The 53,181-nt window shown below is 74.8% G+C and carries 26 protein-coding genes and 1 pseudogene; 17 read left to right on the top strand and 10 right to left on the bottom strand.

Annotated features, from left to right (window positions below; all coding sequences use genetic code 11):
- From I6A60_RS23550 to I6A60_RS23525, 7 genes and pseudogenes are all read right to left on the bottom strand, one after another.
- Nucleotides 1-17,421 (bottom strand): non-ribosomal peptide synthetase (locus I6A60_RS23550; protein ID WP_307873825.1); only part of this gene is annotated, 17,421 nt, incomplete at its 3' end.
- A 117-nt stretch (nt 17,422-17,538) separates the two neighbouring features.
- Nucleotides 17,539-19,206 carry an AMP-binding protein gene (locus I6A60_RS23545; RefSeq protein ID WP_307873824.1) on the bottom strand — a complete coding sequence of 556 codons (1,668 nt, stop codon included), beginning with the start codon at nt 19,204-19,206 and terminating at the stop codon, nt 17,539-17,541.
- A complete protein-coding gene (locus I6A60_RS23540; RefSeq protein WP_203042742.1) occupies nt 19,203-24,281 on the bottom strand; it encodes a salicylate synthase in 5,079 nt (1,692 codons plus the stop codon). The genes I6A60_RS23545 and I6A60_RS23540 overlap by 4 nt, the downstream gene beginning before the upstream one ends.
- The gene (locus I6A60_RS23535) at nt 24,278-24,535 is read right to left on the bottom strand and encodes an MbtH family protein (protein ID WP_203022582.1); all 258 of its coding nucleotides are present in this window, start codon (nt 24,533-24,535) and stop codon (nt 24,278-24,280) included. The genes I6A60_RS23540 and I6A60_RS23535 overlap by 4 nt, the downstream gene beginning before the upstream one ends.
- 139 nt (nt 24,536-24,674) lie before the next feature.
- On the bottom strand, nt 24,675-25,463 hold the full coding sequence (locus tag I6A60_RS44150) for an ATP-binding cassette domain-containing protein (protein WP_374487262.1): 789 nt from the start codon (nt 25,461-25,463) through the stop codon (nt 24,675-24,677).
- 18 nt (nt 25,464-25,481) lie between these two features.
- Nucleotides 25,482-26,363 (bottom strand): annotated as a pseudogene (locus I6A60_RS44145) (ABC transporter transmembrane domain-containing protein); the annotation flags it as partial.
- Nucleotides 26,356-28,116 (bottom strand): ABC transporter ATP-binding protein, encoded by a 1,761-nt coding sequence (locus tag I6A60_RS23525; protein WP_203022580.1) that lies wholly within the window; start codon nt 28,114-28,116, stop codon nt 26,356-26,358. The gene I6A60_RS23525 and the pseudogene I6A60_RS44145, both read right to left, overlap by 8 nt.
- A gap of 431 nt (nt 28,117-28,547) precedes the next feature.
- Here I6A60_RS23525 and I6A60_RS23520 point away from each other — a divergent pair, with 431 nt between their 5' ends.
- The 13 genes from I6A60_RS23520 to I6A60_RS23460 all read left to right on the top strand — a co-directional run bounded on the left by I6A60_RS23520 (nt 28,548) and on the right by I6A60_RS23460 (nt 47,803).
- Nucleotides 28,548-29,849, top strand: coding sequence for a lysine N(6)-hydroxylase/L-ornithine N(5)-oxygenase family protein (locus tag I6A60_RS23520; RefSeq protein ID WP_203022579.1), 1,302 nt, complete (start codon nt 28,548-28,550; stop codon nt 29,847-29,849).
- 4 nt (nt 29,850-29,853) lie between these two features.
- Nucleotides 29,854-30,909: an iron ABC transporter permease gene (locus I6A60_RS23515; protein ID WP_203022578.1), complete on the top strand. Its 1,056-nt coding sequence runs from the start codon at nt 29,854-29,856 to the stop codon at nt 30,907-30,909.
- On the top strand, nt 30,906-31,991 hold the full coding sequence (locus I6A60_RS23510) for an iron chelate uptake ABC transporter family permease subunit (protein WP_203022577.1): 1,086 nt from the start codon (nt 30,906-30,908) through the stop codon (nt 31,989-31,991). The genes I6A60_RS23515 and I6A60_RS23510 overlap by 4 nt, the downstream gene beginning before the upstream one ends.
- 40 nt (nt 31,992-32,031) lie before the next feature.
- A complete protein-coding gene (locus I6A60_RS23505; protein WP_203022576.1) occupies nt 32,032-32,886 on the top strand; it encodes an ABC transporter ATP-binding protein in 855 nt (284 codons plus the stop codon).
- On the top strand, nt 32,883-34,616 hold the full coding sequence (locus I6A60_RS23500; protein WP_203055694.1) for an ABC transporter ATP-binding protein: 1,734 nt from the start codon (nt 32,883-32,885) through the stop codon (nt 34,614-34,616). Before I6A60_RS23505 ends, I6A60_RS23500 begins: the two co-directional genes overlap by 4 nt.
- Entirely contained in the window at nt 34,613-36,388 is a 1,776-nt protein-coding gene (locus I6A60_RS23495; protein ID WP_203022574.1) for an ABC transporter ATP-binding protein, read from the top strand. Before I6A60_RS23500 ends, I6A60_RS23495 begins: the two co-directional genes overlap by 4 nt.
- A 121-nt stretch (nt 36,389-36,509) precedes the next feature.
- Nucleotides 36,510-38,945 carry a protein kinase gene (locus tag I6A60_RS23490; RefSeq protein ID WP_203055693.1) on the top strand — a complete coding sequence of 812 codons (2,436 nt, stop codon included), beginning with the start codon at nt 36,510-36,512 and terminating at the stop codon, nt 38,943-38,945.
- A 133-nt stretch (nt 38,946-39,078) separates the two neighbouring features.
- On the top strand, nt 39,079-41,367 hold the full coding sequence (locus I6A60_RS23485; RefSeq protein WP_203022572.1) for a protein kinase: 2,289 nt from the start codon (nt 39,079-39,081) through the stop codon (nt 41,365-41,367).
- 18 nt (nt 41,368-41,385) lie between these two features.
- Nucleotides 41,386-43,764, top strand: a complete 2,379-nt coding sequence (locus tag I6A60_RS23480; RefSeq protein ID WP_203022571.1) for a serine/threonine-protein kinase — start codon at nt 41,386-41,388, stop codon at nt 43,762-43,764.
- Nucleotides 43,765-43,887: 123 nt separating this feature from the next.
- Entirely contained in the window at nt 43,888-44,328 is a 441-nt protein-coding gene (locus I6A60_RS23475) for a helix-turn-helix domain-containing protein (RefSeq protein WP_203022570.1), read from the top strand.
- 112 nt (nt 44,329-44,440) lie between these two features.
- Nucleotides 44,441-45,640: a thiolase family protein gene (locus I6A60_RS23470; protein WP_203022569.1), complete on the top strand. Its 1,200-nt coding sequence runs from the start codon at nt 44,441-44,443 to the stop codon at nt 45,638-45,640.
- A 200-nt stretch (nt 45,641-45,840) separates the two neighbouring features.
- Nucleotides 45,841-46,824 carry an oxidoreductase gene (locus I6A60_RS23465; protein ID WP_203055692.1) on the top strand — a complete coding sequence of 328 codons (984 nt, stop codon included), beginning with the start codon at nt 45,841-45,843 and terminating at the stop codon, nt 46,822-46,824.
- Nucleotides 46,825-47,020: 196 nt separating this feature from the next.
- Nucleotides 47,021-47,803, top strand: coding sequence for an SDR family NAD(P)-dependent oxidoreductase (locus I6A60_RS23460; RefSeq protein ID WP_203025323.1), 783 nt, complete (start codon nt 47,021-47,023; stop codon nt 47,801-47,803).
- A 35-nt stretch (nt 47,804-47,838) separates the two neighbouring features.
- Here the strand turns inward: I6A60_RS23460 and I6A60_RS23455 are convergent, their stop codons facing one another.
- On the bottom strand, nt 47,839-48,612 hold the full coding sequence (locus tag I6A60_RS23455) for an SDR family NAD(P)-dependent oxidoreductase (protein ID WP_203025324.1): 774 nt from the start codon (nt 48,610-48,612) through the stop codon (nt 47,839-47,841).
- A gap of 154 nt (nt 48,613-48,766) precedes the next feature.
- Nucleotides 48,767-49,717 carry a LysR family transcriptional regulator gene (locus I6A60_RS23450; RefSeq protein ID WP_203025325.1) on the bottom strand — a complete coding sequence of 317 codons (951 nt, stop codon included), beginning with the start codon at nt 49,715-49,717 and terminating at the stop codon, nt 48,767-48,769.
- A 157-nt stretch (nt 49,718-49,874) separates the two neighbouring features.
- Here I6A60_RS23450 and I6A60_RS23445 point away from each other — a divergent pair, with 157 nt between their 5' ends.
- From I6A60_RS23445 to I6A60_RS23435, 3 genes are all read left to right on the top strand, one after another.
- A complete protein-coding gene (locus I6A60_RS23445; RefSeq protein ID WP_203025326.1) occupies nt 49,875-50,747 on the top strand; it encodes an SDR family NAD(P)-dependent oxidoreductase in 873 nt (290 codons plus the stop codon).
- Between the two features lie 88 nt (nt 50,748-50,835).
- Complete coding sequence (locus I6A60_RS23440) at nt 50,836-51,252, top strand: DoxX family protein (RefSeq protein WP_203025327.1); 417 nt, start codon at nt 50,836-50,838, stop codon at nt 51,250-51,252.
- 8 nt (nt 51,253-51,260) lie between these two features.
- Nucleotides 51,261-52,367 carry a serine hydrolase gene (locus I6A60_RS23435; protein WP_203025328.1) on the top strand — a complete coding sequence of 369 codons (1,107 nt, stop codon included), beginning with the start codon at nt 51,261-51,263 and terminating at the stop codon, nt 52,365-52,367.
- On the opposite strand, the gene I6A60_RS23430 is transcribed toward I6A60_RS23435, so the two are convergent.
- Nucleotides 52,364-52,708 (bottom strand): hypothetical protein, encoded by a 345-nt coding sequence (locus tag I6A60_RS23430; RefSeq protein WP_203025329.1) that lies wholly within the window; start codon nt 52,706-52,708, stop codon nt 52,364-52,366. The two genes, I6A60_RS23435 and I6A60_RS23430, sit on opposite strands and share 4 nt — an antisense overlap.
- A gap of 53 nt (nt 52,709-52,761) precedes the next feature.
- On the opposite strand from I6A60_RS23430, the gene I6A60_RS23425 reads away from it, so the two are divergent.
- On the top strand, nt 52,762-53,181 hold a 420-nt coding region (locus I6A60_RS23425), incomplete at its 3' end, for a response regulator transcription factor (RefSeq protein WP_238436063.1).

The raw sequence follows: 53,181 nt of genomic DNA, 5'->3' as shown, positions 1-53,181 counted from the left end.
GACGGGCCGCAGCACGCGCTGGATCGATCTCATCTCGCCTCGCTTCCTGCTCAGCAGCTCGACCTGGCCCGGGGGTGGGGGGCGCCCCCGCCCCCCCCCCCCCCCCCCCGCGGCCGGCTCGGCTGCCGGTGGCGCCGACTCCCGAGGGCCGGGCGTCTCCCGTCGGGTTGGGAGATCCAGGCCGACGTCCGGAGTCTTCAGGGTGCTCAGCGGTGCCGACGGGTCCGCCGCGACCGCGACGAGCACGTGGCGGACCAGCTGGGCGAGGCCCTCGGCCGTGGACCGGTCGAACAGGTCGTCGCTGTAGGCGACGCCGAGCGTCATCCCGCCGTCGGTCCCGGGATGTTCGACGAAGTCGAAGGACAGGTCGAACTTGGCGCTCGCCCTGCGCACCGGCTCCGGCCGGGCGCTGACGGCCTCCAGCGCCAGCTCGTCGACGGTGTCCGAGGCGGCCAGGTAGACGATCATGACCTGGAACAGCGGGTGGCGGCCCAGCAGGCGGGGCGGGTTCACCGCGTCCACCACCCGGTCGAAGGGCAGGTCCTGGTGGTCGAACGCGGCCAGGTCGCCGGTGCGGACCCGTCCCACCAGCTCGCCGAACGACGGGTCCCCCGACAGGTCGGTCCGCAGGACCAGGGTGTTCAGGAAGAAGCCGACGAGGTCGTCGAGGGCTTCGTCGACCCGGCCCGCGACCGGGCTGCCGATCGGGAGGTCCTCGCCCGCGCCGAGCCGGTGCAGCAGGGTCGCGACCGCCGCCCGCAGCACCATGAACAGGCTGGCGTTGCCGGTCCGCGCCACGGCGCGCAGCGCGGCGACGACGTCGGCGTCGAGCCCCGCCTCGACGACCCCGCCGGAGTGGCTCGGCTCGGCCGGTCGCGGCCGGTCGGTGGGCAGCGCCAGCTCCGCCGGCAGGCCGGCCAGCGCCTCGGCCCAGAACGCCCGGGACCGGGCGGCGGGGCTCGTCGCCACGGCCTCGTCGCCGAGCAGCTCCTGCTGCCACAGCGTGTAGTCGACGTACTGGACCGGCAGCGGCGCCCAGTCCGGCACGAGGCCGGCGACCCGGGCCTGGTAGGCGACGGAGAGGTCGCGGGCCAGCGGCCGGTCGGAGCCCTCGTCTGCGGCGATGTGGTGGATCAGGAACTGGACGAGGTGCAGCTTCGGCGAGCACCGCACGACGGTCACCCGGATCGGCGCCTCGCGTTCCAGGTCGAACGCGTAGGCCGCCGCGCCGGCGAGGACGTCCGCCAGCGCCGGGTCGCCAGGGGCCGGTTCGCGCCCCGCCGGCCAGTCGACGACGTCGAACGGGATCTCCGTGTCCGTCGGGTCGAGGATCCACTGGACCGGCTCGCCGCCCGGGGCGGGGAAGACGGTCCGCAGCGCCTCGTGCCTGGCCACCACGTCGTGCACGGCGGCGCGCAGCGCGGTCAGGTCCAGCGGGCCGGTCAGCCGCCAGGTGATCGGGATGTTGTACGTCGGGCTGGGGCCCTCCACCTGCCCGACCACCCAGAGGCGGCGCTGGGCGAAGGACAGCGGCGGGTTCACCGGCCGGGGCCGGCGGCCGACGGCCGGACGCGCCCCGGCGGCCTGGTCCAGCCGCCGGGCGAGCCGGGCGACCGTCGGGTCCTCGAAGACCGCGCGGGGCGTGATCTCCAGCCCGAAGGTCGACCGGACCGCCGCGCACAGCCGCATGACGAGCAGCGAGTGGCCACCGAGGGCGAAGAAGTCGTCGTCGGCGCCGACCCGCTCGACGCCGAGCACGGCGGCGAACCGCTCCGCGAGCAGCTCCTCGCGGGTGTCGCGCAGGCGCCGGCCGGCGGCCGGGACCGGCGCGGACGGCTCGGGCAGCGCCCGGCGGTCCAGCTTGCCGTTGACCGTGCGGGGCAGCCGGTCCACCGTGACGAACGCCTGCGGAACCATGTGCGCGGGGAGCACCCGGGCCACCTGCGCCCGGGCGGCCTCGACCGGGTCCGGCCCGGCCCCGCCCAGCCGGGCGGTGGGCACGAGGTAGGCCACGAGCTGGAGCGCGGGTGGGGAGTCCGGGCGGAACGAGACGGCCGCCGACGCGACGCCGGGCACGGTCTCCAGGACGCGTTCGATCTCCCCGAGCTCGACCCGGAACCCGCGCACCTTGACCTGGTCGTCCGCGCGCCCGAGGAAGGCGAGCGAGCCGTCGGGCCGGCGGCGGGCCAGGTCGCCGGTGCGGTACATCCGCTCGCCGGGTCCGCCGAACGGGTTGGCGACGAACCGGGCCGCCGTCAGGCCGGCGCGCCGCTGGTAGCCCCGGGCGAGGCCCGGACCGGACAGGTAGAGCTCACCGGCCACCCCGTCCGGGACTGGCGCGAGCGCGCCGTCGAGCAGGTAGGCCCGGGTGTTGGCCAGCAGCGCTGCCCAGCCCGCGCTGTGCCAGCCGTAGGCGTCGACGGAGTACTCGGTCGGCCCGTACAGGTCGTGGACGACCATCCCGGGCAGCGCGCGCAGCCGTTCCCACAGCGGCGCCGGGGTCGCCTCGCCGCCGACCAGGAGCACGCCCGGCCGATGGCCCTCGGGCCGCAGGAACCCGTGGTTCAGCAGTTCCTGCAGGTAGGTCGGGGTCAGGTCGAGCACGTCGACCCGGGTCCGCTCGACGTAGTCGACGAGGGCGGCCGCGTCCCGCGCGACGGACTCGTCGACGACGTGCGTCTCGTGCCCGGCCAGCAGCCACAGCAGCGGCTCCCACGAGCCGTCGAAGCTGAACGAGGCGGCGTGCAGGACGCGCCGGGCACCCCCGTCGGGGCCGGCGGCGTGCTCGGCCGGCTCGATGAGGTCGACCAGGTGCGAGGCGAACAGGTTCACCAGGCCCCGGTGGGTGCCGACGACCGCCTTGGGAACGCCGGTCGAGCCCGACGTGTAGATCACGCTGGCCGCCGCGTCCGGGTCGAGCCCGGCCCGGCCGGCCGGCGCCGGTCCGGGCCGGCCCGGGTCGCCGGGCGCCGGGTCTTCCAGGGCGTGCACGGGTGTCGGTACGGCCGGCAGCCGGTCGGCGAGGGCCCGGGTGGTGAGGACTGCCGCCGGCGCCGCGTCGCCGAGCAGGAACGCCAGCCGGTCGGCCGGCTGCTCGACGTCGATCGGCAGGTAGCTCGCGCCGGCCGCCAGCACACCGAAGATCGCCGGGACCATGTGGGCCCGCGGCAGCGCGAGCGCGACGACGGCCTCCGGGCCGGCGGCGAGCCGGCGCACCAGCCCGGCGATCCGCTCGACCTCGTCCGCGAGCCGCGCGAACGTCGTCCGGCCCTGGCCGGTGACCAGCGCGACCCGGTCCGGGTACGCGGCTACCGCGCGGGCGAGCAGATCCGGCACCGTCGCCCCGCCGAGAGCGGGCAGCGCCCGGGTCGGGCCGGCCGCGGCACGCAGGGCCGCCGCGCGTTCGGATTCGTCGACGATCTCCAGCCGGCCGACCGGGACGTCCGGGTCACGGACGATCTCGGCCAGCAGCCGCAGCAGCCGGTCGGCCAGCCGGGTGCCGCCGACCGGCTCGATGACGTCGGTGGCGAACTCGACCAGCACGGTGATCTCGTTGCGCGCGGCCCGGTCGACGAACGTCACGTCCAGGTCGAACTTGGCGGTCCCGACCTCGGGGTTCAGGAAGGTCACCGGACCGCCGAGCAGGTCGCGGTCGTCGTCGGCCAGGTGGTGGTAGCCGGCCATCACCTGGAACAGCGGGTTGACCCCGGGGTCACGGCGCGGGTTCACCGCGGCGACGACGTCCTCGAACGGCAGGTCCTGGTGGTCGAACGCGGCCAGGTCGGTCTGGCGGGTCCGGCCGAGCAGGTCCCGGAACGTCGGGTCGCCGGCCAGGTCGGACCGGATCACCAGGGTGTTCACGAAGAAGCCGACGAGGCGTTCGAGCGCGGCGTCGGCCCGCCCGGCGATCGGAACGCCGATCGGGATGTCGTCGCCGGACCCCAGCCGGTGCAGCAGGGTGGCCAGCGCCGCGTGGGCGAGCATCGACATGCTCGTGCCGGTCTCGGCGCACAGCGCCCGCAGCCCGGTCGCGACCGGGCCGGGCAGCACCCGGACGACCCGGCCGGACGCCCCGTCGCGGACCGCCGGGCGCGGCCGGTCCAGCGGCAGCGGGATCTGCGCCGGCAGGCCGCGCAGCGCCTCCAGCCAGAACGCGCGCTGGCGGGCGGCGAGGCTGTCGGCGGCGGCAACGTCGTCGGCGTCCTGGTCGGCGAGCAGCGCCTGCTGCCAGAGGGCGTAGTCGGCGTACTGGACCGGGAGCGGCGCCCAGTCCGGTGCGTGGCCGGCGAGACGGGCCGCGTAGGCGGTGTCCAGGTCGAGCAGGAACGGCCGGTCCGACCACTCGTCGGTCACGATGTGGTGCAGGACGACCAGGAGGGCGTCGTCGTCCGGGCCGCGTAGCACCTGCAGCCGCAGCGGCACCTCGGCGGCCAGGTCGAAGGGCTCCGCCGCCGCCCGGGTGATCTGCGCGGTCACCTCGCCGGGGGCGCAGTCGAGGACGTCGAGGCGGGGCCGCGCGGCGGCCGGATCGAGGATCCGCTGGTAGGGCTCTCCGTCGGCGACGGCGATGAGCGTCCGCAGCGACTCGTGCCGCCCGACCAGGTCGGTGACGGCGGCCCGCAGCGCGGCGACGTCGAGCCGGCCGCTGAGCCGGAACGCGAGCGGGTAGTTGTACGCGTCGGTGCCGCCGGCCAGCCGGTCGACCAGCCAGAGCCGGCGCTGCGCCGGCGAGAGCGGGATCCGCTCCGGCCGCTCCCTCGCGACCAGCGGCGGGCGCTGGGGCGCGGTCTGGGTACGGCTGGCCAGCTTCGCCGCCAGCGCCTCGACCGTGGGGGCGTCGAACAGGTCGCGGATGGCGAGGTCGACCTCCAACGCGGCCCTGGCCCGGCTGACCACTCGGGTGGCGAGCAGCGAATGGCCGCCGAGGGCGAAGAAGTCGTCGTCCGCGCCGACGGCGGGCAGGCCGAGGACGTCGGCGAACACCTCGGCCAGCTGACGTTCCAGCGCGGTGGCCGGCGGGCGGCCGGAGCTCGCCGCCACCGGCTCGGCCGGCGGGAGCGCCGCGACGTCGAGCTTGCCGTTGGCGTTGCGCGGGATCTCCGGCAGCGGCACGAAGGCCGACGGGACGAGGTAGTCCGGCAGGACGGCGCCCAGGTCGGAGCGCAGCCGGCCGACGAGCGCGGCTGCGGCGCGGGCCGCCGTCGGGTCGTTCGTGCGGGCCGTACCGGCGGCGGGCCGAGCGGCCGGGTCGCTGGCCGGCCGGGTCACCGGGAGGGCGGCCGGGCCCGAGCCGCGCACGAGCAGGGCGTCGAGCCGCCCCGGCTCATCGGCGCGCGAGGTGAGGGCCGCCTGGTAGCCGAGGGCGTCGGCCAGCGCGTACACGTCGTCGGGCTCGACGGCGACCAGCCCGGCGGGCGCGTGGTCGGCCGCGGCCAGCTCGTCGGCGATCCGGGCGTCGGGAATCCCGGCGAGCCGGACCGTGGCCGGCCGCCGAGTGCCGACGAGCCGTCCGACCGCGGCGAGATCGGTGGCGTCGGCGCCCCAGGTCAGGCTGAGCAGGTCATCGTCTGCCGTCGAGTCCCCTGCCGCCGGGGCGTTCGCCGCCGGGTCGGGCCGGCGCAGTACGACGTCGTAGCGGTGCCGGGTGAGCTCGTTGCGCAGCCGGCCCCGCTTGACCCGCACGGACACTTCCAGGTCGGCGTCGCCGGCCAGTTCGGCGAAGAACGCCGGCGCGACGACCAGCTCCTTCTCCAGCAGGACCCGCCGGTCGACGGCGGCGCTCAGTCGGGCATCGTCGGGCCGGCTTTCGTCGGGCCGGGCCTCGTCGGGGCCGGCCGCGCGGGCCAGCTCGACCGCGCGGTGGAAGGTGCGCAGTCGGCCGAGGTCCCGGACGTCGCCGACGAACAGCGACCCGCCCGGGGCGAGCAGGTCGAGCGCGCCCCGCAGGACCGAGGCCAGGTAGCCGGCGCTCGGAAAGTACTGGATCACCGAGTTGAGGATGATCGTGTCGAAGAACGAGGTGGGCAGGCCGTCGGTCACGTGGGCCGGCTGGTGGCGCAGCTCGACACGGCCGAACCGGTCCGGGTCGCCGGCCAGCTCGGCGCGCAGCTTCGCGAGGACGGGAGCGGCGAAGTCCGTGCCCCAGTAGGCCTCGCAGTCGGGCGCGAGCGGGCCGAGCAGCAGGCCGGTGCCGACGCCGATCTCCAGCACCCGCCGGGGCGTGAGCGCGCGGACGCGGTCGAGGGTCGCCGCCCGCCACTCCCGCATGTGCTCGACGGGGATCGGCTGGCCGTCGTAGCTGGAGTCCCAGCCGGCGAAGTCCTCGACGAGCACGGCCGTCGGGATCTGCTCGTACTCGTCGCTGTAGATCTGGCGCCACTCGCCGACCTGGTCGTCCTCGGTCGCGGCCCGGTCGGAGGCGGATCGTTCGGCCGGGACGACGTAGGCGACGAGCCGGCTGGAACCTGGGGTCGCCGGGTCGGGCGCCGCGATCACCGCGGACTGGCTGACCGCCTCGTGGGCGTCGAGCGCGGCGGTGACCTCGCCCAGCTCGATCCGGTGGCCCCGGATCTTGACCTGGTCGTCGGTGCGGCCGAGGAAGTCCAGGTTGCCGTCGGCGGCCCGGCGGACCACCAGGTCGCCGGTGCGGTACATCCGCTCGCCGGGCCGGATCGGGTCGGCCACGAACCGGGTCGCGGTCAGGCCGAACCGGTCGAGGTAGCCGCGGGCGAGGCCGTCGCCGGCGATGTACAGCTCACCGGCGGCGCCGTCGGGGACCGGGCGCAGCCAGCGGTCGAGCACGTAGACCCGGGTGTTGCGGATCGGCCGCCCCACGGTCGGGGTCCGGCTGTCGGACGTCGCGGCGCCGAGGGTGTTGATCGTGTACTCGGTCGGGCCGTACAGGTTGTAGCCGGACGTCCCGTCGGTGTCGCGCAGCCGGTTCCAGACAGAGTCGGGAACGGCCTCGCCGCCGAGCATGACCAGGGCCGGCCGGTGCTGGTGGCCGTCGGCCAGAACCGCGTCCGGGGCCGGGTCACCGGTGGGCTCGGTCCGGTCGAGCAGGCCGGCCTCGAACAGGTGGGCCGCGTAGGTCGGGGTGACGTTGACGACGTCGATGCGGTGCCGGTCGCAGTAGGCGACCAGCCCCTCGGCGTCGCGGCGCAGGTCCTCGTCGCAGATGTGCACCTCGTGGCCCTCGACGAGCCAGAGCAGCTCCTCCCACGACATGTCGAAGGCGAACGACACGGTGTGCGCGATCCGCAGCCTGCGCCGGGCCGCGGCCACGGTCGGCTCGAAGATCTCGTCCCGGTGGTTGAGCCACATGTTCGTCAGCCCGCGGTAGGGCGTGACGACGCCCTTGGGCCGGCCGGTCGAGCCCGACGTGTAGATCACGTAGGCCGGGTGGTCGAGCCGGTCCGCGCGGTCGCGGGCGAAGGCGCCGAGCTCTGCGTCCGACAGGGCACCGGCCGGGGCCGCGGCGAGCTCGGCGGCGACCGCGTCGTCGTCGAGCACCAGCCACGGCTGGTCGGCGAGGTCGTCCGGCCCCCCGGCGAGGTAGCGGCCAGGCGCCCGGCTGGTCACCAGCAGCGCCGCCCGCGCGTCGGCGACCATCTCCAGCAGCCGCGCCGGCGGATGGTCCAGCTCCAGCGGCAGGTACGCGGCGCCGGTCCGCAGCACGGCGAACAGGGCGACGACCATGTCGACCGTGCGGCCGAGCCCGAGCGCGACCACGGTCTCCGGGCCGGCGCCGCGGGCGATCAGCAGCCGGGCCAGCTGGTTCACCCGGGCGTCGAGCTCGCCGTAGGTCAGCCGCTCGGCGCCGAGGACCAGCCCGACCACGTCGCGCAGCTCGCCGCCGGCCCGGTCGGCCAGCAGGTCGGCGACGGTCGCCGTGCCGATCGGGCGCGCCGGGGCCGCGGCGTCGCGCTCCAGCCGGGCCCGCTCGGCCGGCAGCAGCGCGTCCAGCGAGCCCACCCGGGCGTCGAGGCCGCCGCTGAGGGTGTCGACCATCGCGAGCAGCCGGGCGAACAGCCCCTCGGCCAGCTCGGGGGTGACGACGTCCGCCCGGTACTCCAGCCGCACGGTGATCCGCGCCCCGGGGAACAGGACGAACGTCAGCGGGTAGTGGGTGTGGTCGAGGCTGTCCCCGCCGACGATGCCGTGGCGGGCGGTGGTCTGCTCGTTGGCGACCTCGTCGATGAAGTTCTGCAGGACGTAGAGCGTGTCGAACAGCGCCGGGTGGCCGCTGGCCCGCTGGATCTCGCCGAGGCCGAGGTACTCGTGGTCGAGCAGGTCGAGGCGCTGGCCGGCGACACGGTCCAGCAGCTCGCCGACCGTCTCGCGGGGATCGAGCCGGACCCGGACCGGGACGGTGTTCAGGAACAGGCCGACGACCTCGTCGATGCCGTCGAGCTCCGTCGGCCGCCCGGCGACGGTCGTCCCGAACACGACGTCATCCGTCCCGGTCGCCCCGGCCAGGACCAGCGCGAGCGCCGTGTTGAAGATCGTGTTCAGGGTGACGCCCTGGGCGCGGGAGGCGGCGCGGGCCGCGCTGGCCGTCGCCTCGGGCAGTTCGGCGGTGATCCGGACCGGCGCGACCGGCGACAGGCCACGCGCCGCCGGCACCACCAGGGTCGGGCCTTCGAGGTCGGCGAGCGCCGAGCGCCAGGCCTGCCCGGCGGCGGCGGTGTCGCGCTCCCGCAGCCAGACCAGGTAGTCCCGGTAGGACCCGCCCGGCCCGGCCGGGCGCTCGCCGCCGGCCGCCGGGTCGCCCTCGGCGGCGTACCGGTCGAGCAGGCCCTCGACGACGAGGGCGCCGGACCAGCCGTCCCACAGCAGCACCTGACGGTTGACGACCAGCCGGTCGTGTCCCGGTGCCAGGTGGATCAGGGTCAGCCGGAACAGCGGCGGGCGGGTGACGTCGAACGGGCGGGTCCGGTCGGCGGCGGCGATCCGGTCGGCCTCGGCGAGACGATCGGCCTCGGCCAGGCCCGACAGGTCGATCTCCTCGACCGGCGCCGGCAGCTCGCGGGCGATCACCTGCACGGGCTGGGGCAGGCCGTCACCGAGGAAGCCGGCGCGCAGCGTCGGGGTGGCGGCCATGAAGGCGAGGCAGGCGCGGCGCAGCCGGTCGGCGTCGAGCCGGTGGTCGAAGTCGAACCAGAACTGCGCGGTGTAGGCGTCGCTGGTCTGGTCGAGCGCGGAGTGGAAGTACAGGCCCTCCTGCAGCGGCGAGAGCGGCCAGACGTCCTCGACCGGGGCCGGGAACGCGCGGGCGATCCGGTCGGTCTCGGCCGGGCTGAGCGCGACCAGCTCGGCCGGCCCGGCCGCGGCGGCTGGGGCGAGCGCGGCGAGCTCCAGCAGGGCGCCGACGAAACCGGCGGCGAGCTGGGCCGCCCGCGGCTCGTCCAGGACGGTCGTCAGGTAGGTGAAGGTGGCGCGCAGCACCGGCCCGTCGGCGGTCTCGACACTGACGGCGTCGACGGTCAGCGGGTAGCCGACGCCCAGGCCGGGGTCGGCGGTCGCGGCGAGCGCGTCGAACTCCTCGGCCGGCCCCCAGTCGGCCCGGCGGTCGGCGCCGAAGCGGCCCAGGTAGTTGAACAGCACCTGGGGCTGCCCGGCTCGCGCCAGGGCGGGGCCGGCGAGCGGGTTCGCGTAGCGCAACGGGCCGAAGCCGAGGCCCGCGTCGGGGACGGCCCGCAGCCGGGCCGTCACGTCGGCCAGGGCCGCGCGTGCGTCGCTCCGGGCCGCCGGGAGCCGGACCGGCGCGATGCTGGTGAACCAGCCGACCGTCCGGGCCAGGTCCAGCCCCGGGGTCGTCTCGTCCCGGCCGTGCCGTTCGAGGTCGACCAGCAGCTCGCCGGGCTCGCCGTCGGCCAGCGCCAGCCGCAGGCCGGTCAGCAGCACGTCGGTGACCTCGGCGCTCGTCGCCGTCGGAACGGCGGTGAGCAGCGCGGCGGTGGCCGCCGCCGGCAGCTCGACGACCAGCCGTCCGGTGTCGGCCAGCGCGCCGAGGGCGGCCGGTCCCAGCTGGGAGCCGTCCGGCGCGGTGACCGGATCGGGCGGCTCGGGGAACGGGCGGGCGCCCGGGGCGAGCGTCGCCAGCCAGTGGGTCAGCTCGGCCAGGCGGGCGGGCGCGTTGGCGTGCTTGGCAGTGGCCTGACCGAAGGCGCGCAGCGACGTGCCGACCGGCTCCAGCTCCGGGGCCCGACCGGCCTGGGCGGCCGTGTACGCGGTCTCCAGGTCGGCCAGCAGGATCCGCCAGGACACGCCGTCCACGACGAGGTGGTGGATCACGATGGCCAGTCGGCCGGGCTCGGTCGGGCCGGCGTCGAGCCAGACCGCGCGGACCATCGACCCGGCGTCCGGGTCGAGGCCGCCGGCGGCGCCGTCGGAGGCGCTCGCGATCACCGCGCGCAGCGCGGCCGGATCGAGACCGGCGGCGTCGATCCGGGTGAGCAGCTCGGGGCTGGCCGTCGCCGGGTCGTCGGCCGCGGGATCGATCTGGAGCAGCCACACGCCGGGCGCCGGGCGCAGCAGCCGGGCCCGCAGCGCGTCGTGGTGCGCGACCAGCGCCCGCAGCGCGGCGCGCAGGGCCGCCTCGTCGACGCCGGCCGGCGTCCGGACGAGGAACGCCTGGTTGAACCGCCGGATCTCGCCGCCCCACTCCGCGAGCCGGGCCACGATCGGCGGCGGCGTGAGCAGGCCGGTCGCCGCCGAGGCGACGTCGACACCGGCCGGCGCGACGGCCAGGGCCGGCCGGGCCTCCAGGGCGGCCGGACTCGTGGAGGCGGGCGGCGCGGCAGTCTCGGGGGTGGTCTCGCGGCTGGCGACTAGCGCGGCGAGCGCGGCCGGCGTCCGTTGGACGAAGACCTCGCGCGGGGTGAGCCGGACGCCCTCGCGGCGGGCCTTGTTGACCAGCTGGATGGCGATGATGCTGTCGCCGCCGAGCGCGACGAAGTCGTCGTCGGCGCCGACCCGGTCCAGCCCGAGGACGGCGGCGAACACCGCGCCCAGCGTGCGCTCCAGGTCGGTGCCGCCGAGGCGGCCCGAGGTCGCGGCGGCGGCCAGGTCCGGGGCCGGCAGCGCGGCCCGGTCGAGCTTCCCGTTGTCGGTCAGCGGCAGCGTGTCCAGGACGACGACCGCGGCCGGGACCATGAAGTCGGGCAGGGCCGCCGCGGCCCGGGCCCGCAGCGCCGGGCCGTCGACATGCTGGCCCGCCCGCCGTACGACGTAGGCGATCAGCCGACGCCGGCCCGCGTCGTCCTCGCGGGCCAGGACGACGGCCCGCTCCACCGCCGGGTCGGCCGCGAGGACGGCCTCGATCTCCCCTGGCTCGATTCGGAAGCCACGGATCTTCACCTGGTCGTCGGCCCGGCCGAGGTACTCCAGTTGCCCGTCCGGGCCCAGCCGGGCCAGGTCACCGGTGCGGTACATCCGGTCGCCCGGGGCGCCGTACGGGTCGGCGACGAACCGGGCGGCGGTCAGGCCGGGCCGGCCGAGGTAGCCGCGGGCGAGCTGCCCGCCGCTGACGTAGACCTCCCCCGGCACGCCCGGCGGGACCGGGGTGAGGTGCCGGTCGAGAATCCGGGCCCGCAGCCCGGGCAGCGGCTCGCCGATCACGCCGCGCCGCCCGGCGGCCGCGCTGGCCCGGTCCAGCCGCAGGTAGGTGACATGCACGGTGGTCTCGGTGATCCCGTACATGTTGACCAGGGCCGGGGCGTCGTCGGGATGCCGCTCGTACCACGGGGAGAGCCGGCTGACGTCGAGCGCCTCGCCGCCGAAGATCACCAGCCGGAGCGCGAGGGCCGGGCGGTCGGGGTCGCTCCGTTCGGCGTCCCGGTCGGCCTCCTGCAGCGCGCCGAAGGCGGACGGGGTCTGGTTGAGGACGGTGACGGACTCCCGGCGCAGCAGGTCGAGGAACTGTTCGGGCGCGCGGGTGATCTCGTGGTCGACGACGACGAGCCGGCCGCCGTGCAGCAGCGGCCCCCACAGCTCCCAGACCGAGAAATCGAACGACACCGAGTGGAACAGGGTCCAGACGTCGGCGGCGCCGAAGTGGAAGTGCTCCTGGCTGTCGGCGAACAGCCGCACCACGTTGCGGTGCGCGACCAGCGCGCCCTTCGGCCGGCCCGTCGAGCCGGATGTGTAGATCACGTAGGCGAGGTTGTCGGACCGGGCGCGGCCGGCCGGGTCGAGCGGGGCCGGCGGCTGCTCGGCGAGCGCCGCCTCGAACAGCGGGTCGTCGAGCGCGATCAGCGGCACGCTCGTGCGGGCCGGCAGCGCGGTTCGGGTCGCGACCGTGGTCAGCGCGCAGACCGGCGCCGCGTCGCGCAGCATGAACGCGATCCGGTCGGCCGGGTAGGCCGGGTCGACTGGCAGGTAGGCGCCGCCGGCCTTCTGGACGGCGAGCAGGCTCACGACCAGGTCGGACGAGCGGGGCAGCGCGACGGCGACGATCGACTCCGGCCCGACGCCCCGCTGGCGCAGCAGCCGGGCCAGCCGATTGGCCCGGGCGTCCAGCTCGGCGTAGGTCAGGTCCGTGTCCCGCCAGCGCAGGGCGACGGCGTCCGGGGTGCGGGCGGCCTGGGCCTCGAACAGGTCGGGAAGGGTGGCGTCCGCGCCGCCGGTCGGCGCCGGGGTGAGCGCGGGCAGGGCACGTTCGGCCGCCGGCAGCGCCGCGACGGCGCCGATCGGCCGGTCGGGGTCGGCCGCGATCCGTGCCAGCAGCGCGAGCAGGCGGTCGGCGAGGCCGACCACGGTCGCGTCGTCGAGAACGCCCCGCTGGTAGCCGAAGGTCAGCCGCAGCCGGTCCCCGGGGATCACCCGGACGGTCAGCGCGTAGTGGGTGGCGTCGTGGCCGTCGACGGCTTCGAGGCGTGGGCCGCCCGGCGGGAGCAGCTTCGCCGTGTCGAACGGGTACGACTCCAGGACGAGCAGGCTGTCGAACAGCTCGCCGCGGCCGGCGGCGGACTGGATCTCGGCCAGGCCGAGGTGCTGGTGGGCGAACATCCGGCCCTGGGCGACCCGTGGATCCGCCAGCAGGTCGGCGAACGTCCGCTCGGCGGTCACCGCGGCCCGGACCGGGACGGTCGTGACAAACAGACCGATCATGGCGTCGGCTCCGGGCAGCTCCGGGGGCCGCCCGGCGGTCGCGACGCCGAAGACGACGTCGTCGCGGCCGACCGCCCGGGCCAGCAGCACCGCGTACGCGGCCCGCAGGATCGTGCTGAGTGTCAGGCCCCGCTCGCGGCCGAGCGCCGCCAGCCGAGCGGTCAGCTCCGGGTTGGCCTCCCGCTCTACGACCGCCGCCGGGCCGCCGGTGGACTGCCCGCCGGCCGGGGCCAGCAGGGTCGGCCCCTCCAGGCCGGACAGCTCGTCCCGCCAGGCCGCCCTGGCCGCTACCCGGTCCTGGGCCAGCAGCCAGCGCAGGTAGTCGGCGTACGGGCGGACCGCCGGCAGACCCGCCGCCGTGGCCGCCGGATCGCCGGGTACAGCGGCCAGCGCGAAGAGCTCTTGCAGCAGCAGCGGCAACGACCAGCCGTCCAGGATGACGTGGTGGGCGCAGACCGCCAGCCGGGCGCTGGCGGGCCCGGTGCGGATCCACAGGAAACGCAGCAGCGGCGGCGCCGCGAGGTCGAACGGCGCGGCCCGGTCGGCCGTGACCAGCCGGTCCGCCTCCGCCGCCCGCTCGCCAGTAGGCCAGGAGGACAGGTCTGCGACCGTCCACTCGGGCTCGGCCTGGGCCAGGATGGCCTGGGCCGGCGCGGCGCCGTCGGACAGGACGGCGGCGCGCAGCACGGCGTGCCGGTCGACCAGGACCCGCGAGGCCGCGCGCAGGCGGTCGACGTCGAGCTCGCCTCGCAGGTCGAGGACGAACTGGATCACGTACACGTCGGCGGTGTCGTCGCCGTCGACGAGGCGGTGGAACAGCAGCCCCGACTGCGACGGCGACAACGGCCACACCTCGCTCAGGCCGGGCAGCCTGGACCGCCAGCGGTCCAGATCGGCCGGGTCGACTGGCGCCAGGTCCGGGAGCTGCGGGCCGTCGGCCCGCGCGGTCGCCGCCGCGGCCAGGCCGGCGACGGTCGGGGTGTCGAACAGGTCGGCCAGCCCGACGGTCACCCCGGCGGCGGCCGCCCGGGCCACGACCGCGAAGGCCAGGATGCTGTCGCCGCCGTGGTGGAAGAACGAGTCGTCGACCCCGATGCCCGGCTGGCCGAGGACTGCGGCGAAGACGTCGCGCAGCACCGCCTCCGCGTGGGTCGCCGGCGCCCGGCCGGGCTGGGCCGCCGCGCCGAAGTCGGGCGCGGGCAACGTGTGGCGGTCGAGCTTGCCGGCGGGGGTCGTCGGCAGGGCGGGCAGCGTCACGAACGCCGCCGGCACCATGTAGCCGGGCAGGACCGCAGCGGCGTGCGCGCGCAGCTGATCCGCGAGCGGCCCGGCGGGGGCGTCGGCGAGGTCGCCGGCCGGGACCACGTAGGCCACGATCGTGCGGCCAGCCGGCTCTCCGTCACGGACGACGACGGCGCAGCGCGCGACGGCCGGGTGGCCCTGGAGCACGGCCTCGATCTCGCCCAGCTCGATCCGGAAGCCACGGACCTTGACCTGGTCGTCCGAGCGGCCGGACACCACCAGCTCACCGGCCGTGGTCCAGCGGGCCAGGTCACCGGTGCGGTACATCCGCTCGCCGGCCCCGAACGGGCTCGCGACGAAGCGGGAGGCGGTCAGCCCCGGCCGGGCCAGATAGCCGTGCGCGACGGCGGTACCAGCCAGGTAGAGCTCGCCGACGACGCCGGGCGGCACCGGCATGAGCGCGCCGTCGAGCACGTATGCCTGGGCGTTGCGCAGCGGCCGCCCGATGGTCGGTCCGGCGGCGACATTGGGCGCAAGAGCGGCGCCGGCGACATTGGGCGCAAAAGCGGCGGCGACATTGGGCGCGAGTGCGGCGCCGGCCCCGTCGACCTCGCGCACCAGGCCCGTCGTCACCCAGACGGTCGCCTCGGTCGGGCCGTAGACGTTGGTCAGGCTCTCCGCGCGGGCGGCGAGCTCCCGGGCGACGTCGGCCGTCAACGGCTCGCCGCCGGCCAGGACCCGCACCCCCGGATAGGTCCCGGTGCCGGCGGCCAGGATGGAACGCCAGCGGGACGGGGTCGTCTGGGCGACCGTGACCGCGCCCGTGCCCAGCAGTCGGGCCAGCTCGGCGGGGTCGCGGACCGCGTCGCCGTCGACCAGCCGGATCGAGGCGCCGACCGTCAGCGGCGCGAGTAGCTCCACCGTGCTGATGTCGAAGCCCAGCGTCGTCATGGCCAGCACCCGGTCGTCCGGCCCGATGCCGACTGCCGCCGCGAACGAGGCCAGGAACTCGGTCAGCGACCGGTGGCCGACCAGGACACCCTTCGGCTGGCCGGTCGAGCCCGAGGTGTAGATCAGGTACACGGGGCTGTCCGGGGCGATCTTCGGTGGCCACGGTCCGCCAGCCTGCGCCGGACCGGGATCGACTTCGGGCTGGTCGACGAGCACGAGCGTGGTGCCCGGTGAGGCCGGCAGCCGGGGGGCGAGCGCCGCAGTGGTCACCAGGACGGTCGGCGCGGCGTCCTCGATCATGAAGGCGATCCGGGCGTCCGGGTAGTCCGGGTCGATCGGGAGGTACGCGGCGCCGGCCAGGCCGGTGCCGGCCAGCGCCACGACCAGGTCGGCCGTGCGGGGCAGGGCGATCCCGACGATCGAGCCCGGCCCGGCGCCCACGCCCGCCAGCCGGCGCCCGAAGGCGTCGGCCGCGTCCGACAGCTCGCCGTAGGTCAGGGTCCGCTCGGCCGTCACCAGCGAGGTGCGGCCCGGGTCACGCTCGGCCCAGGCGGCGAACCGCGCGGCCCACGGCTCGGTCGGCAGCGGCTCCGCGGCGCCAGCGGGACTGGCAGGGTCGTTTGGGCTGGTCGGGTCGTTCCAGGTGGTCACGACCTGGTGGCGCTCGGCCGGGGCGAGCAGGTCGATCCGGCCGATCGGCGCGTCCGGCTCGGTCAGCGCCGCGACCAGCAGCCGCTCCAGCCGTGGGCCGACGGAGCGGGCGAAACCCGCCGAGACCGTGCCGGGCTGGTAGGTCGTCTCCAGCTCCAGCAGGCCGGCGGCGTCCTCGCCGCCCAGCTCGGCGACGACCATCAGCGGGGTCTGGGCCGTGCCGTTGTGCAGGGGCCGGCGCTCGCCGCGCAGGTCCCGGCCGGCACCGCGCAGGCCGGCGGCCGCCGGCGCACGGACGGCGAACATCGTGTTGAACAGGCTGGAGACGCCGTCGGCGCGGTCTGGGTTGAGCGCGCGGACGACGTCGGCCAGGTCGGCGTCGGCGTGCGCGAAGGCGCCCAGGCAGACCGCGCGGGTCCGCTCGACCAGCTCGGTGAAGCTGTCGCCGGGCGCCACCGCCAGCCGCAGGCAGACGGTGTTGCCGAAGTAGCCGATGATCCCCTCGGTCGCCGCCGCGTCCCGGTTGACGACGGGCGAGCCGATCGTGACGTCGGTCGCGCCGGTGACCCGGTGGACCAGCGCCGCGTAGGCGGCGAGCAGCACCATGAACGGCGTCGCGCCCTGGCTGGCGGCGAACGCCCGGAGCGTCCCGACCAGGTCGGCCGGCGCGTGGTGGACGACCTGCTGGCCCGCGTCACGGCCGTCGGGCCCCTCGGGCCGGCGGTCGTCGGGGATCGGCCGGGGAAGCCGCACCGCCTCGGCCAGCGGGAGCAGCTGGTCGCGCCAGTAGGCGAGGCCCCGCGCCGCGGCGGACGGGTCGGTCACCGCTGCCGCGTCGAGGAACGAGACCGTGCCACCGGGCTCGGCCCGGCCGTCGTACGCGGCCAGCAGGTCGGCGAAGAAGACGTCCCAGGAGGCGTCGTCCCAGGCGATGTGGTGGGCGGCCAGCGCGAGCGTGTGCCGGTCCGGGCCGTGACGCAGCACGGTGACCCGCAGCGGGGACTCGGCGGTCAGGTCGAACGGGCGCCGGGCCGCGCGCAGCGCGATCTCCCTCGCGTGGTCGTCCCGCGTGCCGGCGGGCTCGGTCGAGAGGTCGACGCTGAGCCAGGCCGGCTCGACGTCGTCCCGGATGACCTGCTCCAGCCCCCCGTCCGGGGTGGCGCGGTAGGTCGTGCGGAGGATCTCGTGGTGGCGGGCGACGGCCAGCAGCGCGCGGCGCAGCGCCGGCACGTCGAGCGGGCCGGTCAGCTCGAACGCGGCCGAGATCGTGTAGGCCGCGCTGTCGGGGTCGAGCCGGGTCAGGAACCACGTCCGGCGCTGCGCCGGGCTGACGGGGTACCCACGGCCGGGCTCCCGGCGCGGCCGGGGGCCGGCCGCGGTCGCCGGCTCGCGCGTCAGGCGCTCCGCCGCCAGCCAGCGGCGGAGCAGCTCACGCTTGCGCTGCGCGGAGTCGGGACTCGCCACGATGTTCGTCCTTCCGGTGGTGCTGCCCGGGATGAGGGCGTCGACGGGTGAGGCGGGCGCGGGAGGCGCGGAACGGGACCGGCCTGCGCGCGGTGGCGGTGGCCGGAGGGGCCGGCGCTAGCCGAGGCGGCGCCGCAGCTCCCGCTTGTCGATCTTTCCGACGGGGGTGAGCGGCAGCGCGTCGACGACCGTCAGCAGGTCGGGGAGCATGAAGCGGGCGAGCCCGCGCGCGCGCAGAAAGGCCTTGACCGCCTTGAGGGTCGGCGCCGCCCCGGGAACCGGGACGATCACCGCGCGGACGCTCTCACCGACCTGCTCGTCGGGTGCCGCGATGACGGCGGCCTGGGCGATCGACGGGTGCGCGAGCAGGTGCTCCTCGAGCTCGGTCGCGGAGACGTTCTCGCCGCCGCGGTTGATGACGTCCTTGATGCGCCCCTCGACGACCAGGTTGCCGCTCGGCGTGAGCCGGACGAGGTCGCCGCTGCGGTAGAAGCCGTCCGGGGAGAAGGCCGTCGCGTTGTGCTCGGTGGCCCGGTAGTAGCCGCGGATCGTGTAGGGGCCACGGGTCCACAGCTCGCCGACGGCGCCGGGCGGCACGTCGGCGCCGTCCGGGCCGACGACCCGGATCTCGTCGGCGGCGGCGAGCGGCCGGCCCTGGGTGGTGAAGGCCAGCTCCTCGTCCTCGTGGAGGCGGGTGTAGTTCAGCAGCCCCTCGGCCATGCCGAAGACCTGCTGGACCCGGGCGCCGAGCGCCTGCGGGATGCGCCGGGCCAGCTCGGCGTCGAGCCGGGCGCCGCCGACCTGCAGCAGGCGCAGGCTCGACGTGTCGGGCCGCTCCCACTCCGCGGCGTCGACCCAGATCCGGGCGAGCGCCGGCACGAGCGCCGTCACCGTCACCCGTTCCCGGGCGATCAGGCCGAAGGCGGTCTCCGGGCTCGGCGAGACCGCCAGGACGACGGTCGCGCCGACGCCGAGCGCCCCCAGGATGCCCGGGCAGGCCAACGGGAAGTTGTGCGCGGCGGGCAGTGCGACCAGGTAGGTGTCCGCGGCGGTCAGCCCGCACAGCCGGGCGCTGGCCTCGGCGTTGTAGCCGTAGTCCCAGTGGGTGCGCGGGATCAGCTTGGGCTTGCCGGTGGTACCGCCCGAGATGAGCAGCACCGCGACGCCGGCCGGGTCGGGGGCCGGCGGCACCGGCCGCGCCGTACCGTCGGCCCGGGCGGCCGCTCCGGCCGCGGCCAGCGCTTCCAGGCTGGTGAACGGGCCCGGAGCCCCGGCCACCAGCACCTGGCGGACGGACGGGACCGCGGTGACGATCTCCTGGGCCAGCACCCGGTGGTCGAAGCCCTCGTGCGTGTCCGGGATCGCGTAGGCCACCGCGCCGGACAGCCGGGCCAGGTGCTCGATCTCGACCCGGCGGTGCGCGGGCAGGGTAAGCACCGGGATCGCGCCCAGCCGGCACAGCGCGAACAGCAGCGTCACGAACTCGGCCCGGTTCGGCAGGTGGACCACCACGCGGTCACCGGCGGTCAGGCCGGTCCCGGCGAGCCCGGCCGCCAGGTCGTCGGCGGCCTGGTCGAGATCCGCGTAGGAAAGCCGGACCGGACCGGCGACGAGGGCGGTGGCGGTGGCGTACCGCTCGGCCCAGCCGCGCAGCCGCTCGCCGAGCGAACCGCCCCGCCAGTAGCCCTCCGCCACGTAGCGGTCGGCTGCCTCGGCCGGCCAGCGAACCCAGTCCGCCGCCGCGCCCGGGTCGGCCGCGGTCTCGGTGACCAGTGGGGCGCTCACCGGTCCGTCCCGGCGTCCGCGCCGTCGAGCAGCCGGGCCTCGATCTCCTCGTCGGACAGCGACGCGATCTCCCAGGCGATCGAGGCGACCCGGTCGAGCCGGCCCGGCGTCGTCTCGGCCGCGCGCAGCTGCTCCGCGAGCCCGGCCACCGTCGGAGCCGCGAACAGTGCCCGGACCGTGACCTCGCCGGTGTCGAGCTCCTCGCGCAGCCGCGCCACGACGGCGGTGGCCAGAACCGAGTCGCCGCCGAGGGCGAAGAACTCGTCGAGGACACCGCACTCGCCGACGCCCAGCACCTCGCGCCAGACCGCGAGGATCACCCGCTCCAGGTCGGAGCCCGGCGGCCGCGAGGACGGGCGCGGTGCGTCCAGCTCCCGGGCCAACAGCGCGCCGACGGCCTTGCGGTCGATCTTCCCGTTGGCGCTGAGCGGCAGCTCGGCCACGACGACCACCCGGTCGGGGACCATGTGCGGCGGCAGCACGGACCGCAGCGCGGCCCTGATCGCCGCCGGGTCTGCCTGCGGCTCGGCCGCGACGACGGCACCGAGCGTGGCCGGGCGGCCGTCCGCGCCGGCGGTCAACGCGGCCACCCCGGCCCGGACACCGGGCAGCGCCGCCAGGGCAGCCTCGACCTCGCCGAGCTCGACCCGGAAGCCCCTGATCTTGACCTGGTGGTCGCGGCGGCCGAGGAACTCGACCGTCCCGTCCGGCAGGTAGCGGGCGAGGTCGCCGGTGCGGTACCAGCGCTCGCCGCCGTGGGTGACGAACCGGTCGGCCGTCCGCTCGGGGTCGGCCCGGTAGCCCCGGGCGACGCCGGCGCCGCCGATCCACAGCTCGCCGGCCACGTGGTCGGGGCAGTCTCGGCCCAGCGCGTCGACGACCCGCAGCCGCACGTTGCGCAGCGGGGTGCCGTACGGGACCGAGCGCCATTCCGGGCGCGCCGCGCCGCCCACGACCTCGCAGATCGTCGAGTGGATGGCGGTCTCGGTCGTGCCGCCGAGCGCGAGGAACCGGCAGCCGGGAACGGCCGCCGCGAGCCGGGCCGGCAGGTCGACGCCGACCTTGTCCCCCCCGAGCAGCACCGCGCGCAGGCTTGTGCCCAGCGGCGTGCCGGTGGCGAGGACGAGGTCCAGCACGGCCGGCACGCAGTTGAGGATCGTGACGCCGTGGCCGGCGATCAGGTCGGCCCACCGGGCCGCCTCCCGCCGAGACTCCTCGTCGACGAGGACCACCGCGCCGCCGGCGGACAGCGGGGCGAACAGGTCGAACACCGACAGGTCGAAGTCGAGCGCGGAGACGCCCAGCGTCCGGTCCTCCGGGCCGATCCCGAGCCGTTCGACCAGGTCGTCGAGGGTGTTCATGGCGGCCCGGTGCCCGACCTCGACGCCCTTGGGCTGCCCGGTCGACCCCGAGGTGAACAGGACGTAGGCCGGCTCGTCGAGGCGCGCCGGGTCGTCGGCCGCGCGCAGGACGAGGCCGGCCACCGGGTCGCCGGTGGCCGCGGCGAGGGCGTCGTCGAGGCGCAGTGGGGTCACGCCGGCCGGCCAGTCGGAGCCCGGCCGGTCCGTGAGGACCGTGCTGAAGCCCGCGGTCGCGACGATCCGCTCGATCCGCGCGGCCGGCTGGTCGACGCCGATCGGCACGTAGGCCGCGCCGGCCGCGAGCGCGCCGAGCACGGCGACGACCTGGTCCGGCCCCTTCGGCAGGCTGACGCCGACCAGGTCGCCCGGCCGGACGCCACGGGCGGCGAGCGCCCCGGCCGCGGCCGTGGCCCGCGCGGCGAGCTCGCCGTAGGACAGCGACCGCCGTTCCGGCCCGGTGCCCGCCTCGTCCCAGAGCAGGGCCGGCGCGTCCGGCTGGAGCGCCGCCGTCGCGAAGAACCCCTCGTGCAGCAGCCGGGTGGACGCCGGGCCGGCCACCGCGCCGACCCGGCGGCGCACGTCCCGCACCGAGGCGTCGAGCAGCCCGTCGACGGGCTCGTCCCAGATCGTGGTGTCCGGCAGGCTGGTGGTGGCCGGGCCCGGCTCGGCCAGGCCGCTCACGAGTCGCTCGAACGCGGCGAACATCGCGTCGACGACGCCAGGCGCGAACGCGCCCTCGCGGATGTCCCAGTTGACCAGCAGCCCGCCGTCGAGCTCGGTGACCTGGGCGTCCAGCAGGACCTGCGGGCCCTGCGAGATGATCCACACCGGCCGGCCGAACTCCCGGCGCACCGGGGCGTCGAACAGCTCGCCGAGCCCGAGCGCGCTGGTGAACACGACCGGCGCGAGGACAGGCTCGCCGTGGTGGCGGCCCAGGTCACGCAGCACCTCGACGCCGGAGTAGTCGGCGTGGGCCGCGTCTGCGTGCAGCCGGGTCTGGACCCGGCGGGCCCGGTCGACGAACGGCACCCGGTCGGTCAGGTCGATCTCCAGCAGCACCGAGCTGGTGAAGTCGCCGACGATCCGGTTGACGTCGGGGTGCAGCTGCTCGCGGTCGAACAGCGGGACGTTGAGGAAGAACCGGGGCTGGGCGCTCCAGCCGCCGAGGACCTCGGCGAACGCGGTCGCGACGGCCATCGCCGGCGTGACGCCGTGCCGGTGCGCGGCCCGGTCGAGGGCCGCGCGGGCCGACGGCGGCAGCCGGAAGTGGCGCCGGGACACGCGTGGCGCCGCGGCCGGGCCATCACCGCCAGTAGGTCCGTCAGCGCGTGTCGGACCTTCAGCGCGTGTCGGACCTTCAGTGGCCGGGGCGAGCGCGAGCTGGGGCGGGCCGGGCAGGCCGGGCAGGCGGTCGAACCAGGCGCGCCGGGCCCGGGCCGCCGCCTCGCCACGGGCGGTCCCCCGCTGGCCGAGGCGGGCGGCCGCCCGCTCGGCGCGGTACCGGCGATAGCTGTAGGCCGGCGCCGGCGCGACCGTGTCCGGGCGGCCGTACAGGTCGGCCAGGTCGGCCAGCAGGACGCGGTAGCTGACCGCGTCGGCGGCGACCATGTCGACGTCGAGATGCAGGCGGGTCGTCCCGTCCGGGCGCAGGCTCAGCTCGGTGGCGAAGACCTCGCCGCGCTCGATGTCGAGCCGCTGGTGGGACAGCCGGTCGCGGACGGCGGCCAGCCGCCGCTCGGCGGCGTCGTCGTCGTCCAGGTCGCGCAGGTCGTGAACGGTCAGGCCGCGCCAGCCGGCGACCTGCTCGACGACCTGGCCGCCGAGGTCGGTGACCCGGGTCCGCAGCGCCTCGTGCCGCTGGATCAGCCGCTCGACCGCCGCGGCCAGCCGGGCCGGGTCGACCCCGTCGCCGTCGAACTCGCTGTACAGGTGGGCCGCGACGCCGCCGTAGGACTGCCCGGCGCCGCGCCCGATCCAGTAGGCGTGCTGCATGACGGCCAGCGGGAACTCGCCGTCGCCGTCCGCGCTCACGGCGGTCTCGCCCGGCCCTGCGCTCACCGGGCTGACGGCGGCAGGCGCGGGCTCGGCGACGGCCACCGGGGAAGCCACTGTGGAAGCCGCAGCGCGTCGGACGGAGAGCAGCTTGAACCAGCCGTCCAGGGTCGGGTTCTCGGCCAGCTCGGCGAAGTTCACCTCGAGGCCGGCCCGCCGCCACTGCCCGATCGCCCGGATCAGCGCGATCGACTCCAGCCCACGCTCGAACAGGTTGTCGTCGTCCCCGAGCGAGGCCGGGTCCTCCTCGATCAGCTCGGCGACGGTGCGTCGAAGCGCCTCCAGCTCGTCGCCGGTGCCGGCCGCTCCGGTGCCAGCCGGAACGGGCTGGGCCGGGACGAGGAAGCGGCTGACGCTGCGCAGCTTCTCCCGCGTCTCCTCCAGCTCCCGTTCGGGGCGGGACGCGCCGACGATGCCGGCGCCGGCCCGCAGCCAGGTCTGTCCGCCGCGCTGGAAGACCGTCCGCAGGACGAGGGCGGCGTCCAGCGCGCCGTCGGCGGTGGCGCTGATCACGGCGCCGCTGTAGAGGCCACGCGGCCGCGACTCGTAGCGCCGGATCGCCGCGCAGGCGAGGTCCTTCGGCACGCCGGTCGCCGTGATCGACGGGAAGACGACGGCCAGCGCGTCCCAGGCGTCCCGGTCGGAGGTGAGCCGGCCGCTCACCCGCGAGGCCAGATGCTGGACGCTGCCCCGCTCCAGCACGTTCATGAACTCGTCCACGACCAGGGTGCCCGGCGCGCACAGCGGCCGCAGCTCCTCCTGGGCCGCCTGCACCGACACCGCGTGCTCGTAGATCTCCTTCGGGTCGCGCAGCAGCGCCTCGCGCCGCCCGCGGTCGCCGCCCGCGCCGTCGGGGTCGGTGCCGGTGCCGTCGAACGCCGCGGTGCCCGCGAGCGGCTGGGTGGAGACCCAGCCGCCGGTGTCCACCTCGACGACCATCTCCGGGCTGAAGCCGATCGCGCGCAGGCCGTCCAGGTCGAGCAGGAACGAGCGGGCCGGCGTGTTGCCCCGCCGGCCGCGCTCGAAGCTCGCGACCAGGTCGATCTCGCCCTCGACGGGGACGACCCGCGAGAGAATCACCTTGCGCAGCCGGCCGGCGTGGATGTCCTCGACGGCGCGGGCGACGATCCGCCGGTACCCGTCGGCGTCGTACTCCAGGTCGGCCAGCGGCCGGGGCTCGGCGCGCTCGGGGGCGACCGGGCCGCCGACCAGCTCGGCCAGGACGTGCAGGTCGGCCGGGTCGACCGCGCGCAGCAGCGCGCCGGTCGCCGACAGCCGCGCCTCGCGGGCGGGGATGACCAGGTGGACGAGCGGGTCGGGGCCGACCGGGCCGGTCAGGCCGAGGGTGCGCGGGCCCAGCTCGAAGCCGGCCCAGCCGCAGGCCCGCCAGTCGGCGACCGGGACCCCGGCCAGCACCCGGGCCAGGACCCGCAGCGGCTCGTCGTCGACCGGCTCGACCCGCCAGCGTTCCCCCACCCGGTAGCGGATCTCGTCCCAGTACAGGACGATCTCGGCCAGCGCGCCCGACCCGCAGAGCCACTCGCCGTCCCGCTCGTACACGGAGACCGGCCCGGCCGCGCGGCGGGCGAAGGACACCGCCACGGCGAGCGGATCGCCGCCGAGCGGCACCGTCCGTTCGCGGTAGACCACCGGGGCCGTCATCGCGACGCGCCGGAGTCGGCACCGTCGCGGGTGCCCTCCGTGGCGAGCGCCATCCGGGCGATCAGGCTGACCGGCCGCAGGTCCGTCCAGTGGGCCTCGACGTACTCCAGGCAGTCCGACCGGCTCGCGGCGCCGTGCGCCGTCGTCCAGCCGGTCGGGACCGGCGCGAACGTCGGCCACAGCGAGTGTTGGCCCTCGGCGTTGACCAGGACGTGGAAGCTGCCCATTTCGTCATCGAACGGGTTGGTCGACATGAGGTGCCGTCTCCTTGGATCTCAGCCGTCTACTTAGGTCTGCCTTACTTTAGGCAAGTAAGGTTTACCTAAAACGCACATGGTTGTCTACCCCTAATGCGTCGCCGGGCTTGCCCCATTTCGACGCCGGGGGTGGGGGTCAGTTCAGGCGGCCGCTTTCGACCCGGACGATCCGCGGTAGGCGTTCGATCGTGGTGGGCCGATGCGCGATGACGACCAGGGTTCGGCCCGGCCGAAGCCTTTCCACCGCTGTTTCCAGCCGCCGAGCGGCGTCCGGATCCAGGTCGGCGGTCGCCTCGTCGAGCAGCAGCACCGGCGGGTCGACGAGCGCGGCCCGCAGCAGGCCGACGATCTGCCGTTCGCCGGCGGACAGCCGGGAGCCGCGCGTGCCGACGTCCGCGTCCAGGCCGCCGAGCCGGGCCGTCCAGTCGCCCAGGCCGAGCAGCTCGACCGCGCGCTCCATCGCCGCCCGGTCCGGCTCCCCCGGCGCGAGGGCCAGGTTCTCGGCCAGCGTGCCGGTGATGATGTGCACCTGCTGCGGGATGAGCACGATGCGGGCCCTGATCTGGTCCGGGTCCGCTAGGCGCAGGTCGACGCCGCCGTAGCGCACCGTTCCCACGTCTGGCTGGTAGAGCCCGGTGAGCAGCTTCGCCAAGGTGGTCTTGCCCGACCCGGTGACGCCGACCAGGCCGGCCCGGTCGCCGGACGGGAAGGTCACCGAGACGTCGCGCAGCACGTCCGCGCCCTCGGCGTAGCCGAAGCTCAGCCCGTCGGCGACCAGATCCCCCCGGGCCGGCAGTTCGGTCCCCGTCAGCAGCTCGGCTGGGGCGCGGCCGGCCGGGGCCAGCGCGTCGAGCAGGTCCGTCAGCCGGGCCAGCCCCGTCCGGGCGAGCTGCGCCTGGCCGGCCAGGCCGGACAGCGTCAGCATGCTCTCGAACAGGTTGCGGGTCGCGACCACGAACACGACGACCGTGCCGACGCTGAGCTGACCGGCCCGCACCAGCCAGACGCTCAGCAGCAGCAGCGCGGCGGTGGCCAGGCCCTCGATCATCCCGAACAGCTCCAGCCGGCTCTGGACGGCGATCGTCCGGTCGGCCGCGCGGAGCAGCTCGTCGTTGTCGCCCTGGAAACGGCGGACCCACTCCTGTGGACGGCCTGGCGCGACCAGCGCCTCGTGCGCGTTGAGCGTCTCGGTGAAGGTCGCGGTCATCGTGGCGTCCGCCGCGGCCTGGCGCCCGAACGCCCGCGGCGCGCCCCGGGTGAACCAGGCCACGACCACGATCGCGACCGGCATGAACAGCGCGAGCAGCAGCAGCGCGAGCAGCCACGAGTAGGCCAGCAACAACGCCGTCGTGAGGGCCACGGTCAGGCCGAAGCCGAGCAGGTTGGGCAGCTGGTCGCGCAGGAAGAGGGTCAGGTCGGAGATCTCACCGGTCGACCGGCGCAGCAGGTCGCCGGTGCGGTGGGCCTCGATGAACCGCAGCGGCGCGCGGGCGAGCCGGTCGACGACAAGGTCGCGCAGCCCGCGGATCGTCCGCTCGCCGGCCGCCGAGAGCAGTACCTCCGACGAGCGCAGCAGCACCATCCGGGCCAGCACGAGCCCGGCCATCAGCGCGACCGCCCACCAGAGCCGACGCTCGTCGCCATCCGTGACCGCGTCGACCCCGAGGCCGATCGCGGGCGCGATCCCGACCACGGCCGCCGAGCTGGCCACGTTCGCCAGCAGTGCCGCGGCGAAGATCGCCCGGTGTGGCCGCAGGTAGGGCCAGAAACGGCGGAACACCCGCGCGGTCGACGGATCCTCGGCCAGTTCCCGGATCTCAGCCATTGCCGCCACCCACCCGGACGATCTGCTCATCGGTCGTCTGTTCGTCCGTCGTCTGTTCGTCCGTCGTCTGTTCGTCCGGCGCGGATCGCGGGGCCGGCCCGGCCGCCACCGCGGGAGAGCCTGGTGGCTCCAGCCGCAGCACGCGGTCGGCCGCGGCCAGCACGCTCGGCCGGTGCGAGATCACCAGCAGCGCGGTCCCGGGTGCCCAGGCCCGCAGCCGCCGCAGGATCGTGGCCTCGGTCTCCGCGTCGACGGCCGCCGTGACGTCGTCGAGGATCAGCACGTCCGGGCGGCCGACCAGGCCCCGGGCCAGAGCCAGCCGCTGCGCCTGGCCGCCGGAGACGCTCGCCCCGCGTTCGCCGAGCTCGGTGTCGTAGCCGTCGGGCAGGCTGTCGACGAACTCGTCGACGGCGGCGACGGCGCACGCCTCCCGCAGCTCGTCCAGGCCGAGCTCTCGCCCGACCCGCAGGTTGTCCGCGACCGTGCCGGCCAGGATCAGCGGCCGCTGCGGCACCAGGCCGACCCGGTTGGCCAGCTCGATCCGGGAGACCCGCCGCAGGTCGACGCCGCCCAGGCTGACCGAGCCGGTCGCCGGGTCCTCCAGCCGGCACAGCAGCCGGGCCAGCGTGGTCTTGCCGCTGCCGGTCGGGCCGGTCACGGCGACGAACTCGCCGGGACCGACGCTCAGGTCGACCGGGCCGAGCACCAGGCGCCCGTCGTGCCTGGCCGTCACCCCGGCGGCCACCAACGCCGCGTCCGGCGGCGGGTTCTCCGCGTCGGCGGGGTCGTCGTCGGTGCCGGGGGTGTCGAGGATCTCGGCGATGCGCCCGGCGGCGACCAGCGCCTGGCCGCGCTGGGAGAGCAGGTCGACGGCGATCGTGACGGCCAGGGTCAGCGTGGTCATCCAGGAGGTGAAGGCGACCAGGCCGCCGACGGTGAGGCCGCCGTGCAGGACGGCCAGCCCCCCGATCGCGAGGCCGGCCGCGATCGCGAGCCTGGGCACGGCCGGCGGAACGGCCGACCACGACGCGGAGATCCGCGCGGCGGTCATCGTGTGGTCGGTGACGGTGGCGCTGCGCTCGTGGTGGCGACGCACGAGGGTCGCCTCGCCGCCGAGCCCACGCACCGCTGCGCTGGCCGACAGCAGGTCCTCGACGGCGTCGGCCCGGTCCGCGAACGCCGTGGAGAGCTTTTCGTTCGCGGCGTCGAACCGGCTGGGGAAGTAGGCGTTGGCCAGCGCGACCAGCGGGATCGTGGCCACCCCGACGACCAGCAGCGGCCACTCCAGCAGGGCGAAGGCGGGCAGCACCAGCACGATCGTGACCACGATCCGCACCCAGATGGCGAGGCTCTGCACCCACAGCCGGATCAGGTCGACGTCCCGGGTGGCCCTGGTGGCCAGGTCGCCGTGCCCGTACCGGGCCAGCGCCGGGCGGTCGAAGGCCGCGACCCGCTCGACCAGCGCGGCCCGCAGCGCGTGCGAGACCCGGTTCGCGGCCCGGCCCGACCAGCGCAGCCCGCCGACACCGCCGAGCATGAACACCACGGCGACCAGCGCCGTCGGGACAGCCCAGGTCAGCGTGCCGCGCACCGAGTGCGCGGTGACGCCGCGGTCGAGGGCGCGCTGGACGCACCACGGGAGGGCGAGCATCGCGGTCTGCTGGACGACGGTGGCGGCCGCGCCGAGCGTGAGGTCCCCCCGCCGCCTGCGCAGTTGCGTTCGCAACAGCCGGCTGCCCGTCGAGCTGTTCAACCCAGCACCGTCCTGACGGATCGTGCCCGTGTCGTCCGACGACCCGCGCACCCGACAGGGCTCGCGACGGGGTGAGCCCGCGGCCCGCACGCTCGGCGACAGCGGGCGGCGACTACCTACCCGAAGAAGTTAGGTATTCCTAACCTAAGTTCAAGTGGATCGTCAACCCATCCGGCCGGGGCAACCGTCAACTACATCATGTGTCCCGAGTGTCACGATGTGTCTATATGCTAAGGATAGGTTAACTTACGCCCCGGGCGCCGCCAACCCCTAGGGCTGCCAGGTCGGGGCGCCCCGGCAGCCGCCGACGACACGGGCTTGACACCCCGCGAGGCCGCCCCGAATATAGGTAAGGTTTCCCTTAGTAGATCTTGCGTACGCTTCTCGTTACCGACGGGAAAGGGCGGCGCCCACGGACCGGAGGATCTGGCGTGGTGAGAGGTCCGGCGTCCACGGACATCGGCATTCTGGACATCGTCGGAATTGGATTCGGTCCATCGAATCTGGCACTGGCCATAGCGGCGACGGAGCACAACGCGCAGGTTCCGCCGGAGGCGGCCCTGACGATTTCGTTTCTGGAGCGCCAGCCGCGGTTCGGCTGGCACCGCGGCATGCTCCTCGACGGGGCCACGATGCAGGTGTCCTACCTGAAGGACCTGGTGACCCTGCGCAATCCGGCCAGTGATTTCAGCTATCTGTCATTCCTGCACGACCGCAACCGCCTGGTCGACTTCATCAACCACAAGACCATGTTCCCGCTGCGGGCCGAGTTCCACGACTATCTGGAATGGGCGGCCCGCCGGGTCGACGGCCTCGTCGAGTACGACACGCGGGTCGTCGACATCCGGCCCGTCCTGGTCGACGGCGAGGTCACGATGGTCGACGTCGTCGCCGTGCGGGGCGAGACCGGGGAGACGGTCGTGCGCCGGGCCCGGGGCGTCGTCATCGCCGCCGGGCTGGAGCCGGTGCTGCCGCCGGGCATCGAGCAGTCCGAGCGGGTCTGGCACAACCATGACCTGCTCGGCCGGGTCGAGCGGCTGCCCTCGATGGCGCGCGACCGGTTCGTCGTCGTCGGCGCCGGCCAGAGCGCGGCCGAGGTCACCGAGTTCCTGCACACCCGGTACCCGCGCGCGGAGGTCGTCGCGCTGTTCTCCCGGTATGGCTACAGCCCGGCCGACAACAGCGCGTTCGCGAACCAGATCTTCGACCCGACCGCCGTGGACGACTTCTACGCGTCGCCGCCGGCGGTGAAGGACCTGCTCAACGGCTACCACCGGTCGACCAACTACTCGGTGGTCGACATCGACCTCATCGACGAGCTCTACCGCCGGGTCTACCAGGAGAAGGTGCAGGGCCGGGAACGGCTGCGGATCATGCGGGCGTCCCGGATCGCCGAGCTGCGCCCGATCGAGGCCGGCGTCGCCGTTGACGTCGAGTTCCTGCCGACCGGCAAGCGGGAGACCGTCGAGGCGGACGTCATCGTCTTCGCCACCGGGTACAGGTCCCGGGACCCGCGCCAGCTGCTCGGCGCCATGTCCGGGTACTGCCTGGACGACGCGGCCGGGAAGCCAGCGCTGGACCGCGACTACCGGATGGCGACGACCCCCGACGTCCAGGCCGACCTGTATGTGCTCGGGGCGACCGAGCACTCCCACGGCATCTCCTCGACCCTGCTGTCGAACGTCGCCGTGCGGGCCGGCGAGCTGGTGCGCTCGATGGCCTGCCGAAGCTAGCCGCGTGGACGTCATCGACCGGCCTCGGCCGGCCGCACCGGCGGCGCCGGTCCGGCGCGGCGGCCGGACCGGAGCGCGGGTCACGGGCCTCGCCGCCGCGGTCGCCGTGCTCGCGTTCGTCGCGATGGCGAGCCTGGCCGTCGGCGCGAAACCCATCCCGCTGGGCACCGTCGTCCACGAGCTGTTCCACTACGACGGCTCGGGCGACGGGGTGATCATCCGGACCCTGCGGGTGCCCCGCACGCTGCTCGGGCTCACGGTCGGCGCCGGGCTGGGGCTCGCCGGGGCCGTGATGCAGGCGCTGACCCGCAACCCGCTCGCCGACCCGGGCCTGCTCGGCGTGAACGCCGGCGCGTCAGCGGCCGTGGTCGTCGCCATCGGCGCCCTCGGGCTGCACTCGCCGGCGGCCTACGTCTGGTTCGCGCTGGCCGGGGCCGCGATCGCCGCGGTCGCCGTCTACCTACTGGGCGCGCGGGGCCGCTCGACGGCCACCCCGGTCCGGCTGGCACTCGCGGGCGCGGCCGTGAGCGCGGTGCTGATCGCGCTCGTCTGGGGGCTCGCCCTGACCAACCCGGCGACGTTCGACGGCTACCGGTTCTGGGCGGTCGGCGGGTTGGCCGGGCGCAACCTCGCGGTCGTCTGGCAGACGGGGCCGTTCCTGCTGGCCGGTGCCGTGCTCGCGCTCGGGCTCGCCCGGCCGCTGAACGCGATCGCGCTCGGCGACGAGGCCGGCCGGGCGCTGGGCGTCCACCTGGGCCGGACCAGGGTCCTCGGGATCAGCGCGACGACCCTGCTGTGCGGGGCCGCCACCGCCGCGGCCGGCCCGATCGGCTTCGTCGGGCTGACCGTCCCGCACGTGGCCCGCGCCATCACCGGCCCGGACCAGCGCTGGGTGCTGCCCTACTCGATGGTCCTCGCGCCGATGCTGCTGCTGGCCGCCGACATCGTCGGCCGGGTCGTCGCCCGTCCCGGCGAGATCGAGGCCGGCATCGTGACGGCCTTCGTCGGCGCGCCCGTACTTGTGTTGCTCGCCCGCCGCCGACGTCTGGCCGCGCTGTGAGCAGCAGCGTCGTCGACGTCCGCGCGCCGGGACGCGCCGCCCACGGCCGGGCCCGGGTCGTCGGCATGCCACGGGGGCGGGTGTCGCTGCTGGTCCCGGTCCGGTCCTGCGTGGTCGGGGCCGCGCTGGTCGGGCTCATCGTCGCCGTGGGCTGCGTCGCACTGACCACGGGCGACTACCACATCCCGCTGCCCGACGTGGTCCGCGCCCTGCTCGGCGGCGGCGACAGCTCGACGCACTTCATCGTGATCACCCTGCGGCTGCCCCGGCTGCTGACCGGCGTGCTGGTCGGCGCGGCGCTCGGGGTCGGCGGCGCGATGTTCCAGAGCCTGTCGCGCAACCCGCTCGGCTCCCCGGACATCATCGGCTTCGACACCGGCGCGGCGACCGGGGCGCTGCTGGTCATCCTGGTGGTGCACGGGACGATGGCCCAGGTCGCCGCCGGGGCCGTCGTCGGCGGCGTGGCCACGGCGCTGCTGGTGTACCTGCTGGCGATGAAGCGCGGGGTCCAGGGCTACCGGCTCATCCTGGTCGGGATCGGCATCGCGGCCATGCTCTCCTCGGTCAACGACTTCCTGCTGACCAGGGCCAGCATCAACGACGCCCAGTCGGCGGCCGTCTGGCTGACCGGCAGCCTCAACGGCCGCGGCTGGGAGCACGTCCGCCCGGTCGCCCTCGCGGTCGCCGTGCTGCTGCCGCTGGCCAGCTGGCTCGGCCGCGACCTGCGGATGCTGGAGCTCGGCGACGACACCGCCCGGGCCCTGGGCGTCCACGCCGAGCGGGCGAGGGCTGCCTCGGTCGTCGTCGGGGTAGGGCTGAGCGCGGCCGCCACCGCCTGCGCGGGACCGATTGTGTTCGTCGCGCTGGCCGCGCCGCAGATCACCCGGCGGCTGACGAAGCTGCCCGGGCCGAACATCATCCCGTCCGCGCTGACCGGGGCCCTGCTGCTGACGGCGAGTGATCTCGCGGCGCAACGGGCCTTCGCGCCGACCCAGCTTCCGGTCGGCGTCGCCACCGGCGTCGTCGGCGGCCTCTACCTCGCCTGGCTGCTCAGCCGGGAGTGGCGCCAGGGACGTGGCTGACGGACGTGTGGATGAAGGAGACGATGAAGGACAAGAGGCCATGAGCCGGCTACGCGCCGAGCGCCTGGAGCTGGGCTACGACCAGCGCAGCATCGTGCACGACCTGGACGTCACGATCCCGGACCGGTCCTTCACGGTCATCGTCGGCGCCAACGGCTGCGGCAAGTCGACCCTGCTGCGCGGGCTCGCCCGGATGCTGACGCCACGGGCCGGGCTGGTCCTGCTGGACGGCAAGCACATCCGGTCGCTGCCGTCCAAGGAGATCGCCCGGCGTCTCGGCCTGCTGCCGCAGGGCCCGATCGCCCCGGACGGCATCACGGTCGCCGACCTGGTCGGCCGGGGCCGCTACCCGCACCAGGGGCTGTTGCGGCAGTGGTCGGCGGCGGACGAGCTCGCCGTGGTGGACGCGATGGCCGCCACCGGGATCACCGACCTGGCCGACGCCTACGTCGACGAGCTCTCCGGCGGCCAGCGCCAGCGGGCCTGGCTCGCCATGGCGCTGGCCCAGCAGACCCCGATCATGCTGCTGGACGAGCCCACGACCTTCCTCGACATCGCCCACCAGGTCGACGTTCTCGACCTGTGCGCCGACCTGCACCAGTCCAGGGGGCACACGCTCGTGCTCGTCCTGCACGACCTCAACCAGGCCTGCCGCTACGCGACGCACCTGATCGCCATGCAGGACGGACGGATCGTCGCCGAGGGCCACCCGTCCGAGATCGTCACGGCCGACCTGGTCGAGCGGGTCTTCGGGCTGCGCTGCCGCGTCATCACCGATCCCGAGTCGGGCACGCCGCTGGTCATCCCGGCCGCCCGCCGGACCGCGACCGCCCAGACGCCTGCGCAGGGGCCAGCGCCGGAGCCCCGCCTCGACGCCGCCGAGACCGCCTCATGACCGTCGACACGTCCCGGGCCGACCTGGCCGCGTTGCAGCGGCCGGTCCTGGCCCGGATCACGGTGGCGGCCGGCCTGCAGGGCCTGGCCACGGTGCTCGCGGTCACGCCAGTGGTCGTGCTGGTCGAGATCGCCCGCCGGCTGCTGGCCGAGCCGGCGCGGCCGGTGTGGCCGCTGGCGTGGCTGGCGGTCGGCCTGCTGGTGGCGCGGTTCGCGCTGTACGCCGGGGCGAGCCTGCTGGCCCACCTCGCCGACGCCGACCTCGCCTACCTGCTGCGCCGCCGGCTGACCGACCAGCTCAGCGCGCTGCCCCTGAGCTGGTTCGCCGCCGGCGTCTCGGCCCGGGTGCGCGCCACCGTGCAGGACGACGTCGCGACGCTGCACCACGCCGTCGCGCACGCCAGGGGAGACCTGGCCGAGGCGGTCGCCGGCCCGGTGGTCGTCGTCGGCTACCTGCTCTGGGTCGACTGGCCGCTCGCGCTGGTCACGGTCGCGCTGGTCGGACTGGCCCAGGCGATCCGGATGCGGCTCGCGGCCCGGGCCCGCGCGCAGGTCGACCGGATCGCCGCGGCCGGCGCCGAGCTGACCGCCGCCGTGCTGGAGACCGTGCGCGGCATCAGCGTCGTCAAGGCCTACGCCGGCGGCCGGGGCGCGGCCCGGCTGCGCGCGGCCGCCGCCGAGTACGCCGACGCCGACGAGCAGGCCCAGCTCATCTTCGTCCGGCCCCGCGGGGTGGCCCGGGCGACCGTGGCTCCGGCGACCGTGGTGTTCGTCGTCACCGCCGTCGGCGTCGGGCTCGTCGCCGCCGGGTGGACCGACCCGGTCGACCTGGTGGCCTTCGCGCTGCTCGGGGTCGGGCTGTTCGAGCAGCTCACCCCGCTCTACCTCGCCCACGACCAGCACCAGCGGGCCCGCGGCGCGGCCCACCGCATCGCCGAGCTGCTGCGCGAGCCCCCGCAGCCGGCCGTCGCGCCGGAGCGGGCCGCCACGGTGGGCACGCCGCTGACGGTGCGGCTCGACGACGTCCACTTCAGCTATGCGGGCGGCCAAGAGGCGCTGCGCGGTGTCAACGCGACGCTGCGGCCGGGCGCCGTGACCGCGCTGGTCGGGCCGTCCGGTGCCGGGAAGTCGACGCTCGCCATGCTGGTGGCCCGCTTCGCCGACGTCACCTCCGGGGCGATCCGCCTCGGTGGCGTCGACCTGCGCGACCTCGATCGGGACGACCTGTACCGCCACGTGGGGTTCCTGCTCCAGGACGTGGTCCTGCTGCGCCGCTCGATCCGCGCCAACATCGCGCTGGCCGTCCCCGCAGCGACCGAGGCCGCGGTACACGCGGCGGCCCGCGCCGCCAGCATCGACGACCGGGTCCGCACCCTCCCTCGGGGATACGACTCGGTGGCCGGCGAGGACGCCCACCTGTCCGGCGGGGAGGAACAGCGGGTCGCCATCGCCAGGACGCTGCTGGCCGAGACGCCGGTCGTGCTCCTCGACGAGGCCACCGCGTTCGCCGACCCCGACTCGGAGGCCGCCGTCCAGGACGCGCTCGCCGAGCTGGCCGCCGGCCGGACCCTGCTCGTCATCGCGCACCGCCTCTACACGATCACCGAGGCCGACCAGATCCTCGTCCTGGACGAGGGGCGAATCGTCGAACGCGGCCGCCACGAGGACCTGCTCGCCGCCGGCGGGCGCTACGCCCAGCTGTGGCAGGCCCAGAACGGAGGCCGGTCGTGACGGGTCACCTGCGTGCCCTGGTGGCGGCCGACCAGCGCCGGCCGCTCGGCCGCTACCTGGCCGCGTCGGCGGGCTACGCCGTCAGCGAGGGCGTCGCCTTCGGGGTGCTCGTCCCGCTGCTGACCGCGCTGTTCGCCGGCCACACCGCCACCGCGGGACGCTGGCTCGTCCCGCTGACCGCCACGGCGGTCGCGGGCTGGTTCGCGCACTACTACCTCGGCTCGCGGGCGCTGCGGTGCTCGTCGGCCTGGCGGCGCGCCCTCTACGCCCGCCTCGGCGACCGGCTGCTGACGCTGCCGCTGGGCTGGTTCGACGGGCCGCGGGCCGGCGAGGTCCCGCAGCTGGTCATCGGTGACGTGACCCGGGTCGCGACCACCGTGTTCCTCGCACAGGCGCTGATCGGCGCGGTCCTGACCCCGGTCACGCTCGGGGTGTTCCTGCTCGGCTACGACTGGCGGATCGGGCTCGCGGCGCTGCTCGCCGTCCCGGTGGTGCTCGTCGCGGTCACGGTCGGGCGCCGCGTCACCGAACGCCTCGAGGCCGCGCAGCACGCGGCGACCACCGAGGCCGGCGCCCGGCTGGTCGAGTTCGCCGGGGCCCAGCCCACGCTGCGGGCCGCCGGCCACGCCGCCGCCGGCCGGGCGGACCTCGACGAGGCGCTGGCCGGGCAGTACCGGGCGACCCGGCGCGACGTCCTCGGGGCTCTGCCGGGCCAGTATCTCGGCCAGCTCGGCATCCACCTGACCTTCACCGCGCTGCTGCTCACCGGGCTGGCCCTGGCCACACACCACCAGCTCGGCCCGGGCCGGATGGTCGCGCTCGTCGTCCTCGGCATCAGCCTGCTGCGCCCGCTCGACACGCTCGTCGACCTCGGCTCCGCGCTGCGGTCCTGCCAGGCCTCGGCCCAGCGGATCGCCGAGCTGCTGGCGGTCGAGCCGCTCCCCGAGCCCGCGACCGGCGGGGTGATCGCCCACAGCGGGATCGAGATCACCGACGCCCACTTCGGCTACCCCGGCGGCCCCGACGTGCTCACCGGGCTGACGCTGACGATCCCGGCCGGCCGCACGACCGCCCTCGTCGGTGCCTCCGGGGCGGGCAAGACCACCGTCACCAAGCTGATCGCCCGGTTCTACGACGTCACCGCCGGCTCGGTCCGGGTCGGCGGCGTCGACGTCCGGGAGCTGACCAGCGCCGACCTGCTCGACCACATCGCGCTCGTCTTCCAGGACGTCTACCTGCTCGACGCGACCATCGAGGACAACATCCGGTTCGGCAATCCGGACGCCACCGCGGAGCAGGTCCGTGACGCGGCCCGGCGGGCGCGGGTGGACTCGGTCGTCGCCCGGCTCCCGGACGGCTGGGCCAGCCGGGTCGGCGAGGGCGGCCGGCTGCTGTCGGGCGGTGAGCGCCAGCGCGTCGCGATCGCCCGGGCGTTGTGCAAGGACGCCCCGGTCGTGCTCCTGGACGAGGCGACCGCCTCGCTCGACGCCGAGAACGAGGCCGCCGTGCACGCCGCGCTGGCGGAGCTCGCCGTCCGGCGCACCATCCTGGTCATCGCCCACCGGCTGGACACGATCACCCGGGCCGACCAGATCGCCGTCCTCGACGGCGGCCGGGTGGTCGAGTGCGGACCCCATGCCGAGCTGCTCGCCCAGGACGGCAGGTACGCCGCGTTCTGGCGGGAGCGCGAGCGCGCCCACGGCTGGCGGCTGCGCGCCGAGGGCGCCGGTCCGGCCGGCGCGCCAAAAGAGGGGCTGTCAGTTAGCGGATAGCACCCGACCGGCGTCGGATAGCTCCCTTTTGGCTACCATTTGCGCTCGAACGAGGTCGGGGCCTAGCGAGAACGCGCGACGGGGCGCAGGGCGCTGACCAAGCGGATCGGGAGGCTTGGCTGTGCCGATCGTCGACCGTGGCCGAATCGCCGCGGCGCTGCCGGGCCAGGCCCTGGGCCGGGAACTCGGCTCAGGCGCGTTCGGCCTGGTCCTCGCCGCGCGGCAGCATGACCTGCACCGCGACGTCGCGGTGAAGGTGATCGACCTCGGCGCGGCCGGCCCCTCCCCCGCCTTGCGGGCGGAGGCGAGCGGCGCGCACCCGCTGACGGGGCTCGACCATCCGCATCTGAACCGGACCTACGCGGTCGTCGCCGTCGAGCGGCTGCTCCTGGTCGTCGCCGAGCTGGTGCCCGGCGGCAGCCTGGAGCGCCAGAACCTCAGCCCGCAGGCCGCCTGCGCGGTCGCGCTCGGGATCGCCGACGGGCTGGCCCACGCCCACGCGGTCGGCATCCTGCACCGCGACCTGAAGCCGGCGAACATCCTGTTCACCGCCGAAGGGCAGCCCAAGCTCACCGATCTGGGCGTCGTCGCGTTCGCCGAGGACTCGGGGCTGACCGCCGGCCGGATCGTGGGTACCCCCCAGTACCTGGCGCCCGAGCAGATCACCGGCGAGCCGTTGGGACCGCCGACCGACCTCTACGCGCTGGCAGCCACCCTCTACGAGCTGCTCGCCGGAGCGCCGCTGTTCGGCGCGGGCCGCGCGGCGCAGGACCTCTTCCGCCACCACTGCGAGGTGGAACCGCCGGCCCCGCCGGGCGTCCCGGCGCCGGTCGCCGACCTGCTGCGCCGAACACTGGCCAAGCGGCCGGCCGACCGGCCGCAGTCGGCCGCCGAGTTCGCGATCAGCCTGGCCGAGGCCGCCAGCCGCGGTTACGGGCCGGGGTGGCTCGAGACGGCCGGGATGCCGCTGCACGTCTCGGCCGCACTGCGCGCGCTCGCCGTCGAGCCGGCGCGGCCCGGCGGGGAGCTCGACCCCGACGCGACGTTCAGGCGGCCGCCCGAAGCCACGCTCACGCCCCTGCCGGGACAGCCCCAGGCCGCCGCGGCCCAGCCGACAGCCGCCATCCCGGCCCTGGGCCCCGATGGCACCGCGGCGGCGGACCAGACCCGCTTTCTGTGGCCCACGGTGGCGCCCGAGACGGCGGCCGTCGGCGGCTCCGCGGCCGGTCAGCCCGGCGACGCCGCCGCCACCGCCCTGATCACACCGGGCACGACCCGGACGAGCGAGCCACCCAGCCCGGCCCAGGGATCCCCGACTCGAACCAGACGGTTCCGGAGCCGGCGGACGGTCGTGCCGATCGTGGTGGTCGTGGTCGTCCTCGCCGTCGCGGCGGCGGTCGTCCTGCCGCGGACCCTCGGCGGAAAGGGGACGAAGGCGCCCGCCCAGGCCCAGGCCACACTCGCGCCGGCCGGCCCCACCGCTCCCCCGACGGTCCGCCCCGCGGCCGACTCCGCGCCGCTGCCGACGCCCACCCCGCCCACGTTCCCCGGCGTCACCATCGCGGGACCCGGGCAGGCCGGCTGCGCCGGCGACGGCGGGCCTGCCGCCCAGGCGGAGCTCGACCATCCGTACGGGCCGGCGATGGACGGCTTCGGCAACCTCTACTTCGCCGACTTCGACAACAACCGGGTCCGCCGGATCAGCCCGGACGGCACGATCACCACCGTCGCGGGCAACGGCCAGGCCGGGTACTCGGGCGACGGCGGCCCGGCGACCGCCGCCATGCTGAACAAGCCGGTGGCCGTCGCGATCGGCCCCGGCGGGACCCTCTACATCGTCGACACGTTCAACATGCGGGTCCGCCAGGTCAGCCCCGACGGGATCATCCAGACGGTCGCCGGCTCGGGCGAGCGCCCGTGGAACCCGGACGACGACGGCGGCCCGGCGACGAACGCCGCCCTGTGGTACCCGAGCGGCATCGCCGTCGACAACACCGGCAACCTTTTCATCGCGGACAACGGCAACGACATCATCCGCCGGGTCGGCGTCGACGGGATCATCACCACGGTCGCGGGCCGGTTCGGCTACGGTTCGTGGGGCGACGGCAAGCCAGCCACTCAGGCCATGATCAGCAAGCCGTTCAACGTCGCCCTCGACCGCCAGGGGCGGATCTACATCGCGGACTCGTACAACCAACGGATTCGCCGGATCGGTCTCGACGGGGTGATCGAGACGATCGCCGGCACCGGCGTCGCCGGCTACTCGGGTGACGGCGGGAAGGCGACCGCGGCGACGCTGCGCGAACCGCGCGGGGTCTCGGTCGACGCGGCCGGCAACGTCTACATCACCGACACCGGCAACAACCGCGTCCGCAGGATCGACACAACCGGGATCATCACGACGGTCGCCGGCACCGCGCCGCCCGGGTCCAAGAGCACGGACACCTCCGCCACCGCGCTGCGCCCGGACGGGCCGGTCGCGGTGGACAACGCCGGGCACCTCTACGTCGCCAGCCGGGCGCAGGACCGGATCGTCCGGATCGATCTGTCTGGATGACGCCCGCGGGTCCGGGGCATCCACACCGTCGGAGCCGAGCGAGATCGCCGAGCGAGATCGACAGTCAGATCGACACAGCCGAAGCCGAGCGAAAGGGCCGACCGGATGGCCGCGCAACACAGGGAGCGGTGCCGTGGCGGTCGTTGACCGCGCGCGGGTGGCCGCCGCGCTGCTGGGCTACACGATCGGCGCCGAGCTCGGCGCCGGCGCGTTCGGCCTCGTGCTCGCCGCCCACCACGAGGACCTCGACCGCCAGGTCGCCGTCAAGGTCCTCGTCAACGCCGAGCCCCAGGCCGCCGCGGAGTTCCGGGCCGAGGCCCGGCTGCTGGCCCGCCTCGACCACCCGCACATCGTGCGCACCTACGACTACGTGGCCCGCGGCGACCTGTGCCTGCTGGTCATGGAGCTGCTCGGTGGTGGCACCCTCTCGGGCCGGCGGCTGCGCCCGGACGCCTCGTGCGCCGTCATCCTGGCGCTGGCCGACGCGCTCGCTGCGGCGCACGGCCACGGGGTGCTGCACCGCGACATCAAGCCGGCCAACGTCCTGTTCACCGAGGCCGGCCAGCCCAAGCTCGCCGACTTCGGCATCTCCAAGGTGATCGAGGGGTCCGCCTCCACCGCCAGCCGGGTCATCGGTACCCCGAAGTACATGGCCCCCGAGCAGATCACCGGCGGCCGGCTGAGCCCAGCCACCGATCTCTACGCGCTGGCCGCCGTGCTCTACGAACTGCTGTCCGGCACCTCCCTCGTGCCACCCCGGGTGCCACTGCCGGTGCTGCTGCGCCACCACCTCGAGGTGATCCCCCCGCCTCCGCCAGGGGTGCCCAAGCCGCTGGCCGAGATGGTCATGCGCAGCCTGGCCAAGCGCCCCGAGGACCGTCACCCGGACGCGCGCGCCTTCGCCGCCGACCTCGCCCGCGCCGCCACGAAGGTCTTCGGCCGCGGCTGGATCGACCGGTGCGGCGTCCCGATCCGGGTCTCCGACGACTTGCGCTCCCTCACGACCAGCCGGCTGAGCGCGCTGGCCGGTGGCGTCGGGACGACGGGCGGCCGGTCCCGGCCCCGGCCGCTGGCGTGGGCCGGGGTGGGCGCCACCGCGGCGCTGCTGGTGGTCACGCTCGGGGCCGGCGCCGCCGCGGGCGGTGGGGTCGGCTGGGCGGTCTGGGGTCGCAAGCCGGCGGCGACACCCACTCCCCCGCCACCGCCACCCGCGTGGCAGCCGGCCAAGCTCCCGCTCGGAACGATCACCTCGGTCTTCGGCACCGACGGCAGCGGGTTCGCTGGCGACGGCGGCCCGGTGACCTTCGCCGAGTTCAACTCGCTGGGCGGCATCGCGCTGGACCTGAAACGCGGCTACTTCTACATCGCGGACTACTACAACGAGCGCGTCCGGCGCGTCGACCGCAACGGGATCATCACGACGGTCGCCGGCAACGGGATCGCCGGGTTCGCCGGCGACGGCGGCCAGGCCACCAGCGCCCAGCTCGACTCGCCCACCGACGTCGCCGTGGCCGCCGACGGCTCGATCTACATCGCCGACAGCGACAACAACCGGGTTCGGCACGTCGACACCCACGGGATCATCACCACGGTCGCGGGCACCGGAACCGGAGCCAACGGCGGCTACAACGACCCGATCGGTGACGACGGGCTCACGTTCGCCGGTGACGGCGTGCCCGCCACGAAGGCCATGCTCAGGTCGCCCAACGACCTCGCGCTCGACGGCCGGGGCAACCTCTACATCGCCGACGGCGACAACGAGCGGGTCCGCCGGGTCGACACCCACGGCATCATCACCACGGTCGCGGGGAGCGGTGTCGAGGCCGGCGGCGACGGCGACGGCCCCGCGACGGACGCCTTCTTCAAGTACACCGAGGGGCTGACCATCGGCCCGGACGGCAGTCTCTACGTGGGCGACCAGGGCAACAGCCGGATCCGGCGCGTCACCCCCCAGGGAAAGATCATCACGATCGCCGGGACGGGGACGCGTGGGTACTCGGGCGACGGCGGCCCGGCCACCAAGGCGCAGATCGACTCGACCGGCACCGCCATCGCCGTGGACTCGGCGGGCAACGTCTACTTCTCCGACCAGTCCCGGGTTCGCCGGATCGACACCCACGGCGTGATCACCACGATCGCCGGGACCGGCGAGTCCGGGCTGGCCGGCGACGGCGGACCCGCGGTCAAGGCCAAGATCGGGCTGGCCTACGGACTGGTGCTCGACGACAAGCAGGGAATCTTGTACCTGTTCGACACGGTCGGCGGCCGGATGCGGGCCGTCCGCGTCGCGCCGCCCCCGTGCACGGCCTCGCCCTGCCCGTCGGCCAGCCCGACCGCACCGCCGACCCCCACAGTGACCGTTACCCCCACAGTGACCGCGAGCGCGGCACTGCCGACGCCGCTGGTCGCGGCGAGCTCCTGACGACCTGAAGGATTCCCCGTGCCCGCCATCGACCGCGCGCGTGTGGCCGCCGCGCTGCCCCGCTACACCCTCGGCGAGCAGCTCGGCTCTGGGTCGTTCGGCCTGGTCCTGGCCGGCCGGCACCTCGACCTCGACCGCGCGGTGGCGGTCAAGGTCCTGCCGATCGACGACCCGGCGAACGGTCCCGCGCTCGACGCGGCGTTCCGGGCCGAGGCGCGGCTGCTCAGCCGGCTCGATCACCCGCACATCGTCCGGATCTACGAGTACATCGGGCAGGACGAGTTCTGCCTGCTCATCATGGAGCTGCTCGGCGGCGGCACGCTCGCCCAGCACCGGCTGCCGGCCGCCTCGGCCTGCGCCGTCGGGCTCGCCCTGGCCGACGCGCTCAGCCACGCGCACGCCCACGGCGTGCTGCACCGCGACATCAAGCCCGACAACATCCTGTTCAGCGTCGCGGGCCAGCCGAAGCTCACCGACTTCGGCATCGGCCGGGTGTTCGTGGACACCTCCGCCTCGACCAGCCATCTGGCCGGCACGCCCAGGTACATGGCGCCCGAGCAGATCACCGGCAAGAACCTCGGCCCGGCCGTCGACCAGTACGCCCTCGGCGTCGTCCTCTACGAGCTGCTCGCCGGCAGGCCGCCCTTCCACTCCGGCCTGCCGGTGCCCGAGCTCCTGCGCCACCATCTGGAGGAGGCCCCGCCCGCCCTGCTCGGGGTCCCGACGCCCATCGCAGACGCCGTGATGCGGGCCCTGGCGAAGGACCCGGCGGACCGGCACCCGGACGTCGGCGCGTTCGGTGCCGCGCTCGCCGATGCCGCCGCGGTGGCCTACGGGCCGGACTGGCTGTCCCTCACCGGCCTCATCGTCCGGTTGCAGGGAGCCAAGGACGGCCACCAGCCCCGTCGGCAGCCCGACTCCGGCGGCCATGTCTTCAGGCCGGCCACGGCGCAGCTGGAAACGCCGCCGACCTACCTGACCGTCCGCCCACCGTCCGAGCCGGCCGTGGGCCAGACCGGCTTGACGGACCACCAGACCCGGCCGCGCCCGAACGAGGCCGCAGACGTCAGCGCCGGCTTTGCCACGGCGACGGGAATCGGCGCCGGGACCGGCGCGGCGGGTACCGGGCTCGGCGACCCGTCGGGCCACGAGGCCAGCCGGCCCGAGTACAGTCACCCCTTCGCCGGCACCCCCTTCGCGGACCGCCGGTTCGGCCCGGCACGGCTGCGGCGGCGCCCGGCTCTGCTCGCTCTCGCCGCCTCCCTCGTCGTCGTCGCCGTGGCCGTCACCGGCGTCGTGCTGGCCACGGCCGGGGGCAAGCCGACAACCGACGCCGCCTCCGCGACGACCTCCCCTACCGCCAGCCAGATCCCAGGGGGCGGCGTCTCCGGCCCGATCGCGATCCCCACGCAGTTCAGTGGCTGGGCCGCCGGGCCCCGCGGCGTTCTCTACTTCTCGGACAACTCGAGCAGCCGGATCCTTCGCCGCGGCCCGGACGGGAAGGTCACGCCCTTCGCCGGCACCGGTATCCGGGGATCGGGTGGTGACGGTGGGCAGGCGACGGCGGCGACGCTGAACGGCCCGACCGGCCTGGCGTTGGACCCCAAGGGGAATCTCTACGTCGTCGATGGCGACCGCGTGCGGCGCATCGACACGGCCGGGAAGATCACGACGATCGCCGGTGGCGGTTCCGACTCGGATCCCAGCCCGGCCTGGCCGGTCGCGGCCACGTCGGTGTCCTTCTTCTCCCTGTCCGACGACATAGCCGTCGACACGAACGGTGACGTCTACTTCGCGGACCCGTCCGTCCTCTGCAAGGTCGACGCCGCGGGCACGCTCACGCACGTCGCCCGCATTGGCGGTCCCGACTCCATCGTCGCGCCCCTACCCGGTGACACCGACCCCGACGCGGGTCTGCCCATGCTCATCAACGGTTATCTCGGGGGCCTCGCCGCGCACGACGGTCGTGTCTACGCCGCGGACTACCCCAACAACACGATCTTCGTTCTCAACCCGGACGGATCGAAAGCGCCAGTCGCCGGGACACCGCAGAAGGGGTTCTCGGGAGACGGCGGCCCGGGAACCAAGGCGGCCCTCGACCTGTTCAGCACGGCCCCCCACAGGAACTCGACCTTGGCGGTCGACAGCACCGGCGACCTCTACATCACCGACTCCCACAACTTCCGGGTACGCCGCGTCGACATTCACGGAGTCATCACGACGGTCGCGGGCAATGGCTTCGGCTCGTACACCGACGGCCAGAAGGCGGTCACGCAGCCGTTGTACGGGCCGGACAGAATCGCGCTGGCCGACGACGGCTCGTTTCTCATCGAGAACGGCACGGAAATCGCGCGCGTCGATGCCGGCGGAACCATCTCGACGATTCTGAACCTCTGATCGAGCCGCGTCGGCCGCCGGGTCGGCGCCGATGGTAGGTTTGATTTTCGGACTCACTCGACGCCGGGTCCGGCCGGTGGGCGCGCCAGGATGCCCCGGCTCGCACGGAGGGAGGCGGTCGGGATGGCCCAGAACGGGCGGGAGTGCTCGATCGCGAACGCGCTCGCGGTCGTGGGTGAGCGCTGGGCGCTGCTGGCGCTGCGCGAGATCAACCTCGGCGTGACGAAGTTCGACCAGATCGCCCGGAACACCGGCGCGAGCCGCGACATCCTGGCCGCCCGGCTGCGGGCGCTGGTCGCGGCGGGCGTCGTCGAGCGCCGCCAGTACCAGGACCACCCGCCCCGCTTCGAGTACGTGGCGACCGAGTCGGGCGTGGCGCTGCGGCCCGTGCTGCACGCCCTGATGGCGTGGGGCGACCAGTACGCGACCGAGGGCGAGCCGCCGACCGTGCTGGCGCACGAGTGCGGTGCCGAGCTGCGCACCCAGACCGTCTGCGCGCACTGCGGCGGGCGGGTCGCCTGGGGAGAGAACACCCGCACCCTGCGGCTCGGCGCGGTGCGCTGACCGCCGCCGTCACCAAGGTCACAACCGAGTCAGTTGCGATTTCCAACCCACGCGGGGTACACCAGTACCAGACGGTGAGTTGGATTCTCCAACTGTCACGGAGGAGGCCATCATGCGGGACGCGGTCATCATCGACGCGGTGCGAACCCCGATCGGTCGCGGCAAGCCTGGCGGGGCGCTCGCCGGGGTGCATCCCGTCGACCTGCACGCCCACGCGATCCGCTCCCTCGTAGAGCGGACGGGCATCGACCCGGCCCTCGTCGACGACGTGATCGGCGGGACGGTCGGGCAGATCGGCGAGCAGGCCGGCAACAACGCCAGGTGGGCCGCGCTCGCGGCCGGCCTGCCCGAGAGCGTCCCGGGCGTGACCGTCGACCGCCAGTGCGGCAGCAGCCAGCAGGCGATCCACTTCGCGGCGCAGGGCGTGATCGCCGGCGCCTACGACGTCGTCATCGCCTCCGGCGTCGAGTCGATGAGCACCGTGCCCATCGGCAGCTCGTCGCTCGACCGGGACGCAGCCGGGCCAGGGGTCGCCGCCCGCTACCCCGAGGGGCTCGTCCCGCAGGGCATCTCCGCCGAGCTGATCGCGCGGCGCTGGGACCTCTCCCGCGCCCGGCTCGACGAGTTCGCGGCCGAGAGCCACCAGCGGGCGGCCGCCGCCTGGGCCGACGGCCGTTTCGACGCGGAGGTCGCGCCGCTGAAGGCACCGGCGCCCGACGGCTCGGGCTCGCTGGTCCAGGTGACCCGCGACCAGTCGATCCGCCCGGCGACGACGGTCGAGGTCCTGGCCGGGCTGCGGCCGGCGTTCCGCACCGACGCCTGGGCCGCCCGCTTCCCCGAGCTGGACTGGCGCATCACGGCCGGCAACTCCTCGCCGGTCAACGACGGCTCCGCCGCGGTCCTGATCACCGACAGCGAGACCGCGGCCCGGCTCGGGCTGCGGCCCAGGGCCCGGCTGCACAGCTTCGCGGTCGTCGGCGACGACCCGATGCTCATGCTCACCGGCGTCATCCCCGCGACCGAGAAGGTGCTGCGCCGCGCCGGCCTGAGCCTCGCCGACATCGACGCCTTCGAGGTCAACGAGGCGTTCGCGAGCGTCGTGCTGGCCTGGCAGGCCGAGACGGGGGCCGACCTGAGCCGGGTCAACGTCAACGGCGGTGCCACCGCGATCGGCCACCCGCTCGGCGCGAGCGGCGGGCGCCTCATGACCACCCTGCTGTCGGTTCTGGAGCAGACCGGCGGACGCTACGGCCTGCAGACCATGTGCGAGGGCGGCGGCATGGCCAACGCCACCATCATCGAACGGCTCTGACCTCCAACGACCCTGAACCCCCTCGGCTTCGAAGACGAGCGGCCGTCCTGATCTCAGGGCGGCCGCTCGTCCTGTGCGGCACCGGCTCAGCTCCCCCGATCCCAGCCTCGACGGCTACCATGCGCACATCACCTGAGCGCGGATTTACCCCCATTTCGCGTGACAGCTGAACCCCGTCTTCGTGGATCGTGGAGGCCGTCGTGGTCGAAGTGCCCGTGCAGCGACGCTGGAGCGCGGTCGATGTCCCTGACCTGACCGGGAAGTCGGCCGTCATCACGGGAGCCAACTCGGGGATCGGCTTCGAGGCGGCCAAGGTCCTCGCGAGCCGCGGCGCGACGGTCGTGCTGGCGTGCCGCAACCCGTCCCGGGCACAGGGCGCGCTGGACCGCATCCGCGCCATCACCCCCGACGCCGACGTGTCCACGCTGGAGCTGGACCTCAACTCCCTCACCTCGGTCCGCAAGGCCGCCGACGCGCTGCTGGCCGACCGCCCGGTCATCGACCTGCTCATCAACAACGCTGGCGTGATCATGTTGCCGCACGGCCAGACCGAGGACGGCTTCGAGCAGCACCTCGGGATCAACCACCTCGGGCACTTCGCCTTCACCGGGCTCGTCCTGGGCGCCGTCCGGGCCTCCGACGCCGGCCGGGTCGTGACCGTGGGCAGCAACGGGCACCGGATGGGGAAGCTCGACTTCGAGGACCTCGACTTCAAGCAGGGTTACAAGCCGCTGCGGGGCTACGGCCGCTCGAAGCTCGCGAACCTGCTGTTCTTCTACGAGCTGGACCGTCGGCTCACGGCGGCTGGCCTGTCGACCCGGTCGCTCGCCGCGCATCCCGGCGGCGCGAACACCGACGCCGGCGGCTTCGGCGGTGACAGCGCGGTGCAGCAACGCCTCAAGCGGTTCATCGACCACGTCCCGAACCCGATCGTGCACTCGGCGCACAAGGGCGCCCTGCCGATCCTGCGCGCGGCGACCGACCCGGCGGCGAAGGGCGGCACCTACTACGGTCCGTCCGGCCTGCTGAAGATGACCGGACGCCCGGTCCTGACCTCCTCCAACGCGGCGGGGGGGGGCCCGGCGTGCTCAATCTCCCCGCCCGCCGGGCCCGCCCCCCCCCCCCCGCGGCGGCGCGCCCCGCCGCCGTCGCCGCGCTCCTGTGGGACCACTCGGAGCGGCTGACCGGGGTCACCTACAAGTTCTGACCGCGACCAGAGTCTGACCACGTCGAAGGGCCGGCGATCACCGCGATCGCCGGCCCTTCGCGTCCCGGCCACCAGGTCGGCTAGTCTTGGCATCATGGATCAAAGATCAGTGATCCGTTGCCCCAGCGGATCCGGTCGCAGTGACCGGGTCCGCGCGGATGTGAGAGGTCCTCGTGGACGCTCCCTATGACCTGACCGGCAGGGTCGCCATCGTGACCGGTGGCGGCACCGGGATCGGCGCGGCCACCGCCCGGCTGCTCGCCGCCCACGGCGCCGACGTCGCGATCGCCGCCCGGACCGTCGCCGACCTGGAGCGCACCGCCGCCGCGGTCCGGGACGCCACCGGCCGGCGTTGCCTGCCCGTCCCGACGAACATCAAGGACGAGGACCAGGTCATCGCCCTCGTGGCGCGCACGGTCGACGAGCTGGGCCGCGTCGACATCCTGGTCAACAACGCCGGCGGCACCCGGATGGGCCCGCTTCGGACGCTGCCGACCAAGGGCTGGGACGCGAGCTTCGACCTCAACGTCCGCTCGGCCTACTTCTGCACCCGCGAGGCCGGGCACCACTTCCTCGCCCAGGGCTCCGGGGTGATCGTCAACGTGTCCTCCGACGCCGGCGTGTACGGCGTGAAGGGCGGGGCGCACTACGCGTCAGCGAAGGCGGCGCTGCAGATGCTCACCAAGGTCGCCGCCGCCGAGTGGGGCCCGCACGGCGTCCGGATCAACTGCGTCGCGGTCGGCGGGGTCGCCTCCGAGCGCGCGAGCGCCGCCTGGGAGGTCGCCGGCATCGACCCGGGCGACATCGCCGCGGGGGTGCCGCTGGGCCGGGTCGGGCGGCCCGACGAGGTGGCCCAGGCGATCGTCTTCTTCGCCAGCGACGCCGCCTCCTACATCACCGGCCAGACCCTGTCCGTCGACGGCGGCCCCCACATCGGCGGCATCGACACGGCCTGACGGCGCCCGGCCGCGGCACCGGCCGAGCGCGCCGGTCAGGCGCGCATGTTGGCGCCGCCGTCGATCGCCCAGACCTGGCCGTTGATCCACTCGGCGTCGTCGGAGAGCAGGAAGGCGACAGCGGCGGCGAGGTCGCTCGGGCGGCCCAGCCGGGTCGTTGGGACCCGTTCGAGGAACATCTTCTGGAGCGCGACGTTGTTCTGCTCGACCTGCGTCTCGCCCATGACCAGGCCGGGCATCACGGCGTTGCAGCGCACGCCCTGGGGTCCCCAGTTGGTCGCGGTGTGCCGGGTGAGCGCGTTGACCGCCGACTTCGAGGCCGCGTACGCGGGCCGTTGGCCGTCGGTGGCGCTGACGGCCGCGCCCGAGGACGTGTTGACGATGCTGCCGCCGCCGTTGGCGAGCAGGTGCGGCAGGACCGCGCGGGACGTCCGGACGAAGCCGACCACGTTCACGTCGAGGGTCCGGCTCCACACGTCGAGGTCGGTGTCGAGCAGGGTCCTGTCGCGTCCCAGATTGCCCGGCGAGAGGTCGGCGCCGACGTTGAACAGCCCGTGGACGGCACCGAACTCGGTGATGGTCGCGTCGACCAGCGCCTGGACCGACTCCTCGTCGGCGAGGTCGAAACGCACCGCGATCGCCGCCCCGCCGAGCTTGGCGATCTTCTCGACGGTCGCCTGCGCGCCGGCCAGGTTGATGTCGCCGACGACGACGCAGGCTCCCTCCTCGGCCAGCCGCAGCGCGGTGCCCGCGCCGATGCCGGTCGCGCCACCCGCCACGATGAACGACCTGTCCGCCAGTCCGCGCATGTCCGTACTCCCGCGATCTGATATCAGAGAAATCAACAGGAAAACGATGCTAGGACGTCACGAGCCGCCGCGGCCAATACAGATTCCGGCCGTCAGATATACCTTGTCGCTATAGCTGGCCGGCTGTCGCGCCGTGCCAGGGAGTCGCGCCGAATCAGCGCTGGCGCGACTCGGCGTCGGACGGTGACATCCTCGCGTCCCAGGCGCCGGACTGGACCTGCCGCTCCGCCTCCGCACGGATGATCTCGCCGATTCTGATCGCGAATCCGCGCGGCAGCTCAAGCTGTGACGAGGCGGCGCTTCCCAGCTCCTGCGTGAGAGCAGGCCCGGATATCGGGGCGTAGCGCAGAGCGCCCGCCTTGATCTCGGCACCGACTGCCGAGAGCGGGAGGACTCCGTAGCCGTGGCCTGTCCTGATGAGGTCCTCGGTCACCTGGAGCGAGTCGGTCGAGAACTTCGAGTTCAGCCGCATCTCGAGGCGCAGCGCGGCGTTCTCGAGGTCTGTGCGGATCCCGGTCCGGGTCGCGGGCAGGATGAGCGGAAGATCCGCGAGCCGGGTGAACGGGACGGCACGGTCCGGCTGAAGGTCCGCGGCGGCTCCACCGACGAGGACGAGGTCCTCCGTCAGCAGGTCCCGGTAGAACAGCCGGCGGTCCGACGTCGGAACGATGATTCCGATATCGATCGCGCCCTGCAGCATTCCCTCGACGATCTCGTCCACGCCGGCGACCGTCACCTGGAAGCTGACCTTCGGGAAGGCCGCGCCCAGGTTTCCCAGCAGCGGCCCCGCGAACACGCGGGCGACAGCTGGCGGCAGGCCGACGTGCAGGCCGCGCTCGACGCGCGCCAGGGGCGACCCGGCGTACTGCATGGCGAGCTCGAGCTGGCGCAGCGGCGCCGCCGTCATGGCGCGTAACCGTTCCCCCTCCTCGGTCAGCTGCACGCCGCGGGCGGTCCGACGGAACAGCGTGACACCGAGGTCCTCCTCAAGAATGCGCACCTGGCGGCTCAGCGCCGGCTGGGCCACGCCCAGCACGCTGGCGGCACGATTGATCGAGCCCTCGTCCGCGATACGCAAGAAATACCTGAGTCGATGGGTGTCCACAAACGAATCATACCTGGCATATATAAAAGCGGTATAGCCGGGAGCCCAAAGTTGTATTGGTTGCTTACGGGGGCCCGCCGTAACATCGCCACGCGGGCCGGGCTTCTCCTGAGCTCCGGCTCGGCATCCAGACGCTGGCGCGGTGGAGAGGAGATCTGTGGAGTCGCAAGATCGAGACTGGGCGAAGGACCTCGGCCTGGACCGGCTTCCTACGCACATCGTCGGGAAGCGTGTCGCCGACCTGCTGGACCTGAGCGGCAAGAAGGCGATTGTCACCGGCGCCGGCGGAGACGGGCTGGGGCACGCGATCGCCAATCGCCTCGCCGGTTCGGGTGCGGACGTGGCGCTGGTCGGCCGAACGTTTTCCAAGGTCCAGCGGCGAGCCACGGAAATCGAGGAGAAATGGGGCGTCAAGGCCGTCCCCATCCTCGCCGACCTCTCGGACTGGGATCAGGTCCACCGGGCCGTCCGGGAGAGCCACGACGCTCTCGGCGGCCTTGACATCATGATCAACAACCCGGTCATGGTGGTCGGCGGCCCGTTCGCCCGGCACACCAAGGAGGACATCGACCGCACCGTGCTCGGCAGCCTGACGATGCTGATGTACGGCGCCCACGCGGCCCTGGAGTTCATGCTGCCCCAGGGCTCGGGCCGGATCATCAACATCTCCGCGGAGGCCGGCCGGATCGCGACTCCCGGCCTCGTGGTCTACGGCGCGTCGAAGTCCGGCGTCATCGGGTTCACCCGGGGCCTGGCGAGCGAGGTCGCGTCACAGGGCGTCTACGTCATGTGCGTGGCCCCGGGAATCATGATCAAAGCCGATCTCCAGGAGCGGATCGTCAACGCGCAGACCGACGGAGACCGGGTCGCCCGCGACTCGGTGCTGCAGTCGCTGGCGACCCAGGTCCAGCTGGGGCGGGTCGGCCTGCCGGAGGAGGTCGCCAACATGGTCGCCTATGTCGCGTCCGAGGCGGCCGACTACATGTGCGGCCAGACGATCGACGTGTCCGGCGGCATGTACATGAACTGACGCGACCAGGGCACTTCCAGCACCCCCAAGCGCCACCCACGACCCGCGACATCCACCCCGAAACGCCCCGCGGTGATTGGATGGGTGCATGCTCCGTCACCGTTTGACCCGACCGAGCCCGCGCCTGGTGACAGGGGCTTTCCTGGTCAGCGGGGTGACGCACCTGGTCCGGCCGTCGGTCTTCACTTCGGCCGTCCCGCCGGTGCTGCCACGCCCCCGCGAGATCGTCTACCTCAGCGGGGTCGCCGAGCTGGTCTGCGCGGTCGGGCTCCTGACGAAGGCGCACTGGGCGGGACCGGCCAGCGCCGCCCTGCTGGTCGGGGTGTGGCCCGGGAACCTGCAGATGGCGCTGGATGCGACCTCCCGGGTCCGCCAGGGTGGCGCCCAGCCGCGCGACCTCGCGCTCGCCGCGCTGGCCTGGGCCCGGATGCCGCTGCAGGTCCCGATGATCCGCGCGGTGCTGTCCACCGGCCGGCCCGCCGTCGACGACCCCGAGACGTCCTGAGCCAGCCCATGGCCGAGGTCGAGATCGACGGCACGTGCGCGCCGGGGTTCGGCCCCGTGCGCGCGGCACTCGCCGAGCTGCTCGCGACGCAGGACGTGGGCGCGTCGGCCGCCGTGTACGTCGACGGCGAACCGGTCGTCGACCTGTGGGGCGGCTACGCCGACGAGGCCAGGACGGTCCCGTGGCGCCGCGACACGATCGTGAACGTCTTCTCGACGTCGAAGACGATCACCGCGTTGTGCGCGCTGATGCTCGCCGACCGCGGGGTGCTGGACCTGGACGCGCCGATCGCGCGCTACTGGCCGGAGTTCGCCGCGGCGGGCAAGGAGCGGGTCCTCGTCCGCCACGCGCTCGCGCACACCGCTGGCCTGCCGACGCTGCACGCGGGGCGCACCGCCGCGTACCTCTACGACTGGCCGGCCGTGACCGCGCAGCTCGCCGCGCAGGCGCCCGAATGGGAGCCGGGGACCGACGCCGGCTACCACGGCCTCACCCAGGGCTTCCTGATCGGCGAGGTCGTCCGCCGCGTCACCGGCCACACGCTCGGCGCCTTCGTCGCCGCCGAGGTCGCCGGCCCGTTGGGGGTCGACTTCCACATCGGGCTGCCGGCCGAGTTCGACGCCCAGATCGCCCCCGTCATCCCGCCGCCGTCCGACCTGGCGGAGCAGCCGGACGAGGCCGACGAGGCTGAGACCGAGGACGAGACCGCCGGCCCGCGGTTCCACGCCCTGGACGCGAACACGCCGGCCTGGCGCCGCGCCGAGATCCCCGCGGCGAACGGCCACGGGAACGCACGGGCGGTCGCCGCCGCGCTGTCGGCGCTCGCCTGCGGCGGCGTCAGCCAGGGAACGCGGCTGCTGTCCGCGGCCGGCTGCGCACGCGCCTGGGAGGAGCAGTTCCACGGCGTGGACCGGGTCCTGGGCGGCCCCAGGGCTCGCTACGGCATGGGGTTCCGGCTGGAGGGCTCGACCTGCTCGTGGGGCGGCTGGGGCGGCTCCCTCGCCCTGTTCGACCCGGACCGCCGGATGGCCGTCGCCTACGCGATGAACCGGATGCGCGATGCTGACACCCGCGGCCTGGAGATCGTCACGGCCGTCTACGAGTCGCTCGGCTAACCGCCGCCGCCCGGCCGGCGCCGAGTGGGATCGTGTCGCGGCCGCTCACTGGCCGCGGAGGTTGTGGTCGCCACCGGGCTGGTCGAGGTCGGGTCCACCGTGGGTTCGGACGGCATGGTGGCGCTGGCGGACGAGGCCGACACAGCGGGGCTGGTCGGAGACGGCGCTGCGGACGGGACCGGTGGCACGACCGGCGACGGGGTCTCCGCCCGGTCGACGGGGACGGCCCGGGGCACGTCCGCGTCCGGCCGCAGCGCGTGTTGGACGCTGAACCACGAGACCAGGACGGCCAGTCCGGTCGCCAGCATCCACAGAGCTACGCGACGCAGCGACCTGGCCACGCGGGCATGGTACATGGCGGACATTCGGGGCAGTGAGCGCTACGGTCCGCGATATGGCGACAGTGCTCGTGGTCGAGGATGATCCGGCGGTGCGGGCGGCGCTCGTGCGTCACCTGGCCGCCGCCGGGCACGCGGTGCGCAGCGCGGGTGCCGCGCTGGACGCGGTGCGGGAGGTCACCCAGGTCGGCTGCGACCTGGTGCTGCTCGACCTGGGGCTGCCCGATCTCGACGGCGCCGTCGCGCTGCGCATGCTGCGCGGTGTGACGGATGTGCCGGTCGTGATCGCGACGGCCCGGGACGACGACGCGACCATCGTGCGGCTGCTCAACAGCGGCGCCGACGACTACCTGGTCAAGCCTTTCACGCCGCAGCACCTCAACGCCCGGGTCGCCGCCCGGGGGCGCCCGGCGCCGCCCCGCCCCCCCCCCCGCGCAGCCCGGGGGGCGGCCGGGGGGGCCCCCCCGCCGGGGGGG

It is taken from the genome of Frankia sp. AgB1.9 (genome assembly GCF_016786355.1).
Classification (GTDB): domain Bacteria; phylum Actinomycetota; class Actinomycetes; order Frankiales; family Frankiaceae; genus Pseudofrankia.
Note: the sequence above shows the minus strand (reverse complement) of the source record. Positions and strands in the feature narration are given on the sequence as shown.

Coding starts and splice junctions, on each gene's coding strand:
- I6A60_RS23535 (WP_203022582.1), bottom strand. CDS start 24,535: ATGTCGACCAACCCGTTCGATGACGAAATGGGCAGCTTCCACGTCCTG.
- I6A60_RS23500 (WP_203055694.1), top strand. CDS start 32,883: ATGACCGTCGACACGTCCCGGGCCGACCTGGCCGCGTTGCAGCGGCCG.
- I6A60_RS23540 (WP_203042742.1), bottom strand. CDS start 24,281: ATGACGGCCCCGGTGGTCTACCGCGAACGGACGGTGCCGCTCGGCGGC.
- I6A60_RS44150 (WP_374487262.1), bottom strand. CDS start 25,463: ATGCTGACGCTGTCCGGCCTGGCCGGCCAGGCGCAGCTCGCCCGGACG.
- I6A60_RS23440 (WP_203025327.1), top strand. CDS start 50,836: ATGCTCCGTCACCGTTTGACCCGACCGAGCCCGCGCCTGGTGACAGGG.
- I6A60_RS23455 (WP_203025324.1), bottom strand. CDS start 48,612: ATGCGCGGACTGGCGGACAGGTCGTTCATCGTGGCGGGTGGCGCGACC.
- I6A60_RS23475 (WP_203022570.1), top strand. CDS start 43,888: ATGGCCCAGAACGGGCGGGAGTGCTCGATCGCGAACGCGCTCGCGGTC.
- I6A60_RS23505 (WP_203022576.1), top strand. CDS start 32,032: ATGAGCCGGCTACGCGCCGAGCGCCTGGAGCTGGGCTACGACCAGCGC.
- I6A60_RS23470 (WP_203022569.1), top strand. CDS start 44,441: ATGCGGGACGCGGTCATCATCGACGCGGTGCGAACCCCGATCGGTCGC.
- I6A60_RS23435 (WP_203025328.1), top strand. CDS start 51,261: ATGGCCGAGGTCGAGATCGACGGCACGTGCGCGCCGGGGTTCGGCCCC.